Source organism: Streptomyces sp. NPDC018045, from assembly GCF_044327445.1.
Classification (GTDB): Bacteria; Actinomycetota; Actinomycetes; order Streptomycetales; family Streptomycetaceae; genus Streptomyces.
In genome coordinates, this window is sequence record NZ_JBIRFL010000004.1 from 166306 (window position 1) to 222540 (window position 56235).

General features: G+C 72.1%; 53 protein-coding genes, 7 tRNA genes and 1 pseudogene (2 of these 61 cut by a window edge). 16 read left to right on the forward strand and 45 right to left on the reverse strand.

Translation table 11 applies throughout. The features are described from left to right. The 6 genes from mltG to rpsD form a co-directional block, all read right to left on the reverse strand. Positions 1 to 264, reverse strand: the 5' end (the start) of a protein-coding gene (gene mltG / locus ACH4EB_RS11615; RefSeq protein ID WP_398347229.1) for an endolytic transglycosylase MltG. 1533 nt of this gene lie to the left of the window's left edge; the window shows 264 of its 1797 coding nt (coding positions 1-264); its start codon is at positions 262 to 264; the stop codon falls past the left edge of the window. Positions 265 to 389: 125 nt separating this feature from the next. After that, positions 390 to 854 (reverse strand): Holliday junction resolvase RuvX, encoded by a 465-nt coding sequence (gene ruvX, locus ACH4EB_RS11620; protein WP_398347608.1) that lies wholly within the window; start codon positions 852 to 854, stop codon positions 390 to 392. Between the two features lie 13 nt (positions 855 to 867). Beyond that, positions 868 to 3537 (reverse strand): alanine--tRNA ligase, encoded by a 2670-nt coding sequence (gene alaS, locus ACH4EB_RS11625; protein WP_398347230.1) that lies wholly within the window; start codon positions 3535 to 3537, stop codon positions 868 to 870. After that, positions 3537 to 3890, reverse strand: a complete 354-nt coding sequence (locus ACH4EB_RS11630) for a DUF6167 family protein (protein ID WP_398347231.1) — start codon at positions 3888 to 3890, stop codon at positions 3537 to 3539. Before ACH4EB_RS11630 ends, alaS begins: the two co-directional genes overlap by 1 nt. Before the next feature lie 8 nt (positions 3891 to 3898). Further along, positions 3899 to 4333: a DUF948 domain-containing protein gene (locus ACH4EB_RS11635; RefSeq protein WP_398347232.1), complete on the reverse strand. Its 435-nt coding sequence runs from the start codon at positions 4331 to 4333 to the stop codon at positions 3899 to 3901. 341 nt (positions 4334 to 4674) lie between these two features. Further along, positions 4675 to 5286, reverse strand: coding sequence for a 30S ribosomal protein S4 (gene rpsD, locus ACH4EB_RS11640; protein ID WP_030023487.1), 612 nt, complete (start codon positions 5284 to 5286; stop codon positions 4675 to 4677). A 185-nt stretch (positions 5287 to 5471) separates the two neighbouring features. Between rpsD and ACH4EB_RS11645 the strand changes: the two genes are divergently transcribed. Beyond that, on the forward strand, positions 5472 to 6230 hold the full coding sequence (locus ACH4EB_RS11645; RefSeq protein ID WP_398347609.1) for a DUF2470 domain-containing protein: 759 nt from the start codon (positions 5472 to 5474) through the stop codon (positions 6228 to 6230). A 168-nt stretch (positions 6231 to 6398) separates the two neighbouring features. Here the strand turns inward: ACH4EB_RS11645 and ACH4EB_RS11650 are convergent, their stop codons facing one another. From ACH4EB_RS11650 to ACH4EB_RS11665, 4 genes are all read right to left on the reverse strand, one after another. After that, on the reverse strand, positions 6399 to 7751 hold the full coding sequence (locus tag ACH4EB_RS11650) for a replication-associated recombination protein A (RefSeq protein ID WP_398347233.1): 1353 nt from the start codon (positions 7749 to 7751) through the stop codon (positions 6399 to 6401). A gap of 88 nt (positions 7752 to 7839) precedes the next feature. After that, positions 7840 to 8484, reverse strand: coding sequence for a vitamin K epoxide reductase family protein (locus ACH4EB_RS11655; protein ID WP_398347234.1), 645 nt, complete (start codon positions 8482 to 8484; stop codon positions 7840 to 7842). 208 nt (positions 8485 to 8692) lie between these two features. After that, entirely contained in the window at positions 8693 to 9955 is a 1263-nt protein-coding gene (gene hisS / locus ACH4EB_RS11660; RefSeq protein WP_398347235.1) for a histidine--tRNA ligase, read from the reverse strand. A gap of 10 nt (positions 9956 to 9965) precedes the next feature. Continuing rightward, positions 9966 to 10703 (reverse strand): MBL fold metallo-hydrolase, encoded by a 738-nt coding sequence (locus tag ACH4EB_RS11665; RefSeq protein WP_398347236.1) that lies wholly within the window; start codon positions 10701 to 10703, stop codon positions 9966 to 9968. 154 nt (positions 10704 to 10857) lie between these two features. On the opposite strand from ACH4EB_RS11665, the gene ACH4EB_RS11670 reads away from it, so the two are divergent. Next, on the forward strand, positions 10858 to 11688 hold the full coding sequence (locus tag ACH4EB_RS11670) for a peptidylprolyl isomerase (protein ID WP_398347238.1): 831 nt from the start codon (positions 10858 to 10860) through the stop codon (positions 11686 to 11688). A gap of 252 nt (positions 11689 to 11940) precedes the next feature. Next, a complete protein-coding gene (locus ACH4EB_RS11675; RefSeq protein WP_398347239.1) occupies positions 11941 to 13173 on the forward strand; it encodes a DUF349 domain-containing protein in 1233 nt (410 codons plus the stop codon). A 56-nt stretch (positions 13174 to 13229) separates the two neighbouring features. Here the strand turns inward: ACH4EB_RS11675 and ACH4EB_RS11680 are convergent, their stop codons facing one another. The 15 genes from ACH4EB_RS11680 to pgsA all read right to left on the reverse strand — a co-directional run bounded on the left by ACH4EB_RS11680 (position 13230) and on the right by pgsA (position 29252). Further along, complete coding sequence (locus tag ACH4EB_RS11680) at positions 13230 to 15731, reverse strand: RelA/SpoT family protein (RefSeq protein ID WP_398347240.1); 2502 nt, start codon at positions 15729 to 15731, stop codon at positions 13230 to 13232. Positions 15732 to 15949: 218 nt separating this feature from the next. Further along, a complete protein-coding gene (locus ACH4EB_RS11685; protein WP_398347241.1) occupies positions 15950 to 16498 on the reverse strand; it encodes an adenine phosphoribosyltransferase in 549 nt (182 codons plus the stop codon). Continuing rightward, a complete protein-coding gene (gene secF / locus ACH4EB_RS11690) occupies positions 16495 to 17634 on the reverse strand; it encodes a protein translocase subunit SecF (protein ID WP_398347242.1) in 1140 nt (379 codons plus the stop codon). Before secF ends, ACH4EB_RS11685 begins: the two co-directional genes overlap by 4 nt. A 1-nt stretch (position 17635) precedes the next feature. Further along, the gene (secD, locus tag ACH4EB_RS11695; RefSeq protein WP_398347243.1) at positions 17636 to 19420 is read right to left on the reverse strand and encodes a protein translocase subunit SecD; all 1785 of its coding nucleotides are present in this window, start codon (positions 19418 to 19420) and stop codon (positions 17636 to 17638) included. Between the two features lie 150 nt (positions 19421 to 19570). After that, a complete protein-coding gene (gene yajC, locus ACH4EB_RS11700; protein WP_398347244.1) occupies positions 19571 to 20122 on the reverse strand; it encodes a preprotein translocase subunit YajC in 552 nt (183 codons plus the stop codon). A gap of 162 nt (positions 20123 to 20284) precedes the next feature. After that, entirely contained in the window at positions 20285 to 21385 is a 1101-nt protein-coding gene (gene ruvB / locus ACH4EB_RS11705) for a Holliday junction branch migration DNA helicase RuvB (protein WP_398347610.1), read from the reverse strand. 145 nt (positions 21386 to 21530) lie between these two features. Beyond that, positions 21531 to 22151 carry a Holliday junction branch migration protein RuvA gene (gene ruvA, locus ACH4EB_RS11710; RefSeq protein WP_398347245.1) on the reverse strand — a complete coding sequence of 207 codons (621 nt, stop codon included), beginning with the start codon at positions 22149 to 22151 and terminating at the stop codon, positions 21531 to 21533. Further along, positions 22148 to 22771: a crossover junction endodeoxyribonuclease RuvC gene (ruvC, locus tag ACH4EB_RS11715; RefSeq protein WP_398347246.1), complete on the reverse strand. Its 624-nt coding sequence runs from the start codon at positions 22769 to 22771 to the stop codon at positions 22148 to 22150. The genes ruvA and ruvC overlap by 4 nt, the downstream gene beginning before the upstream one ends. 147 nt (positions 22772 to 22918) lie before the next feature. Then, positions 22919 to 23671 carry a YebC/PmpR family DNA-binding transcriptional regulator gene (locus ACH4EB_RS11720; RefSeq protein WP_398347247.1) on the reverse strand — a complete coding sequence of 251 codons (753 nt, stop codon included), beginning with the start codon at positions 23669 to 23671 and terminating at the stop codon, positions 22919 to 22921. Positions 23672 to 23775: 104 nt separating this feature from the next. After that, on the reverse strand, positions 23776 to 24363 hold the full coding sequence (gene pdxT, locus ACH4EB_RS11725) for a pyridoxal 5'-phosphate synthase glutaminase subunit PdxT (RefSeq protein ID WP_398347248.1): 588 nt from the start codon (positions 24361 to 24363) through the stop codon (positions 23776 to 23778). 55 nt (positions 24364 to 24418) lie between these two features. Further along, complete coding sequence (gene pdxS / locus ACH4EB_RS11730; protein WP_398347249.1) at positions 24419 to 25348, reverse strand: pyridoxal 5'-phosphate synthase lyase subunit PdxS; 930 nt, start codon at positions 25346 to 25348, stop codon at positions 24419 to 24421. Positions 25349 to 25530: 182 nt separating this feature from the next. Then, the gene (locus tag ACH4EB_RS11735) at positions 25531 to 26076 is read right to left on the reverse strand and encodes a hypothetical protein (protein ID WP_398347250.1); all 546 of its coding nucleotides are present in this window, start codon (positions 26074 to 26076) and stop codon (positions 25531 to 25533) included. A 334-nt stretch (positions 26077 to 26410) separates the two neighbouring features. Further along, positions 26411 to 27571 (reverse strand): glycosyltransferase family 4 protein, encoded by a 1161-nt coding sequence (locus ACH4EB_RS11740; protein WP_398347251.1) that lies wholly within the window; start codon positions 27569 to 27571, stop codon positions 26411 to 26413. After that, positions 27568 to 28542, reverse strand: a complete 975-nt coding sequence (locus ACH4EB_RS11745) for a phosphatidylinositol mannoside acyltransferase (RefSeq protein ID WP_398347252.1) — start codon at positions 28540 to 28542, stop codon at positions 27568 to 27570. The genes ACH4EB_RS11740 and ACH4EB_RS11745 overlap by 4 nt, the downstream gene beginning before the upstream one ends. Continuing rightward, positions 28539 to 29252, reverse strand: coding sequence for a phosphatidylinositol phosphate synthase (gene pgsA / locus ACH4EB_RS11750; protein ID WP_398167582.1), 714 nt, complete (start codon positions 29250 to 29252; stop codon positions 28539 to 28541). Before pgsA ends, ACH4EB_RS11745 begins: the two co-directional genes overlap by 4 nt. A 219-nt stretch (positions 29253 to 29471) precedes the next feature. Here pgsA and ACH4EB_RS11755 point away from each other — a divergent pair, with 219 nt between their 5' ends. Further along, positions 29472 to 31670 carry an elongation factor G-like protein EF-G2 gene (locus tag ACH4EB_RS11755; RefSeq protein ID WP_398347253.1) on the forward strand — a complete coding sequence of 733 codons (2199 nt, stop codon included), beginning with the start codon at positions 29472 to 29474 and terminating at the stop codon, positions 31668 to 31670. Positions 31671 to 31804: 134 nt separating this feature from the next. Then, a complete protein-coding gene (locus tag ACH4EB_RS11760; RefSeq protein WP_398347254.1) occupies positions 31805 to 33475 on the forward strand; it encodes a hypothetical protein in 1671 nt (556 codons plus the stop codon). Positions 33476 to 33563: 88 nt separating this feature from the next. Here ACH4EB_RS11760 and ACH4EB_RS11765 read toward each other — a convergent pair whose 3' ends face one another. The 6 genes from ACH4EB_RS11765 to ACH4EB_RS11790 form a co-directional block, all read right to left on the reverse strand. After that, entirely contained in the window at positions 33564 to 34766 is a 1203-nt protein-coding gene (locus tag ACH4EB_RS11765; protein WP_398347255.1) for a YncE family protein, read from the reverse strand. Then, positions 34766 to 35551, reverse strand: coding sequence for a polysaccharide deacetylase family protein (locus ACH4EB_RS11770; RefSeq protein WP_398347611.1), 786 nt, complete (start codon positions 35549 to 35551; stop codon positions 34766 to 34768). The genes ACH4EB_RS11765 and ACH4EB_RS11770 overlap by 1 nt, the downstream gene beginning before the upstream one ends. A gap of 111 nt (positions 35552 to 35662) precedes the next feature. After that, complete coding sequence (locus tag ACH4EB_RS11775; RefSeq protein WP_398347256.1) at positions 35663 to 36220, reverse strand: HIT family protein; 558 nt, start codon at positions 36218 to 36220, stop codon at positions 35663 to 35665. A gap of 86 nt (positions 36221 to 36306) precedes the next feature. After that, positions 36307 to 38286, reverse strand: a complete 1980-nt coding sequence (thrS, locus tag ACH4EB_RS11780; RefSeq protein WP_398347257.1) for a threonine--tRNA ligase — start codon at positions 38284 to 38286, stop codon at positions 36307 to 36309. Positions 38287 to 38478: 192 nt separating this feature from the next. After that, a complete protein-coding gene (locus ACH4EB_RS11785; RefSeq protein ID WP_398347258.1) occupies positions 38479 to 39669 on the reverse strand; it encodes a hypothetical protein in 1191 nt (396 codons plus the stop codon). Further along, positions 39669 to 40235 (reverse strand): DUF4365 domain-containing protein, encoded by a 567-nt coding sequence (locus ACH4EB_RS11790; protein ID WP_398347259.1) that lies wholly within the window; start codon positions 40233 to 40235, stop codon positions 39669 to 39671. Before ACH4EB_RS11790 ends, ACH4EB_RS11785 begins: the two co-directional genes overlap by 1 nt. Positions 40236 to 40422: 187 nt before the next feature. Between ACH4EB_RS11790 and ACH4EB_RS11795 the strand changes: the two genes are divergently transcribed. Further along, on the forward strand, positions 40423 to 41148 hold the full coding sequence (locus ACH4EB_RS11795; RefSeq protein ID WP_398347260.1) for a 3'-5' exonuclease: 726 nt from the start codon (positions 40423 to 40425) through the stop codon (positions 41146 to 41148). 92 nt (positions 41149 to 41240) lie between these two features. On the opposite strand, the gene ACH4EB_RS11800 is transcribed toward ACH4EB_RS11795, so the two are convergent. From ACH4EB_RS11800 to ACH4EB_RS11815, 4 genes are all read right to left on the reverse strand, one after another. Further along, a tRNA-Val gene (locus ACH4EB_RS11800) sits at positions 41241 to 41312 on the reverse strand. Positions 41313 to 41458: 146 nt separating this feature from the next. Then, entirely contained in the window at positions 41459 to 41920 is a 462-nt protein-coding gene (locus tag ACH4EB_RS11805) for an SRPBCC family protein (protein ID WP_398347261.1), read from the reverse strand. 88 nt (positions 41921 to 42008) lie between these two features. Further along, positions 42009 to 42080: transfer RNA gene (locus tag ACH4EB_RS11810), tRNA-Val, on the reverse strand. Positions 42081 to 42154: 74 nt separating this feature from the next. Continuing rightward, entirely contained in the window at positions 42155 to 42622 is a 468-nt protein-coding gene (locus ACH4EB_RS11815) for a TIGR02611 family protein (protein ID WP_398347262.1), read from the reverse strand. A 190-nt stretch (positions 42623 to 42812) separates the two neighbouring features. Here ACH4EB_RS11815 and ACH4EB_RS11820 point away from each other — a divergent pair, with 190 nt between their 5' ends. Beyond that, positions 42813 to 43226: an SsgA family sporulation/cell division regulator gene (locus ACH4EB_RS11820; protein ID WP_003987206.1), complete on the forward strand. Its 414-nt coding sequence runs from the start codon at positions 42813 to 42815 to the stop codon at positions 43224 to 43226. 238 nt (positions 43227 to 43464) lie between these two features. Next, positions 43465 to 44031 (forward strand): CGNR zinc finger domain-containing protein, encoded by a 567-nt coding sequence (locus ACH4EB_RS11825; protein WP_398347263.1) that lies wholly within the window; start codon positions 43465 to 43467, stop codon positions 44029 to 44031. Between the two features lie 42 nt (positions 44032 to 44073). Here ACH4EB_RS11825 and ACH4EB_RS11830 read toward each other — a convergent pair whose 3' ends face one another. Both ACH4EB_RS11830 and ACH4EB_RS11835 read right to left on the reverse strand, forming a co-directional pair. Continuing rightward, positions 44074 to 44283 carry a hypothetical protein gene (locus ACH4EB_RS11830; protein WP_398347633.1) on the reverse strand — a complete coding sequence of 70 codons (210 nt, stop codon included), beginning with the start codon at positions 44281 to 44283 and terminating at the stop codon, positions 44074 to 44076. Positions 44284 to 44516: 233 nt separating this feature from the next. Then, entirely contained in the window at positions 44517 to 44981 is a 465-nt protein-coding gene (locus tag ACH4EB_RS11835; protein WP_398347264.1) for a hypothetical protein, read from the reverse strand. A gap of 223 nt (positions 44982 to 45204) precedes the next feature. Here ACH4EB_RS11835 and ACH4EB_RS11840 point away from each other — a divergent pair, with 223 nt between their 5' ends. Beyond that, positions 45205 to 45729, forward strand: coding sequence for a DsbA family protein (locus tag ACH4EB_RS11840; protein ID WP_398347265.1), 525 nt, complete (start codon positions 45205 to 45207; stop codon positions 45727 to 45729). A gap of 30 nt (positions 45730 to 45759) precedes the next feature. On the opposite strand, the gene ACH4EB_RS11845 is transcribed toward ACH4EB_RS11840, so the two are convergent. Genes ACH4EB_RS11845 through ACH4EB_RS11855 form a run of 3 tightly spaced genes read right to left on the reverse strand, consistent with a single transcriptional unit; the run spans position 45760 to position 48517 of the window. Continuing rightward, complete coding sequence (locus tag ACH4EB_RS11845; RefSeq protein ID WP_398347266.1) at positions 45760 to 46590, reverse strand: GNAT family N-acetyltransferase; 831 nt, start codon at positions 46588 to 46590, stop codon at positions 45760 to 45762. 35 nt (positions 46591 to 46625) lie between these two features. Continuing rightward, positions 46626 to 47450, reverse strand: a complete 825-nt coding sequence (locus ACH4EB_RS11850; RefSeq protein ID WP_398347267.1) for an aminotransferase class IV — start codon at positions 47448 to 47450, stop codon at positions 46626 to 46628. Continuing rightward, entirely contained in the window at positions 47447 to 48517 is a 1071-nt protein-coding gene (locus tag ACH4EB_RS11855; protein WP_398347268.1) for a chorismate-binding protein, read from the reverse strand. The genes ACH4EB_RS11850 and ACH4EB_RS11855 overlap by 4 nt, the downstream gene beginning before the upstream one ends. A gap of 177 nt (positions 48518 to 48694) precedes the next feature. On the opposite strand from ACH4EB_RS11855, the gene ACH4EB_RS11860 reads away from it, so the two are divergent. From ACH4EB_RS11860 to ACH4EB_RS11880, 5 genes are all read left to right on the forward strand, one after another. After that, positions 48695 to 48767 (forward strand) — tRNA-Gly (locus tag ACH4EB_RS11860). A 34-nt stretch (positions 48768 to 48801) separates the two neighbouring features. After that, positions 48802 to 48875: transfer RNA gene (locus ACH4EB_RS11865), tRNA-Cys, on the forward strand. 1 nt (position 48876) lies between these two features. Next, positions 48877 to 48948, forward strand: a tRNA-Val gene (locus tag ACH4EB_RS11870). A gap of 46 nt (positions 48949 to 48994) precedes the next feature. Next, positions 48995 to 49066: transfer RNA gene (locus ACH4EB_RS11875), tRNA-Val, on the forward strand. A gap of 33 nt (positions 49067 to 49099) precedes the next feature. Continuing rightward, a tRNA-Val gene (locus ACH4EB_RS11880) sits at positions 49100 to 49171 on the forward strand. A gap of 252 nt (positions 49172 to 49423) precedes the next feature. On the opposite strand, the gene ACH4EB_RS11885 is transcribed toward ACH4EB_RS11880, so the two are convergent. Both ACH4EB_RS11885 and ACH4EB_RS11890 read right to left on the reverse strand, forming a co-directional pair. Beyond that, entirely contained in the window at positions 49424 to 49630 is a 207-nt protein-coding gene (locus ACH4EB_RS11885) for a hypothetical protein (protein ID WP_398347269.1), read from the reverse strand. 197 nt (positions 49631 to 49827) lie between these two features. After that, positions 49828 to 50092 (reverse strand): annotated as a pseudogene (locus tag ACH4EB_RS11890) (hypothetical protein); the annotation flags it as partial. A 203-nt stretch (positions 50093 to 50295) separates the two neighbouring features. Here ACH4EB_RS11890 and ACH4EB_RS11895 point away from each other — a divergent pair. Both ACH4EB_RS11895 and ACH4EB_RS11900 read left to right on the forward strand, forming a co-directional pair. Next, a complete protein-coding gene (locus ACH4EB_RS11895; protein ID WP_398347612.1) occupies positions 50296 to 51801 on the forward strand; it encodes a protein kinase in 1506 nt (501 codons plus the stop codon). 103 nt (positions 51802 to 51904) lie between these two features. Further along, the gene (locus ACH4EB_RS11900) at positions 51905 to 52330 is read left to right on the forward strand and encodes a DUF4440 domain-containing protein (RefSeq protein WP_398347270.1); all 426 of its coding nucleotides are present in this window, start codon (positions 51905 to 51907) and stop codon (positions 52328 to 52330) included. 1 nt (position 52331) lies between these two features. Here ACH4EB_RS11900 and ACH4EB_RS11905 read toward each other — a convergent pair whose 3' ends face one another. The 3 genes from ACH4EB_RS11905 to cobT all read right to left on the reverse strand — a co-directional run. Continuing rightward, entirely contained in the window at positions 52332 to 53171 is an 840-nt protein-coding gene (locus tag ACH4EB_RS11905) for a TrmH family RNA methyltransferase (RefSeq protein ID WP_398347271.1), read from the reverse strand. A gap of 79 nt (positions 53172 to 53250) precedes the next feature. After that, positions 53251 to 54468 carry a uroporphyrinogen-III C-methyltransferase gene (gene cobA, locus ACH4EB_RS11910; RefSeq protein ID WP_398347272.1) on the reverse strand — a complete coding sequence of 406 codons (1218 nt, stop codon included), beginning with the start codon at positions 54466 to 54468 and terminating at the stop codon, positions 53251 to 53253. Positions 54469 to 54692: 224 nt separating this feature from the next. After that, on the reverse strand, positions 54693 to 56235 hold the 3' portion of the coding sequence (cobT, locus tag ACH4EB_RS11915; protein WP_398347273.1) for a nicotinate-nucleotide--dimethylbenzimidazole phosphoribosyltransferase. Its footprint extends 2429 nt past the window's final position; only the last 1543 of its 3972 coding nucleotides appear in the window; the start codon falls outside the window, past its right edge; the stop codon is at positions 54693 to 54695.

Here is a 56235-nt window from a genome sequence, read left to right on the forward strand (position 1 = left end):
GGGGTAGGGGCCGGACAGCTCGTCCCACTGGGACGGGTGCGGGCCCTGTGGCTGCTGCCCGTAGGGCGGCTGCTGGCCTCCGTGCTGCTGGCCACCGTGCTGCTGGCCTCCGTAGGCGGCCTGCTGCTGCGGACCGCCGTACTGCCCCCCGTAGGAACCTTGCTGAGGTTGTTGCGCCCGGCCTCCGGAACGACCCTGGTCTCCGTAGAGAGGGTCGTCGGGATGCCACGGTTCGGAGCCGTAGCCCCGGCCATACTCAGTCATCGATCCCCTAGAGCCGCGAGGCGGTGCGCTCCTGGGTGGCAGCGCCTGCGGTACCGACCGCCTCTTTCTGCACGTGCGGTTGTTCGATCCGCCGCGACGTCGCGCGGAACGTTACCGTACCGCGATCAGATGACCACTTCGACGCTCTCGCCGGGTGGGTGACCGGACACCCGTTCGGTCTCCAGCGCGCTCTGCAGAATCACCACGGCAGCGGCCTGATCCACCACGGAACGGCCCTTCTTGCTCCGGACCCCGGAGGCCCGCAGCCCCTGCGTGGCTGTGACGGTTGTCATGCGCTCATCGACGAGGCGTACCGCCACCGGAGCGATCCCGCGCGCCATCTCCAGCGCGAAGGCCCGCACCTTGGCCGCGGCCGGCCCCTCTCCCCCGTTGAGGGAGCGGGGCAGACCGACGACGACCTCGATGGGCTCGTACTCCTCGACGATCGCCCTGAGCCGCCGGTGCGCCGCCGGGACGTCCCGGCCCGGCACCGTCTCCACGGGGGTGGCGAGGACCCCGTCGGGGTCGCACGAGGCGACCCCGATCCGGGCGTCCCCCACGTCGATGGCGAGGCGCCTGCCGCGCCGCATCTCACTCACGCGCTCAGGCCGCCTCGGACACGAGGCGCTCGACGGCCTCGATGGCCTCGGGCACCGCGGCGGCGTTCTGGCCGCCGCCCTGGGCGACGTCCGGCTTGCCGCCACCGCCGCCGCCGAGCGTCTTGGCGGCGGTACGCACCAGGTCACCGGCCTTGATGCCGCGCTCGCGGGCGGCCTCGTTGGTGGCGATGACGGTCAGCGGACGGCCGCCCGCCACCGTGAACAGGGCCACCACGGCCGGGCGGTCGCCCGGGATGCGGCCGCGCACGTCCAGCACCAGCTTGCGCAGGTCGTCGGCGGAGGTGCCCTCGGCGACCTGGGCGGCGGCCAGTGCGACACCCCGTACGTCCTTGGCGTCCCGCGCCAGTCCGGCGGCGGCCTGGAGGACCTTCTCCGCGCGGTAGCGCTCGATCTCCTTCTCGGCCTCCCGGAGCTTGGCCAGCATCCCGGAGACCTTCTCGGGCAGCTCCTCGGGGCGGCCCTTGACCAGCTCGGTCAACTGCGAGACGACGGTGTGCTCACGGGCCAGGAAGTGGTACGCGTCGGCGCCGACCAGGGCCTCCACGCGGCGCACGCCGGAGCCGATGGAGGACTCGCCGAGCAGCTTGACCAGGCCGAGCTGGGCGGTGTTGGCCACGTGCGTGCCGCCGCACAGCTCCTTGGAGAAGTCACCGATGGTCACCACGCGCACCTGGTCGCCGTACTTCTCGCCGAACTCGGCGATGGCGCCCTGCTTCTTGGCGTCCTCCATGCTCATGACCTCGGCCTGGACGTCCAGCTCGCGGGAGAGCACCTCGTTGATCCGCTGCTCGACGTCGGTCAGGACCATACCGGGCACGGCGGCCGGCGAGCCGAAGTCGAAGCGGAAACGGCCCGGGGAGTTCTCCGAACCGGCCTGGGCGGCGGTGGGGCCGAGCGCGTCGCGCAGCGCCTGGTGGGTGAGGTGGGTGGCGCTGTGGGCACGGGCGATGGCCCGGCGGCGCCTGACGTCGATGGTGGCGTACGCGGACGAGCCGACCACGACCTCGCCGACCTGGACGACGCCCTTGTGGACCGTGACGCCGGGGACCGGGCGCTGCACGTCGCGGATCTCGACGACGGCGCCCGACTCCAGGCGGATCCGGCCGGTGTCGGCGAGCTGGCCGCCGCCCTCGGCGTAGAAGGGGGTGCGGTCCAGGACGACCTCGACCTCGTCGCCCTCGTGGGCGGCGGGCGCGGACACGCCGTTGGCCAGCAGGCCCACGACGGTGGACTCGCCCTCGGTGTGGGCGTAGCCGGTGAAGACGGTGGCGCCGGCGCGGTCGGCGACCTCGCGGTAGGCGGACAGGTCGGCGTGGCCGTGCTTCTTGGCCTGGGCGTCGGCCTTGGCGCGCTCCCGCTGCTCCTTCATCAGCCGGCGGAAGCCGTTCTCGTCCACCGAAAGGCCCTGTTCGGCGGCCATTTCGAGGGTGAGGTCGATGGGGAAGCCCCAGGTGTCGTGGAGCAGGAACGCCTTGTCGCCGGCGAGGACCGTGCCGCCGGCGGCCTTGGTCTCGGTGACGGCGGTGTCCAGGATGGTGGTGCCGGCCTTGAGCGTCTTGAGGAAGGCGGCCTCCTCGGCGAGGGCGACCGTCTCGATGCGCCTGCGGTCCTCCAGCAGCTCCGGGTACTGCTGGCCCATCGTCTTGATCACGACGTCGAGCAGGTCGGCGACGACCGGGCCGGTGGCGCCGAGCAGGCGCATGTTGCGGATGGCGCGGCGCATGATGCGGCGCAGGACGTAGCCGCGGCCCTCGTTGCCGGGGGTGACGCCGTCGCCGATGAGCATCGTGGAGGTGCGCATGTGGTCGGCGACCACGCGCAGCGACACATCGCTGTCCTCGGCGGCGCCGTAGCGCACGCCGGTCAGCTCGCCGGCCTTGTCGATCACGACGCGCAGGGTGTCGGTCTCGTACATGTTGTGGACGCCCTGGAGGATCATCGCCAGGCGTTCCAGGCCGAGGCCGGTGTCGATGTTCTGGCTCGGCAGGTCGCCGAGGATCTCGAAGTCCTCCTTCGAGGTGCCCTCGCCGCGCTCGTACTGCATGAAGACCAGGTTCCAGATCTCCACGTACCGCTCGTCGTTGACGGCCGGGCCGCCCTCGACGCCGAACTCGGGACCGCGGTCGTAGTTGATCTCGGAGCACGGGCCGCACGGGCCGGGGACGCCCATGGACCAGTAGTTCTCCTTCTTGCCCAGGCGCTGGATGCGCTCCTTGGGCACACCGACGACCTCGTGCCAGATGCGCTCGGCCTCGTCGTCGTCGAGGTAGACCGTGACCCAGAGCTTCTCCGGGTCCAGGCCGTAGCCGCCGTCCTCCCGGGAGCCGGTCAGCAGCTCCCAGGCGTACTTGATGGCGCCTTCCTTGAAGTAGTCGCCGAAGGAGAAGTTGCCGCACATCTGGAAGAACGTGCCGTGCCGGGTGGTCTTGCCGACCTCTTCGATGTCCGGCGTGCGCACGCACTTCTGGACGCTGGTGGCGCGCGCGAAGGGCGGCTTGACCTCGCCGAGGAAGTACGGCTTGAAGGGCACCATGCCCGCGGGGACCAGCAGCAGCGTCGGGTCGTCCGCGATCAGCGACGCCGACGGCACGACGGTGTGCCCGCGCTCCTCGAAGAAGCGCAGCCAGCGGCGGCGGATTTCAGCCGACTCCATCAGTGGTCCTCATTTCCGGTCGGTCCGGTCGGGCCGGGTGTTCTCGTTCGGTGCTGCGTGATCTGGTACTGCGTCGTTTCGAGTGCGGCGCGGGAGCGCGCCGGCGGCAGCTCGCGGGCGTCGCCCTGGTCCGTCAGGCCCAGTGCTTCGTTGAGCTGCCCTTCACGGTCCGCCATTCCCGTCCGGACGTCCAACGCGAATTGGCGCAGCCGGTGTCCGGTTTCGACGGCCTTGTCGGCGGCCTGCGCCGCGAGGCTGTCGGGCTGGAGCTTGCGCAGCTTGCGGTTGACCTTGGTGGTGGCCCAGACTCCGGCGGCGGCGCCGGTGGTGAACCAGAATGCGCGGCGGAACATCGCGGCGATCAGTCCTTGGAGCGACGGTTGCGGCGCCCGCCTCGGCGGGCTGCGGGCAGGGTGCGGCCGACGACGGTGCGCTTCGGCTCGGGCGGTGCGCCCTTCTTGCCGATCGCGCGGCGTACGCCGTAACCGAACGCCGCGACCTTGACCAGTGGTCCGCCGAACGCGGAGGAGACGGTCGAGGACAGCGCGGAGGCGTTGGAGGTGACCTCCTGGACGTCGGAGGCGATCGCGTCGACGCGGGCGAGCTGGGTGTGCGCGGAGCGGACGGTCGCGGACGCGTCGGCCAGGAGCGGTACGGCCTGTTCGGACACCTCGGCGACCATCTTGGTCGTCGCCTTGAGCGTCTGTGCGAGCCTCACCAGCACGAGGGCGAGGAAGGACACGAGGATCGCCCAGAAGACGGCCACGAGAATCCCGGCCACCTCTCCACCGGACACGTTGGCACCACTCTCCGACTGATTTGGTCTGGTCCCGTCCTGCTCGAACGGCAGAGCCCGAGCCTATCGCGCCGCGGCCGTCCGCCCGTACCGCGTTCGCCGTGCGGCGCGGGGCTCGTCGGCGGGCGTCCGAACGCGGTGCGCATCCGCGCGTGCGCTCCGTGTGCCCCCTGCGGCGCCCCCCGCGCGGTGCCCCGCCGGGCCGGCGTGCCACGGCACCGGGACCGCACCCGGAAACGGACGAACCCGCCGCCTCCCCCACCGCGAGCGGCGGGGAGACGACGGGCTGAGCGCGCGGCCGGCCGCGCGCGGGGCGCGGCCGTGCGGTGACTACGCCTGGATCAACGGGCGTAGTACTCGACGACGAGCTGCTCGTCGCAGATCACCGGGATCTCCTTGCGCTGCGGGTCACGGTCCAGGCGGAACGCCAGGGCCTTGAGGTTGACCTGCAGGTAGCGCGGGGTCTCGCCGTCGGGGGCGTAGCCACCCTCGCGCGCGACCTGGAAGGGGTGCTTCTCACGGCTGCGCTCGCGGACCATCACGACGTCGTCGGGACGGACGCGGAACGACGGCTTGTCGACCTTGCGGTCGTTCACCGAGATGTGGCCGTGGACGACCATCTGACGGGCCTGGTAGATCGTCCGGGCGATGCCCGAACGCAGGACGAGCGCGTCCAGACGGCGCTCAAGCTCGATGATCAGCGCTTCGCCCGTCTTGCCTTCGACCTTCCGAGCGCGGTCGTAGGCACGCGCCATCTGGCGCTCGCTGATGTCGTACTGCGCACGCAGACGCTGCTTTTCGAGCAGTCGGACCTTGTAGTCACTGTTCTGCTTGCGGCCACGGCCGTGCTCGCCGGGCGGGTAGGGACGGGCCTCGAAGTACTTGACGGCCTTCGGCGTCAGGGCGATGCCGAGAGCGCGCGACTTCTTGACCTTGGGACGCGACTGGTTCACGTGGAACGGACCTCCGTGTAGGTTAGGTTAGGCTTACCTTACTTCGAGGAGAACGCATGTTTCGACCTGGGATCCCCCTGCCCGGTGCTGGTCAGAGCACCGGGACGGGTCAGCCGCGTCCCGTGGAAGACGCCCAGCAGCCAGCCGCCGCCGAGCGCGTACGAACCCTCGTCGAGTCCAATGGTATGGCCTCGCTGAGCATCCCCGGAATCGAGGACCCCGACGACGCCGGACTCTCCGCACCAGTATGCCGTACGGTCACCGCTGCCGGTGACGTACTCCTCCTGGTCCCCGGGGACTCCGCGGCCGCCAGGGCCGCCGCACACGCCCAGGACGACGATCTCACCGCCGTGATGGAGATCACCGACGTGGCCCCCGTCTCGGTGCCCCACCGCATCCGCGGCCGGGCCTGGGTCGCGGGCTGGCTCACCCCCGTACGCAACGAGGAGCGCGCCCGCGCGGCGATGCTGCTCGCCGAGCGGCACCCGGTCGGCGAGCTGCTGGGCATCGGCGAGGCCCTGCAGCCGGACCCGCCGCCGGGGATGTTCGGGCGGCCCGCCTGGATGATGCTGCGCATGGAGGTCGGCGAGGCGGCCGTGGACGACCTGTGGGGCGCCCAGGCCATCGAGCCGGAGGAGTTCGCCCAGGCCGAACCCGATCCGCTGGCGGCCCACGAGGCGGAGCTGCTCCAGCATCTCCACTCGGCCCACAGCGACCAGGTCCGCGGCCTGTGCACGCTGCTCGGGGACCGCTCACGGCGCGCGTGCGACGTCGGCGACGGGGCCGTGCCGGTGGCCCTGGACCGCTTCGGCCTGCGGGTGCGCTTCACCGACGCCGAGCGCCGCTCCTTCGACGCCCGCTTCGACTTCCCCGAACCCGTCCGCGACGTCTCCGAACTCCGCCGCGCCATGCACACCCTCTTCGACGCGGCCGCGTCCGGATGACCCACCCGGCCGTCGCGATCGCCGGACGGGCTCGGACCACATCGGGCCCGTCCGCGTCCGGCCCGCCCGGGAGCACCGCCCGGCGGAAGCCGGGGAAGAGCGGCGACGGCCGTCGGCCGAGAGCCGTCCGCGCCCGGCGGCGGACCGGGACGCCCTCGGCGACGCCGGCTACTCCTCGCCGCGCAAGCGGCTGCGGACCCGCTCCGTCACCTCCGCGTACCGCGCCTCGGCGCCGTACCGCGTAGGGGTGTAATACCGCTTGCCGTGCACCTCGTCCGGCGCGTACTGCTGTGCGGCGATACCGCCCGGCAGGTCGTGCGGATACTGATAGCCCTTGCCGTGGCCCAGCTTCTCGGCGCCCTTGTAGTGACTGTCGCGCAGATGCGGCGGCACGGGGCCCGCCAGCCCCGCCCGTACGTCCGCGAGGGCCGCGTCGATCGCCAGATAGGCCGCGTTGGACTTGGGGGCCAGGGCCAGCGCGATGGTGGCCTGGCTGAGGGTGATGCGGGCCTCCGGGAAGCCGATCATCGCGACGGCCTGGGCCGCGGCCACCGCGGTCTGCAGGGCGGACGGATCGGCGAGCCCGATGTCCTCGCTCGCCGAGATCATCAGCCGGCGGGCGATGAACCGCGGGTCCTCCCCCGCCTCGATCATCCGCGCGAGGTAGTGCAGCGCCGCGTCCACGTCGGAGCCGCGGATGGACTTGATCAGGGCGCTGGCGACGTCGTAGTGCTGGTCGCCGGCGCGGTCGTACTTCACCGCGGCCCGGTCGACGGACTCCTCCAGCGTCTGGAGGGTGATCTCCTTCTCCCCCTTGGAGAGGGCCGACCCGGCCCCCGCCTCCAGGGCCGTGAGCGCGCGGCGCGCGTCGCCGCCGGCGATGCGCAGCAGATGCGCCTCGGTGTCCTCGGGCAGGGTGACCGCGCCCGCCAGCCCCCGCGCGTCCGTCAGCGCGCGCTTCAGCAGGCCGCGCAGGTCGTCGTCGGTGAGCGGTTCGAGGGTCAGCAGCAGCGAGCGGGAGAGCAGCGGGGAGATCACCGAGAAATACGGATTCTCGGTCGTGGCGGCGATCAGCGTCACCCAGCGGTTCTCGACGGCGGGCAGCAGGGAGTCCTGCTGGGCCTTGCTGAAGCGGTGGATCTCGTCGAGGAAGAGGACGGTCTCCTTGCCGTAACCGCCCGAGGCGCGGCGCGCGCCGTCGATGACGGAGCGCACCTCCTTGACGCCCGCGGTGATCGCGGAGAGCTCCACGAAGCGCTTGTTCGTCGCCTGGCTGACCACGTACGCGAGGGTGGTCTTGCCGATGCCCGGCGGGCCCCACAGGAAGACGGAGGACGGGCCGGCGGGCCCGCCGTCGCCCTCGCCGACCAGGCGGCGCAGCGGCGAGCCCGGCTTGAGCAGATGCTGCTGGCCGACCACCTCGTCGAGGGTGCGCGGACGCATCCGTACGGCGAGGGGTGACCCGGTCGGGTCCTTCTCCTGGCGGTCTTCGGCAGCGGCGGTGAACAGGTCGGGCTCCACGCTTCAGAGCCTATGCCACCGCACCGACAACGCCGCCGGGAGCCGGTCTCCCGGCCGCCCGACGCAGTCGTCGAAGCGGGCAGCCGCCTCAGACCAGGGAGCTCCAGTACGACCACCACTTGGTGAGGATCAGCAGCGCGATCACGCCGTACCAGAGCACCGGCACGACCCAGTGGAACTCCACCACGGCCTTCCGCAGCCCCTCCGGCGCAGGAATGATCTTGTGCTTCAGGTTGTGCACGGTGGTGTACCAGAACATCAGGATCGTGACGCACCAGGTCAGCGTGCACCACAGGCACAGCGAGTTGATGACGTACAGCGACTGCGACATCAGCCACATGCAGAAGACGGCGCCCGCGAGCGTGCCGATGTTCAGGCCGATCCAGTACCAGGCGCGGTAGCGGGCCCCGGCGAGCAGTCCGACGCCGATCGCGATGACCACGCCGAACGCGACCAGGCCGGCGACCGGGTTGGGGAAGCCGAAGACCTCGGCCTGCGCGCTCTGCATCACGTTGCCGCAGGAGATGATCGGGTTCAGGCTGCAGGCCGGCTTGAAGTTCGGGTCCTTCAGCAGCTCGATCTTGTCCAGGGTGATCACCCAGGACGCGAGGATGCCCAGGGCACTGGTGACCACCAGCAGCCAGGCCAGCCCGCGCCCCGAGCCGGTCGGGCCGCCGCGGCGGCCGGGGTGATCGTCGCCGGTGGACACGTCGTCAAGCGCTGTCGTCGTCATATCGCCGTTCCGTCGGTGCCGTGGGGAGTGAGCGGACGGCGCGTTCCAACTGGCGCGCGCCGGGCCCTCATTCTGCCCCAACCGGACACGGGACCACTGTTCGATGCGCATAAAGACCCCCTTCCGAGCCACCGCGCGCACAGCGCGGTGGATGGCCGGAAGGGGGACCCATACCCGACGGCGGGCGGCCCGTACAGAGCCGGGCGGGTCAGCCGAGCCTGCGGCGGACCTCTTCGACGACCGCGTCCAGCGCGACGGGGTGCTGCTCGCCGCTCTCCAGGTCCTTGAGCTGCACGACACCTTCGGCCAGATCACGCTCACCGGCGACGACCGCGAGGCGGGCGCCCGAGCGGTTGGCCGACTTCATCGCGTTCTTCAGACCCTTGCCGCCGTACGCGAAGTCGGTGGCGACCCCGGCCCGGCGCAGCTCGGTGACCGTGCCGAACAGGGCCCGGCGGGCCTCCTCGCCGAGCGGTACGGCGAAGACGGCCGTGCTCGCGGGCAGTTCCGGCTCGACGCCCTCGGCCTCCAGCGCCAGGACCGTGCGGTCCACGCCGAGTGCCCAGCCCACCGACGGCAGCGCGGGGCCGCCGATCATCTCGGACAGACCGTCGTAGCGCCCGCCGCCGCCGACCGCGGACTGCGAGCCGAGGCCGTCGTGGACGAACTCGAACGTCGTACGGGTGTAGTAGTCCAGCCCGCGCACCAGCTTCGGGTCGTCCTCGTAGGCGACGCCCGCCGCGGTCAGCAGCTCGCGCACCTGCTCGTGGTACGCCTTGCACGCCTCGCACAGGTGGTCGCGCAGCAGCGGCGCGCCCGCCAACTGCTTCTGCACGTCGGGGCGCTTGTCGTCGAGCACCCGCAGCGGGTTGATGTCGACCCGGCGCCGGGTGTCCTCGTCCAGGTCGAGCCCGTGCAGGAACTCCTGGAGGGCCGTCCGGTAGGCGGGGCGGCACTCCTTGTCGCCGAGCGAGTTGAGCAGGATCCGGAAGTCGCGCAGGCCCAGCGACCGGTAGGCGTCGTTGGCCAGGATGATCAGCTCGGCGTCCAGCGCCGGGTCCTCGGCGCCGATGGCCTCGGCGCCGACCTGGGAGAAGTGGCGGTAGCGGCCCTTCTGCGGGCGCTCGTAGCGGTAGTACGAGCCGGAGTACCAGAGCTTGACAGGGAGGTTGCCCGCCTTGTGGAGGTTGGCCTCCAGGGCGGCGCGCAGCACGGAGGCGGTGCCCTCGGGGCGCAGCGCGAGCTGGTCGCCGCCCTTGGTCTCGAAGGCGTACATCTCCTTGGTCACGATGTCGGTGGACTCACCGACACCGCGCGCGAACAGCTCGACGTTCTCGAAGCCGGGCGTCTCGATGTACCCGTACCCCGACCGCTTGAGCGGCCCGGAGATGGCCTCGCGCACCGCGAGGAAGACCGCGGACTGCGGCGGGATCAGGTCGTAGGTGCCCTTGGGGGCCTTGAAGGTGCTCACGGAAGTCTTGTCACATTCCTCGTCGCGGAGCCGGACGCTGCGGTGCGCCGTCTCCGAGGCCGGCGGCCACCTCCCGCAGGAACGGGTTGGTGGCGCGCTCGCGGCCGATGGTGGTCTGGGGGCCGTGGCCGGACAGCACGACGGTCTCGTCCTGGAGCGGCAGGCACACGCGCTCCAGCGACCGCAGTATCTCGGCGTGGTCGCCGCCCGGCAGGTCGGTACGTCCGATGGAGCCGGCGAACAGCAGGTCGCCCGAGAAGAAGACCGGCGGGCACCCCTGATTTCCGGAAGTGGCCGCCTGCTCGGGCATCCGGAAGGTCACCGACCCCTTGGTATGGCCCGGCGCGTGGGCGACCGAGAACTCCATCCCGGCCAGCGCCAGCGTCGCGCCGTCGCCCAGCTCCTTGACGTCGTCCGGCTCCCCCACGGTCAGCTCGCCCATGAGCTGCTGCCCGATGGAGCGGCCGAGGGCCTTCTCCGGGTCGCTCATCATGTAGCGGTCCTCGGGGTGGATCCAGGCGGGCACGTCGTGCGCGCCGCACACCGGGACGACCGAGGCGACGTGGTCGATGTGGCCGTGGGTGAGGACGACGGCGACGGGCTTGAGCCGATGCTTCTTCAGCGCTTCCTCGACACCCTGGGCGGCCTGGTGGCCCGGATCGATGATCACGCACTCCTCGCCTGCGGCCGGGGCGACCAGATAACAGTTGGTCCCCCAGGCCCCGGCGGGGAACCCGGCAATGAGCACGTTCGTCCTTAACGTTCGATGCGGCGGACAGGCCACCGGAGGCGGTCCGGCGGATTTCAGCAGTTCCAGAGCCTACCGGCGGGACTCCCACCCGGGCGAACCCGTATACGGTACGGCCCACGGCAGACCTCAGCGCACACCTAGGAGACGACCGGTGGTCAGCAGCGATCAGCGGCGGCGGCAGCTCGCCCGCGAGAAGTTCGAGCGCCAGCAGCAGCGGCGCGCCGCGGCCCGGCACAAGGCCAAGCGCCGCAACGTGATCGTCGCGGCGGCGGTGGCGGTCGCCCTGGCCGCGGGCGCGGCCGCGTACGCCTCGGTCGGGCTGGCGGGCGGCGGGGACGGCGGCACGACGGACGCCGCGGCGCCGAGCCCGAGCGGGTCCGCCGACCCGTGCGGCAAGCCGGTGCCGGGCGCGCCGTCCAAGGAGCGCTGGAAGAAGGAGCCGGCGATGTCCGTGGACACCTCGGCGGCGTACACGATGAAGCTGGAGACGACCTGCGGCGACATCGGCATCAAGCTGGACGCCGCGAAGGCGCCGCGCACCGTCAACTCCTTCGCTTTCCTGGCGGGTAGGAATTTCTTCGACCACAGCAAGTGCCATCGCCTGGTCGACCAGGGCATCTACGTCCTCCAGTGCGGCGACCCGACCGGCACCGGATCGGGCACCCCCGGCTACACCATCCCGGACGAGAACCTGAAGGACCCGAAGCTCAAGGGCGACGTCTACCCGGCGGGCACGGTCGCGATGGCCAACCGCTACGACGGCAAGAGCGACAAGACCCGCGACAGCGGCGGCAGCCAGTTCTTCCTGGTCTACCAGGACAGCAAGCTGCCCCCGAACTACACGCCGTTCGGCACGGTCACCGAGGGCATGGACGTCCTGAAGAAGATCGCGGCGGCGGGCTCCAGCCCCGACCAGGCGACGGGCAACACCGCGCCGAACGCGACGGTGGTGATCAACCGGGCGACGGTCACGAAATCCTGACCCGGCGCGCCCCCGGGCCTGCCGGAGGCGCCGCCGTGGTGGGCGAACCGCGAAATTTCGGTCGTGCTGGATGCGGACAGCCGGCCCGCCGGTCGCCTAGATTGGCGTTGTGTAGGGTGCCTGCTCCGACGGCTGCCACCCGCACCCGCAAGACACCCGTCGGACCGGCCGGGGCGCTGCCCCGCCGGACAGAAACTGTGGACGATGCCGGGGGGCGACGCGCTCTCGTCGGCATCATGTGGAGGAGGCGCTGTGAGCAGCGACCCATGGGGCCGCGTCGACGAGACGGGGACCGTGTACGTGCGTACCGCCGACGGCGAGCAGGTCGTCGGATCGTGGCAGGCGGGATCCCCCGAAGAGGCCCTCGCCTACTTCGAGCGCAAGTATGAGGGCCTGGTCGTCGAGATCGGCCTCCTCGAACGGCGGGTCAGGACCACCGACCTGTCGGCCAAGGACGCGACGGCCGCCATCGACCATCTGCGGCAGCAGGTGGACGAGCACCACGCGGTGGGCGACCTGGACGCGCTGCGCAAGCGGCTGGACCAGCTCGTCACCGATGTCGAGGCGCGCCGCGAGGAGCGCAAGGCGCAGAAGGCGCGGCAGAGCGACGAGGCCCGGCAGGCCAAGGAGAAGCTGGTCGCCGAGGCCGAGGAGCTGGCGGCCAGCGAGCAGTGGCGGGCGGCCGGCGAACGGCTGCGTGCCCTGGTGGACACCTGGAAGGGCCTGCCGCGGCTGGACCGCAAGGCGGACGACGAGCTGTGGCACCGCTTCTCGCACGCCCGCTCGGCGTTCTCCAAGCGGCGCAAGGCGCACTTCGCATCGCTGGACGCGCAGCGCGAGGAGGCCCGTAAGACCAAGGAGCGGCTGGTCGCGGAGGCCGAGGCGCTGTCCGGCTCGACGGACTGGGGACCCACCGCGGCCCGGTACCGCGAGCTGATGACCGACTGGAAGGCCGCGGGCCGTGCCCAGCGCGAGCACGAGGACGACCTGTGGAACCGCTTCCGCGGCGCCCAGGACATCTTCTTCCAGGCGCGCAGCGAGGTGTTCGCGGAGCGCGACGCCGAGCAGCGGGAGAACCTGACGCGCAAGGAGGAGCTGGTCGTCGAGGCCGAGAAGCTGCTCCCGGTCTCGGACCTGAAGGCGGCGCGGGCCGCGTTCCGTTCGATCAACGAGCGGTGGGAGGCCATCGGGCATGTGCCGCGGGACGCCCGCCCGAAGATCGAGGGCCGGATGCACGCGGTCGAGCGCGCCATCCAGGAGTCCGAGGAAGCCGAGTGGCGGCGGACCAACCCGGAGGCGCGGGCGCGGGCGGCGGGTCTGACCGGGCAGCTCCAGGACGCGGTCGACAAGCTGCAGAAGCAGATCGACGCGGCGCGCGCGGCCGGCAACGACGCCAAGGCCGACAAGCTCGGACGTGAGCTGGAGGGCCGCCAGGCGCTGCTGGACCAGGCGCTCAAGGGCCTTGAGGAGTTCGGCGGCAAGTAGGCCGCAGCCACGAGGGCCCGGTACGGACATCCGTACCGGGCCCTCGTCCGTGGTCGTTACGGCCTGCGCGCCGACGTCACGCGGTACACGTCGTAGACGCCCTCCACGCTGCGTACCGCCTTCAGGACGTGCCCGAGGTGCTTCGGGTCGCCCATCTCGAAGGTGAAGCGGGAGGTGGCCACCCGGTCGCGGGACGTCTGGACGGCCGCGGACAGGATGTTGACGTGCTGGTCGGAGAGGATGCGCGTGACGTCCGACAGCAGCCGGGACCGGTCCAGCGCCTCGACCTGGATGGCGACCAGGAAGACCGAGGACTGGGTGGGCGCCCACTCGACGTCCAGGATCCGCTCCGGCTGCTTGGACAGCGAGTCGACGTTGACGCAGTCGGCGCGGTGCACCGAGACGCCGTTGCCGCGGGTGACGAAGCCGATGATCGGGTCGCCCGGCACCGGCGTACAACAGCGCGCCAGCTTCACCCAGACGTCGTCGACGCCCTTGACCACCACGCCCGGGTCGGCGCTGGAGCGCCGCTTGGAGCGCGGCCGGATCGGCGTGGACTCGGCGATGTCCTCGGTCGCCTCGTCCTGCCCGCCGAGCGCCTGGACCAGCTTCTGTACGACGCTCTGCGCCGTGACGTGGCCCTCGCCGATGGCGGCGTACAGGGACGAGATGTCCGGGTAGCGCATCTCGTGGGCGAGGGTGACCAGCGAGTCGCCGGTGAGGATGCGCTGGATCGGCAGGTTCTGTTTGCGCATCGCGCGGGCGATGGCGTCCTTGCCCTGCTCGATGGCCTCGTCGCGGCGCTCCTTGGAGAACCACGCGCGGATCTTGTTGCGGGCGCGGGGCGACTTCACGAAGCCCAGCCAGTCCCGGGACGGTCCCGCGCCGGGCGCCTTGGAGGTGAAGACCTCCACGAGGTCGCCGTTGTCGAGGGTCGATTCGAGCGGTACGAGCCGCCCGTTGACGCGGGCGCCTATGGTCCGGTGGCCGACCTCGGTGTGCACCGCGTAGGCGAAGTCCACGGGGGTGGCACCGGCCGGCAGCGCTATCACGTCACCCTTCGGCGTGAAGACGAAGACCTCGTTGCGGGACAGGTCGAAGCGCAGCGACTCCAGGAACTCGCCCGGGTCCTCGGTCTCCTTCTGCCAGTCCAGCAGTTGGCGCAGCCACGCCATGTCGTTGACGGTGTCCTGGCCGTCGGCCTTGCTCCTCGGCACGTCGGTCCGCACCTTGGAGGCGCCGGCCACGGCCTCCTGCTTGTACTTCCAGTGCGCGGCGATGCCGTACTCCGCGCGCCGGTGCATGTCGAACGTACGGATCTGCAGCTCGACGGGCTTGCCGCTGGGACCGATCACGGTCGTGTGCAGCGACTGGTACATGTTGAACTTGGGCATCGCGATGTAGTCCTTGAACCGCCCCGGGACCGGGTTCCACCGGGCGTGGACGGTGCCGAGCGCCGCGTAGCAGTCGCGGACGGTGTCGACGAGGACGCGGATGCCCACCAGGTCGTAGATTTCGGCGAAGTCGCGGCCTCGCACGATCATCTTCTGGTAGACGCTGTAGTAGTGCTTCGGCCGCCCGGTGACGGTGGCCTTGATGCGCGCCGCGCGCAGGTCGGCCTGGACCTCGTCGGTCACTATGGCCAGATACTCGTCCCGCTTGGGGGCGCGCTCGGCGACGAGCCGCACGATCTCGTCGTACATCTTGGGGTAGAGGATCGCGAAGGCGAGGTCCTCCAGCTCCCACTTGATGGTGTTCATGCCCAGGCGGTGCGCCAGCGGAGCGTAGATCTCCAGCGTCTCGCGGGCCTTCTTCTCCTGCTTCTCGCGCTTGAGGTAGCGCATGGTGCGCATGTTGTGCAGCCGGTCGGCGAGCTTGATCACCAGGACCCGCGGGTCCTTGGCCATCGCCACGACCATCTTGCGCACGGTCTCGGCCTGCGCCGCCTCGCCGAACTTGACCTTGTCCAGCTTGGTGACGCCGTCGACGAGCAGCGCGACCTGGTCGCCGAAGTCGCGGCGCAGGGTGTCCAGGCCGTACTCGGTGTCCTCGACGGTGTCGTGCAGCAGGCCCGCCATCAGGGTGGCCGGGTCCATGCCCAGCTCGGCGAGGATGGTGGTCACCGCGAGGGGGTGGGTGATGTACGGGTCGCCGCTCTTGCGCTTCTGGCCGCGGTGCCAGCGCTCGGCGACCTGGTAGGCGCGCTCGACCTGCCGCAGGGTGGCGGCCTCGATCTTCGGGTCGTTGCTGCGCACGATCCGCAGCAGCGGTTCGAGGACCGGGTTGTACGGGCTCTGCCGCTGCACGCCGAGGCGGGCCAGGCGGGCCCGTACCCGGTTCGAGGAGCCGGTGCGGCCGGTGTAGCCGGGCGGCGTGGGCTTGGCGGGCACGGGGGACGCGGCGGGCCGGACGGCGGGCGGCTGGGACTTCGGCACGCCGGAGCCCTCGCTCTTGTCCTGCGCACCCGAGGCAGCGCCGGGGCCGGGCTGGTCCGGGTGGGCGGACTGCGGCGCCCCCGGGCGGAGTCCGGGAGAAAGCGGCTGGGCCTCGTCTGGCAAGAGCACTCCTCAAAGGGGGTCCGGACCACAAGACCAGGAACGGGTCGGGCTGCCATGGTATCGACCTCGGCGCTCCGGCTCTTCCGCGGTCGCCGGGTCCGTACATGACAGCAAAAGGGCATCCGGGTTTGTTCCGGATGCCCTTTTACCCGCTTTTTGCGGAATTCCGTGCGTGCGGGAGCGGTACGGTCTCCGCCGTACGAGCCCCCGCAGGCCCGTCAGACCGTGATCAGCGACTCCAGCGGAGCGCCCTTCAGGCCCGGCTCCAGCCGCTGCCGACCGGCCAGAAAGCCCAGCTCCAGCAGCACCGCGACACCCGCGACCTCGGCCCCGGCCCGCCGGAGGAGCTCCAGCGACGCCTCGGCCGTACCGCCGGTGGCCAGCACGTCGTCGATCACCAGCACCCGGTCACCGGGCGCGACCGCGTCCGCGTGTATCTCGATCTCGGCGGAGCCGTACTCCAGGTCGTACGCCTGGCGGAGCGTCGCGCCGGGCAGCTTGCCCGCCTTGCGCACCGGGACGAAACCGATGCCGGCCCGTACGGCCACCGGAGCGGCGAGGATGAATCCGCGCGCCTCCAGGCCCACGACCTTGTCGGCCCCGTACCGCTCGCACAGGGACACGAACGCGTCGGTCAGCGCGCCGAAGGCGGCCGGGTCCGCCAGCAGCGGCGTGATGTCCTTGAACACCACGCCCCGCTTCGGGTGGTCCGGTACGTCCGCGATCCGGCTGAGCAGCAGCTCCCGCAGGCCGTCGGGGGCGCTCATCGGCGCTTGCCCGACGGACGGCCGCGGCCGCGGTTGCGGGACGCGGGCTGACTGCGCCGGCCGGCCAGGCTGCCGGCCTCGGCCGGGTCCTCGGCGCCTTCCGCGTCCTCGTCCCCGGTGTCCTCCTGCGCGGGGTTCTCCCGCTGCTCCGGCGCGTCGTTCCTGGCGGCCGCGGCGCGCTTGGCCAGCACCCGCTTGGCCAGCGCCTTCATCGCCGGGTCGCGCTCCTTGAAGTCGGCGACCAGCGGGGTCGCGATGAAGATCGAGGAGTACGCACCGGCCGCGAGGCCGACGAACAGGGCGAGCGAGATGTCGTTGAGCATCCCGGCGCCGAGCACACCGCCACCGACGAAGAGCAGTCCGGCGACCGGCAGCAGTGCCACGACCGTGGTGTTGATGGAGCGCACCAGGGTCGAGTTGATGCTGCGGTTGGCCAGCTCGCTGTAGGTGAAGCGGGTCTGCTTCCCGATGTCCTTCGACGCCTCCTTGAGACTGTCGAAGACCACGACGGTGTCGTAGAGGGAGTAACCGAGGATCGTCAGCAGACCGATGACGGTGCCCGGGGTGACCTCGAAACCGACCAGCGCGTACACGCCGACCGTGATCGTCAGGTCGTGGATCAGCGCGATCAGGGCCGCCAGCGCCATCCGCCACTCGAAGGCGATGGCGAGGTAGATCACCACGAGGATCATGAAGACCCCCAGGCCCAGCCAGGCCTTGTTGGCGATCTCCTCACCCCAGCTCGGGCCGACGAGCTGGGTGTTGATGTCCTTGACCGGGACGTCCAGGTCCTTGGCCAGAGCCTCCTGCACCGGCACCGACTGCTGGGTGTCCAGCTCGCTGATCTGGATGCGCAGACCGCCGTTGCCGAGCTTCTGGACGGTGGCCTGGTGGCCCTCCGCCGCGGCCTCGGCCCTGTGCTCCGCCTCCGTCGCGGAGACGCTCGTCTTCGGTGTGGTGAAGACCGCGCCGCCGGAGAACTCGATGCCCATGTTCAGACCGCGCACCGCCAGGCCGACGATGGCCGCGATGGTGATCAGGATCGAGATGCCGTACCAGATCTTCCGCTTGCCGATGAAGTCATAACCGACCTCACCGCGGTAGAGCCGGGCGCCGATGTTGCCGAGCTTCGACATCTCACGCCTCCTTCGTCTCGGTGGGGGCGGTGGTACGACGGCGGCGCAGCGGCGGCTTGGCACCCAGGCGCTTGGGGTCCAGACCGGACCACGGGTGACCGTTCGCGAAGAACTTCCGCCGGGCCAGCAGCGTCATCAGCGGCTTGGTGAAGAAGAAGACCACGACGACGTCGAGGAGGGTGGTCAGGCCCAGCGTGAACGCGAAGCCCTTCACCTTGCCGACGGTGACGATGAACAGCACGAACGCGGCCAGGAACGACACGAAGTCGGAGACCAGGATCGTGCGCCGGGCGCGCGGCCAGCCGCGTTCGACGGCCGGGCGCAGCGTGCGGCCCTCGCGGATCTCGTCCCGGATGCGTTCGAAGTAGACGATGAAGGAGTCGGCCGTGATGCCGATGGCGACGATGGCGCCGCAGACGGCCGGCAGGTTCAGCGCGAAGCCGATGGCCGGGCCCAGCAACGTCATGATCGCGTACGTGAGGACCGCGGAGACCGCGAGGCTCGCCAGCGCGACCAGTGCCAGACCCCGGTAGTAGGCGACCAGGTAGACGACGACCAGCGCGAGGCCGATGGCGCCCGCGATCAGACCCGCCTGGAGCTGCTCGCCGCCGAGCGCCGCGGTGACCGTGGTCTCGTCGGCGATCTTGAAGGAGAGCGGCAGGGCGCCGTAGGACAGCATGTTCGCCAGATCCTCGGCGGTCTGCTGGGTGAAGCCGCCGGAGATGGTGGCACTGCCGCCGTTGAGCTGCTGGCTGACCCGCGGGTCGGAGACGACCGCGCCGTCGAGCACGATGGCGAACTGATTCTGCGGCTGGGTCTTGGTGGCCAGCTTGCCGGTGATGTCGGCGAACTTCTTGCCGCCGGCGCCGGTGAAGTCCATCTGGACGATCCAGCCCTGCCCCTGCTGGCTGTCGAAGACCGCGGAGGAATCCTTCACATCGGTGCCCTCGACGGCGACCGGGCCCAGCACGTACTTCTGCGAACCGTCGTCCTTGCAGGCCACGACCGGATCGCCCGGCTTGGTGCCGGCGGCCTTCTCACCGGCGGCGGCGCGCGACTGCTTGGTGGAGCAGTCCAGGTCGGCGAGCTGCTTCTGCAGGGCCGCGGGGATCTCGTCGGCGCCGGTGGACGGCTGCGGCGTGTCGCCCGGCTTGGGCGTGCTGCTGCCGGAGGCCTCCGGCGGGTCGGACGGGCCCTTCTTGAGCGCGCTGGTCACGGCGCGGCCCTGGGTCGTGGAGGTGGGCGTCGGCTTCGCGGTGGACTTGTCGTCCTTCTTGCCGTCGTCCTTCCCGTCGTCCTTGCCGTCCTTCTTGCCGTCGTCGCCCTTGCCGCTCGCGGAAGGAGTCGGGCTCGGGCCGGCGGGCGGCGTCTTCGTACCGGCGGTGGTGGTCAGCACCGGCCGGAAGCCGAGCTGAGCGGTGGTACCGACCTGCTGACGGGCCTGCTTCGCGTCCGTCCCCTTGGGGATGTTGACGACGATGTGGTTGGTGCCCTGGGTCTGGACCTCGGCCTCGGACACACCGAGACCGTTGACCCGCCGCTCCATGATGCCCGCGGCGGTGTTCATGTTGGTCTCGTTGATCGCGTTGGGCTTGCCGGGCTGGTTACGGGCCTCCAGCGTGAAGCTCGTACCACCGGCGAGGTCGATGCCCAGCCGGGGCGTCGAGGTGCCGGAGATGAACATCCCCGCGACCAGCGCCACCATGGCGATCACGATCAGGACCAGGGTGCGCCCCGGCCTTCCCTGGCCCCCAGGAGACCTGCGGCCCTTTTTCGGTGCTGCCACCTTCTCGTATCTCCCTGTCCAACCGCCCGGCTCGGTGCCTGCCGAGCGGCCACGAAGTGTAGTGGGGACGTTGCCCCCGCCGGAGCCTAAACCGTCCCGGAACCGCGGTGCACCGCTCGAAGGGTGCTCCGCGGTTCCGTCGGGGCGGGGCTACTTCGCGTCGGCGCCGCCGTCCTTCTTCTCGGCCTGGTCGGCCTGCGCGCCGCTCTTGGCGCCGTCGGCGGCCTCGGCACCGGTCGCGTCCGCGGCCTTCTCGGCGTCCTTCGCGTCGGCGGCGGGCTCGCTCTTGGCGAGGTCGGTCTTCGGCGACTTGTCCAGGTTCGCGGGCTTGTCGCCGGCGTCGGCCTGGTCGTCGGCGGCCGGGGCACCCTCGGTCAGCGAGGACGCGTCGTCCGGGACGGCCGGGTGGTCCTTGCCCTCGGCGCCGTCGAGGATGCGGTTGTACTCCTCGTCGCCGAGGACCGCGCCGACCGCGTTCTTGGCGTAGAGGGCGTGCACGCCGGGGGCCACCTCAAGGAGGACGGTGTCGTCGTGGATCTCCTTGACGGTGGCGTACATGCCCCCAATCGTCCGGACGCCGGTGCCGGGCTGCATCTCGTCGCGCATCTGCGCGGCCGCCTGCTGCTTCTTCTTGGCGGACCGGGTCATCAGGAACATGGCCCCGATGAGGACGATGAAGGGGAGGAGAGTCACGATACTCACGGGACGGAAATCCTTCGCACGACCGCACGTCCGCGGTCTGATATACGGGGGTGGGAATGCCGGACCATACGGTCGGCATCGGCGGAGTCTAAGCGAGTCCGCACCGGTGGAACAACGCCCAGCATGGCACCGCAGTTCCTGACCCGGCGAGTCCCCGCGCCGTCACGTCCCGAAGAGGCCCTGCTGTCCGCTTCCCCCCGCTTGCTGCCGGGGCGGTGTCAGGCCCATGTGCGTCCACGCGGCGGGGGTGGCGATCCGGCCACGCGGGGTGCGGGCGAGCAGGCCCTCCCGTACGAGGAACGGCTCGGCGACCTCCTCGACCGTCTCCCGCTCCTCCCCCACGGCCACCGCCAGGGTGGACAGGCCCACCGGGCCGCCGCCGAACAGCTTGAGCAGCGCGGTGAGCACCGCGCGGTCCAGGCGGTCCAGGCCGCGGCCGTCGACCTCGTAGACGGCCAGGGCCTGCGCGGCGGTCTCCCGGGTGATCACGCCGTCGGCCTTGACCTGCGCGTAGTCGCGGACGCGGCGCAGCAGGCGATTGGCGATGCGCGGGGTGCCGCGGGAGCGTCCGGCGATCTCCGCGGCGCCCTCGGCCTCTATGTGCACGTCGAGCAGCCCCGCGGAGCGGTGGATGACACGTTCCAGTTCGCCGGGGGCGTAGAACTCCATGTGGCCGGTGAAGCCGAAGCGGTCGCGCAGCGGCGGGGGCAGCAGGCCGGCCCGGGTGGTGGCGCCGACCAGGGTGAAGGGCGGCAGTTCCAGGGGGATGGCGGTGGCCCCGGGGCCCTTGCCGACGATGACGTCGACGCGGAAGTCCTCCATGGCCATGTAGAGCATCTCCTCGGCGGGCCGCGACATCCGGTGGATCTCGTCGAGGAAGAGCACCTCGCCCTCCTGGAGGGAGGACAGGATCGCGGCCAGGTCGCCGGCGTGCTGGATGGCGGGGCCCGAGGTGATGCGGATCGGGGCGCCCATCTCGGCGGCGATGATCATGGAGAGGGTGGTCTTGCCCAGGCCGGGGGCGCCGGAGAGCAGTACGTGATCGGCGGTGGCGCCCCGGGCGCGGGCCGCGCGCAGGACCAGGTCGAGCTGCTCGCGCACCCGCTCCTGGCCCACGAACTCCTCCAGGTCCTTGGGGCGCAGCGCGGCCTCGACCGCGGTGTCCTCGCCGTCCGCGTCGGCCCCCACCAGCCGGTCGGGCCCCTCGGCCGTACCGCCCTGGAGCGGGCCGGCCGCGGTCTCGGTGGGCTCGTCCCAGTTCACTGCGTCCTGCCTCACGTGGTCGTACCGGCCCGGTCGGCCGGCTGCGCGTCGCGGTTCTTACGGGGGTGGCCGGTCGTGCGGGCCCGGACCGCCGGGCCGCCTCGCCGGGCCCGGCGGCCGGGGGCCGCCGCGCGGGGCACCGGGCTCACCGGGCCCGGTTCAGCGACTGGAGGGCGGCCTTGAGAAGCTGCGACACCTGCGGTGCGCGGCCCTCGGCGACGGCCGCCTCGGCCTGCGGCGCGACGGCGGACACCGCCTCGTCGGCCTCCCGGGTCGCATACCCGAGGCCGATCAGCGCGGCGTGCAACTGGTCGCTCCAGCCGGCCGTCACGGCGCTGCCGACGCCCGCGCCGCCCGAGCCGACCGGCGCGCCGAGCCGGTCCTTCAGCTCCAGCAGCAGCTTCTGGGCGCCCTTCTTGCCGATACCGGGCACGGCCGTGAGCGTCTTCTCGTCGCCGTTGGCGACGGCGAGCCGCAGCGTGTCCGGGGAGTGCACCGCGAGCATGGCCTGGGCCAGCCGCGGGCCCACCCCGCTGGCGGTCTGGAGGAGTTCGAACGTCTGGCGTTCGTCGTCGTCGGCGAAGCCGTACAGGGTGAGCGAATCCTCCCGTACGACCAGGGAGGTGGCCAGCTTGGCCTGCTGGCCGACGCGCAGCCCGGACAGGGTGTTCGGCGCGCACTGCACGGCCATGCCGATGCCGCCGACCTCCACGACGGCGGTGTCCGGGGCCAGGGCCGCGACCGGGCCGGAGACGAAGGCGATCATCGGGTGCCCTTCTGGGGTGCCTCGGAGCGCGGTCCGAGAGCGCGTGCGGGAATACGTCGGGTGGTGGCGGGCGCCGGGCGGGCGCGGGCGGCCGCCTGCGCCTGCTGGAAGCGGTTGGCGGCGTGTGCCTGCTGGAGGCGGTTGACGGCGGGCGCGCGCCAGATGTGGCAGATGGCCAGCGCCAGCGCGTCCGCCGCGTCGGCCGGCCTGGGCGGGGCGTCCAGCCGGAGCAGCCGGGTGACCATCGCACCGACCTGCGCCTTGTCGGCCCGGCCCGAGCCGGTCACGGCGGCCTTGACCTCGCTGGGGGTGTGCAGCGCGACGGGCAGTCCGCGGCGCGCGGCACAGAGCATGGCGACCGCGCTGGCCTGGGCGGTGCCCATGACCGTACGGACGTTGTGCTGGCTGAAGACGCGCTCGACGGCGACGCAGTCGGGCCGCTGCTCGTCGAGCCACTCCTCGATACCGCGCTCGATGAGCACCAGGCGGTGCGCGATGTCGGCGTCGGCGGGCGTCCGTACGACCCCGACGCCGGCCATGGTGAGCGGGCGGCCCGCGACGCCGTCGACCACGCCGACACCGCAGCGGGTCAGTCCCGGGTCCACGCCCAGCACCTTCATCGCCGCTCCCCCCTTCTCCCCTTGGTCCTACCGTTGTCCACGGGCCTCGACCCGCTGATCAGCACAGTATCCGCTGCCACTGACAACGCAGGACGGGCCGGCGGGGTGTGTCCCCGCCGGCCCGTCGCCGCCGCAGTTGACCGCCCGTCAGGCGTCGACCTTCGCCATGACCTCGTCGGACACGTCGAAGTTGGCGAAGACGTTCTGCACGTCGTCGCTGTCCTCCAGGGCGTCGATCAGCTTGAAGATCTTGCGGGCGCCCTCTTCCTCCAGCTCGACCTGCATGGTCGGCACGAAGTTGGTGTCGGCCGAGTCGTAGTCGATGCCCTCCTTCTGGAGAGCGGTGCGGACCGCGACCAGGTCGGTGGCCTCGCTGAGCACCTCGAAGGACTCACCGAGGTCGTTGACCTCCTCGGCACCCGCGTCCAGGACCGCGCCGAGCACGTCGTCCTCGGTCAGCTCGCCCTTGGGGACGATCACCACGCCCTTGCGGTTGAACAGGTACGAGACCGAGCCCGGGTCGGCCATCGAGCCGCCGTTGCGGGTCATGGCGACGCGGACGTCCGAGGCGGCGCGGTTGCGGTTGTCGGTGAGGCACTCGATGAGCACCGCGACACCGTTGGGGCCGTAGCCCTCGTACATGATGGTCTCGTAGTCGGCGCCGCCGGCCTCCAGGCCCGCGCCGCGCTTGACCGCCGAGTCGATGTTCTTGTTCGGCACCGAGCTCTTCTTCGCCTTCTGGATGGCGTCGAAGAGGGTCGGGTTGCCCTCGGGGTCGGCGCCGCCGGTGCGGGCCGCGACCTCGATGTTCTTGATCAGCTTCGCGAAGAGCTTGCCGCGCTTGGCGTCGATCACGGCCTTCTTGTGCTTCGTCGTAGCCCATTTAGAGTGGCCGGACATCCGCCTGTCTCCTTCGCGTAACCAGGTTGAGAAACGAACGTCACAGATCCTACCGGGACGGGATCGGGCCGCCGCACACACGGCGGCCGTCCCTCGGCTGCTTCCTAGGCGCCGCGCACCATGTCGACGAAGTACGCGTGCACCCGGTGGTCGCCGGTGAGTTCCGGATGGAAGGACGTGGCAAGGACGTTACCCTGCCGGACCGCCACCGTGTGCCCGTCGTACGACGCCAGTACCTCGACGGCGGCGCCCGTCGACTCCACCCAGGGCGCCCGGATGAAGACGCCCTGGACCGGTCCGTCCGCGATCCCGGCCAGCTCGACGGCCGCCTCGAAGGACTCGTTCTGCCGCCCGAAGGCGTTACGGCGCACGATCATGTCGATGCCGCCCAGGGTCTCCTGGTCGGCGCGGCCGTCCAGCAGCTTGTCGGCCAGCATGATCATGCCCGCGCAGGTGCCGTAGACCGGCCTGCCGGAGCGCACGAACGCGCGCAGCGGCTCCAGCATGCCGAAGACGACCGCCAGCTTCGACATGGTCGTGGACTCGCCGCCCGGTATGACCAGGCCGTCCAGGCCGTCCAGTTCCTCGGGCCGGCGCACCGGCCTGGCCAGGGCGTCCGCCGTGGCCAGCGCCGTGAGGTGCTCGCGCACGTCGCCCTGGAGGGCCAGCACGCCGATGGTGGGGGTCGTCATCCGTCCGCCGTTCTTCCGTTCACTGTTCCCGCGCCCTCGGCGCCCGTCCGTCCGCTCACCAGCCGCGGTTGGCGTAGCGCTCCGCCTCGGGGAGGGTGTCGCAGTTGATGCCGACCATGGCCTCGCCCAGGTTGCGGGAGACGTCCGCGACGACCTTCGGGTCGTCGTAGAAGGTGGTGGCCTTGACGATGGCGGCGGCGCGCTTGGCCGGGTCGCCGGACTTGAAGATGCCGGAGCCGACGAAGACGCCCTCGGCACCGAGCTGGCGCATCAGCGCGGCGTCGGCCGGGGTGGCCACACCGCCGGCGGAGAACAGCACGACCGGCAGCTTGCCCAGCTCGGCGACCTCCTTGACCAGCTCGTACGGGGCGCGCAGCTCCTTCGCGGCGGCGAACAGCTCGTTGTTGTCACAGCCGCGCAGCTTGGCGATCTCGCCCTTGATCTGGCGCAGGTGGCGCACCGCCTCGACGACGTTGCCGGTGCCCGCCTCGCCCTTGGAGCGGATCATGGCCGCGCCCTCGGCGATCCGGCGCAGGGCCTCACCCAGGTTGGTGGCGCCGCACACGAACGGGGTGGTGAAGGCCCACTTGTCGGAGTGGTTGACCTCGTCGGCCGGGGTGAGGACCTCGGACTCGTCGATGTAGTCGACACCGAGGGACTGGAGGACCTGCGCCTCGACGAAGTGGCCGATCCGGGACTTGGCCATGACCGGGATGGAGACCGCGTCGATGATCGAGTCGATCATGTCCGGGTCGGACATGCGGGCCACCCCGCCGTCCTTGCGGATGTCCGCGGGGACCCGCTCCAGGGCCATGACCGCGACGGCGCCGGCGTCCTCGGCGATCTTCGCTTCCTCCGGCGTGACGACATCCATGATCACGCCGCCCTTGAGCTGCTCGGCCATGCCGCGCTTGACGCGGGCGGTTCCGGTCTCGGGGGTCCCGGCGGGGGCGGTGGCAGACGTGGCGTTCGGCGTGCTGGACACGGTATGACCTCACTAAGTGCGGGCGGATGGACTCCGCCGCCCACACAACCGTTTGCCCCGGACCACTGAAAAGGGCCAATCGGAAGGCAGTGGCTCGTGAGGCCCGTGACGCCGACGGGCACTCGCCCGGCCGGCGTCCGGAGTACGGGCCTCCGGAGTACGGGCCTCCGGGCGGCTCCGCGTCAGTGGCCGGCGCCGCGGTCGCCCAGAACGGCCGGGGGCTCGTCGTCCATCTCGAAGGCCATCGGGAACGGCGCGTGCCCCGCGAGGCGGAACCAGCGCACCACCCGGTGGCGGCGTACGGCGCGGGCCGCCCGTACGGAGTCGTTGTGGAACCGCCGCGCCATCGGCACCCGGCGCACCGCCGCCGTCAGCTCGGTGACCGTCTGCTCCCCGCCCGGCGCCTCCCGTACGGCCACGAGCTGCCCCTCGTCGTCGAAGACCGCGCGCAGCGCCTGGCTCAACCCGCTCTCGGCGACCTCCCGCTGCTCCTCGGCCGCCTGCCGCGCCTCGTGCGCCGCCTCGTAGAGCACGATCGACGCGGCCGGGTCGAGGAGGCCGGACGTGCCCAGCTCCTGGGCCACCGAGGCCCGCCGCAGCAACTGCGCGTCCAGCGCCGCGCGGGCCGCGTCGATGCGGGCGTGCAGTCGGTCCAGCCGTCCCGCGGTCCAGCTCAGGTAGACGCCGATGACGACGACAACGGCCGCGATCCAGATCAAAGTGGTCACGCCGGGTCACAGTACCGGCCGCCCCAAATCCTTCGCCTTCCGCCTGGTGGGGGTGCGCGTCGTGCGCGGAGGTCCGGTGGGTGGGGGCTCGGGACCACTCCGGGGTCGCTTTCCCCCAGCCTCCGGCCGAAGGTGCCCCCACGGCGTCTTCTGGCTTCAGTGCATTTGGTTCGGTGGCCAGCGTGGCGGACTGCCTGCGGGGGCCCCGGAATGTCCCGAGCCACTGGCCGTCGGGCGGCAAGCCCGGGCAATCGGGCGGGGCACTTTCACGGGCCCGAGCCCGTCCCTCGCGCAGCGCGAAGCGCACTCGGGACTTCGGCGGCCCAAGGCCGCCTCAGTCCCGCGCCAGCCCCCACCGCGCGCGGAACCCCGTCCGCTCATCCGTCGCGACCATCGCCGCCCCCGCCGTGACGGTCTCGTACACGGCGAGGATGTCGGCCCCGACCGTGGACCAGTCGAAGCGGCGCGCATGCCGGCTGCCGCGCTCCCGCAGCTCGGCGAGCCGGGCGGGGTCGCCGAGGAGCCGTACGGCCGCCGCGGCGAGCGCCTCCGCGTCCTCGTTGGCGAACAGTTGCCCGGCCTCCCCCTGGTCCAGGACCTGCGCGAACGCGTCGAGGTCGCTGGCGAGCACCGGCGCCCCGGCCGACATCGCCTCGACCAGGACGATCCCGAACGACTCGCCGCCGGTGTTGGGCGCGACGTACAGGTCCACGCTGCGCAGCAGCCGCGCCTTGTCCTCGTCGCTGACCATGCCGAGGAACTCCACCCGCGAGCGCAGGTCGGCGGGCAGCTCCGCGACGGCCTCCTCCTCGTCGCCGCGCCCCGCCACCAGCAGCCGGGCGTCCGGCACCGCGGCGAGGATCTTCGGCAGCGCCCGCATCAGGACGGGCAGGCCCTTGCGGGGCTCGTCGATACGGCCGATGAAGCCGATCGTGCGACCCTGCCACTCCTTTTTCGGCGCGGCGTCGGCGAAGAAGTCGACGTCGACGCCGTTGGGGATGACGACCGCGTCCCCGCCGAGGTGTTCGACCAGGGTGCGCCGGGCGTATTCGCTGACCGCGATCCGTGCGCTGATCTTCTCCAGCGCGGGCTGCAGGATCGGGTACGCCGCGATCATGACCCGGGAGCGCGGGTTGGAGGTGTGGAAGGTGGCCACGATCGGGCCCTGCGCGGCCCAGCAGGCGAGCAGCCCGACCGACGGGGTGCCGGGTTCGTGGATGTGGATGACGTCGAAGGCGCCGTCGTGCAGCCAGCGGCGGACCCGGGCCGCCGACAGGAAGCCGAAGTTGAGCCGGGCGACCGAACCGTTGTAGGGCACGGGGACGGCACGTCCGGCGGAGACCACGTACGCCGGCAGCGGTGTCTCGTCGTCCGCCGGGGCGAGTACGGACACCTCGTGGCCGAGCCGGATGAGGTGCTCGGCCAGGTCCCGGATGTGGAACTGCACGCCGCCCGGGACGTCCCAGGAGTACGGGCAGACGATCCCGATCCTCAAGGCTGCTCCGTTCGCGGGGCGTCGGTGGGCGACGCGGCGGGGCGCGGGGCCGGCTCGCGCGGTTCCAGGTCACCGAGCCACAGGCGCTGCAGCATGTGCCAGTCCTCCGGGTGGTCGGCGATGCCGGAGGCGAAGGCGTCGGCCATCTCCTGCGTCATCGTGGCGGCCTTCTCGGCGCGGGTGCCGGTCTGCGGCACCTCGATCTCCGGGTGCACCCGCCCGCGCATGACGGAACTCTCGTCGTACCAGAGCGTGACCGGCAGCAGCATCGCCCCGGTCTGGACCGCGAGCATCGCGGGCCCGGCCGGCATCTTCGCGGCCTCACCGAAGAACTTCACCTCGATGCCGGAGGCGGACAGGTCCCGGTCGGCGACGAGGCAGACCAGGCCGCCGGCCCGCAGCCGCCGGGCGAGGATGCCGAACGCGGCACCGCCGGTGTGCGGCAGCACCTCCATGCCCAGCCCCTCGCGGTAGGCGACGAACCGGTCGTAGAGCGTCTCGGGCTTGAGGCGTTCGGCGACGGTGGTGAAGGGCACGCCCAGCTTGGTGGTGACCCAGGCGCCCGCGAGGTCGTAGTTGCCCATGTGCGGCAGGGCGAGGATCACGCCGCGGCCACTCTTGAGGCCTTCCTCCAGGTGGTGGAGGTCCGCCGGCGCGAAGCCGTTCCTTATCCGCTCCTTGCTCCAGGCCGGCAGCCGGAACGACTCCATCCAGTAGCGCAGGTAGGAGCGCATCCCGGCCCGGGAGAGCTGGGCGAGGCGCTGCGGTGTGGCGTCCGGTACGACGCGCGCGAGGTTGGCCTCCAGGCGCAGGACGCCCTTGCCGCGCCGCTTCCAGACCACGTCGGCGATCCGTCGGCCCAGCGCCTTCGCGGCCGGTTCGGGCAGTCTCTTGACCGCGCTCCAGCCCAGGGCGTACGCCCCGTCGGTGAGCTTCTCGCGGTCGATGGTCGTACGAGTGACGCGCTTCACGCGCTGTTCCCCCCTTGAGCGATGGCGTCCGCCTCGGCGGACTCCCGGCGTACGGTCACCACGCGCTGGGCGAGGGTGACCGCGCTGCCGGCGGCCACCACCCACAGCGCGACCGGCAGCAGGTACTGCACGCCGGGGACGCCGAAGGCGTGCAGTCCGGCGAGGCCGGCGGCGACCAGGGTGATCACGAGCCGCTCGGCCCGCTCCACCAGTCCGTTGACGTTCACCGGCAGCCCGATGCTCTCGCCCCTGGCCTTGGTGTACGAGACCACCTGCCCGCTGGCCAGGCAGAAGATCGCCACCGCGCAGAGCCAGAGGCTGTCGCCGGCCCCCGCGTACCAGAGCGCCAGCCCGCCGAAGATCGCCGAGTCGGCGACCCGGTCGAGGGTGGAGTCGAGGAAGGCCCCCCAGCGGCTGGACCGGCCGAGCTGCCGGGCCATGTTGCCGTCCACCAGGTCCGAGAACACGAAGAGCGTGATGACGATGGTGCCCCAGAAGAACTCGCCGAGCGGGAAGAAGACCAGGGCGCCCGCCACCACACCCCCCGTGCCGACGAGGGTGACCGCGTCCGGGCTGACCCCGAGGCGGATGAGCAGGGCGGCGAATGGCGTGAGGACACGCGTGAAGAAAGCACGCGCGTACGTGTTCAGCATGGCCTTCCCGGAGGTCGATACGGGCCGCGCGGTCAATGGGGCCACCGGCTGGCCCATCGTAGCCAGGCGGCACCCGCGTACCGCGAACGCACCACGGCCCGGGGCACGACCCGTGACCGGCCAAGACGTCGGCGCGGCAGCCGTCACGCCGGAGCGGGCGCGCGCGCCGGGGCGTCCCACAAGATCCCTGATCGTCCCTTGTGCGATGTATGGACGTGCCATGACCAGGGTGGAAAGCTCGAACCACCGCAAAGTGTCGACCGGGAGGCGAGACACATGGGCGAGAAGACGAGGACACATCCGGGAGCCGCCGGCAGGGCGACATCGGCCGACCAGCCCACGTCCCTGAGGAATGTGGTGCTGGTCGGCCACAGTGGTGCGGGGAAGACGACGCTGGTGGAGGCGCTCGCGCTGGCGACCGGCGCGGTCAACCGGGCGGGCCGGGTCGAGGACGGCGGCTGCCTGTCGGACTACGACGAGATCGAGCACCGGCAGCAGCGGTCGGTGCAACTGTCCCTGGTCCCCGTCGACTGGGGCGGCATCAAGATCAACGTACTGGACACACCCGGGTACGCCGACTTCGTCGGAGAGCTGAGGGCCGGTCTGCGGGCAGCGGACGCGGCCCTCTTCGTCGTCTCGGCGGCGGACGGCGTGGACGGCGCGACCCGCATGGTCTGGGACGAGTGCGCCGCGGTCGGCATGCCCCGCGCGCTGGTCATCACGCACCTGGAGGCGGCCCGCGCCGACTTCGACCAGATGACGCGGCTGTGCGGCGCCACCCTGGGCGGTGACGACCCCGACGCCGTGCTCCCCCTGTACCTGCCGCTGTACGGCGCGGCGGGCGCCGACGGCCACGCGCCGGTGCACGGCCTGATCGGCCTGCTCACCCAGCGGGTCTTCGACTACTCCTCCGGCGAACGCGTCGAGCGCGCGCCGGAGCCCGACGAGCTGCCGCTGATCGAGGAGGCCCGCAACCGGCTCATCGAGGGCATCATCGCCGAGAGCGAGGACGAGTCCCTGATGGACCGCTACCTCGCCGGCGAGGACATCGACGTGAAAACGCTCATCGGCGACCTGGAGACGGCGGTCGCCCGCGGCACCTTCCACCCCGTACTGGCCGCGGCGCCGGCCGCCGAGGGCGCCAGGCAGGGGCTGGGCACCGTCGAGCTGCTGGACCTGATCGCCCGTGGCTTCCCCACCCCCGCCGAACGCGAGGCCCCCGCGGTCACCACCCCCGACGGCAAGCCCCGCCCCGCGCTGACCTGCGACCCGGCGGGCCCGCTGGTCGCGGAGGTGGTCAAGACCTCCTCCGACCCCTACGTCGGCCGGCTCTCGCTGGTACGGGTCTTCTCCGGCACCCTGCGCCCGGACGAGACGGTGCACGTGTCCGGGCACGGCCTGGAGGACCGCGGCCACGAGGACCACGACGTGGACGAGCGGATCGGCGCCCTGTCCGCCCCGTTCGGCAAGGTCCAGCGCTCCTTGTCCAAGGCGATCGCCGGCGATCTGGCCTGTGTGGCGAAGCTGACCCGCGCCGAGACCGGCGACACCCTCTCCGACAAGGACGCGCCGCTCCTGATGGAGCCGTGGACGATGCCGGACCCACTGCTGCCGGTCGCCATCCAGGCGCACAGCAAGGCGGACGAGGACAAGCTCTCCCAGGGCCTGTCCCGCCTCGTCGCCGAGGACCCGACGATGCGCCTGGAGCACAACCAGGGCACCCACCAGGTGGTGCTGTGGTGCCTGGGCGAGGCACACGTCGACGTGGCCCTGGAGCGGCTGCGGTCCCGGTACGGCGTGCAGGTCGACACCGTGCCGTACAAGGTCTCGCTGCGGGAGACCTTCGGCGGGCGGGCGGCGGGCCGCGGGCGGCACGTGAAGCAGTCCGGCGGGCACGGCCAGTACGCGATCTGCGAGATCGAGGTGGAGCCGCTGCCCGGCGGCAGCGGCATCGAGTTCGTGGACAAGGTCGTGGGCGGCGCGGTGCCCCGGCAGTTCATCCCGTCCGTCGAGAAGGGCGTACGGGCGCAGGCGGCGCGCGGCGTCGCGGCCGGGTATCCGCTGGTCGACATCCGGGTCACGCTGCTGGACGGCAAGGCCCACTCGGTGGACTCCTCCGACGCCGCGTTCCAGACGGCCGGCGCCCTGGCGCTGCGCGAGGCCGCCGGCGACGCCCGGATCCATCTGCTGGAGCCGGTGGCCGAGGTGACCGTACTGGTTCCGGACGACTTCGTCGGCGCGGTGATGAGCGATCTGTCCGGGCGGCGCGGCCGCGTGGTCGGCACCGAGCAGGCGGGGCACGGGCGCACTCTCGTACGGGCCGAGGTGCCGGAGATCGAGATCAGCCGGTACGCGGTGGACCTGCGCTCCCTCTCGCACGGCACCGGGCGCTTCCACCGGTCCTACACACGGCACGAGCCGATGCCGGCCCAACTCGCCGCGAAGCTCCGGGAGCAGGAGGACAACGGCTCCTGATCCGCGGCCCGTCGCCGGTCGTCCACCTCGGCACTCCCGGGGTGGACGGCGGCGGTACGCTGTGATCGCAGCTCAGAAGGTGTGCGACCGACGGTGGTTGGGAAGAAGGCCGCAGCAGCGGATGCGGGCGGGCGATGGGGGCGGCAGTGGCAGCAGACGGCTTCGACTTCAGTCCCGGGGCGCAGGTCCCGCTGTCCGGCGGTGCCGGACAGACCGCGGCCACCCAGGCGTTGGCCTCGGCGGCGTACCGGGACAATCCGCTCGCCGACATCTCCAAGGCCGACTCCAGCACCGCGAAGTCGGTGATCAAACCGGCCAAACTCTCCCTGTTCGAGCCGAATCTCGGGGAGGCGTTCTCCCGCGCGCTGCAACTGCGGATGCTCGGCGGCGCCCGCGGCGCGCTCATCCAGTCCTTCGGCATCGAACCGCAGACGGTCGTCGAGCACTGCCTCGCGGCCAGCCGCATCCGCAAGATCCGCGATGTGAAACTGACCGCCCTGATGCTGGGCTTCGGCCTGCTGTTCCTGCCCGGCGTGCTGCTGTGGCTGGGCGCGTTCCAGCTCAAGAAGCTGCTCTCGAAGGCGCAGGGCACCGGCACCTCGGCGCTCGGTGTGGCGCTGATGCTCGCGATCGCCGCCATCGCGGTGCTCTTCCTGGTCAAGCTGCCGTTCACCGGTTTCTGGTCGGTGTATCTGCGCGCCATGGTGGTGGTGCCGGTGATCGGCTGGTGGTGGGCGAAGCGGATCAGTGAGACCACCGCGAAGGATCTGCGGGACGCCTGGAAGGGGCTGCTCGAAGGCGGCGGGGTGGGCGCCAAGATCCCCGAGGCGGTCCCCAAGGACCCGAACGAGACCGCCGCCGAGCAGATGCGCCAGAGCCTGGCCAAGCTCACCGCCGAGCAGCACAGCAACGTCGCCTTCTACGCGGGCCCCAACGGCATACTCGGCATGGGCACCCGCTGGGGGAGCTGGCAGATGGCCGAGGAGCTGCGGCCCGCCGCGGCGGGCGGCGAGATCAACCCGTTCCGCAGCTACGACGTGATCCGCGTCATCCACGACCGGCTGCGTCTGCTGGAGCGCAGCCCGCTGCACACCGGCGGCTTCAAGGACGCCCCCTCCGTACGCCACTGGGTCGTGGTGCCGGTCGGCGAGAAGGCCACCTCCGTCTCCCGTCCCGGGGGCACCGAGATGGAGGCCTTCCAGGTGCGCGGCCACGAGATAGAGCGGATCTGCAACGAGCAGCAGTTCGGCAGCGGCAGCCGGCACTACCTCGGTGTGCAGTTCGTGCTGTGGGACGGCCAACTGGTGATAACGCTGCTGATCACGGTCACCGTGCTGCACGAGACGCTGCGGGTGGAGGTCACCGGCCACGCCCTCGGCCCGGTGAATCCGCTGTTCACCTCCAAGCCGGCGCCGAAGAGCAAGAGCGTCTCCAAGACGGTCAAGTTCTGGGAGACCAAGTCCGTGAGCCTGCCGCTCGTGGACGCGAGCGAGGTGGTACGGCTCGCCGCCCGCGCCCCGCTGACGTGGTTCCCCGGCTTCCTGGAGTTCCTCGGCGGGAAGCTGACCCTGCCGGAGCCGTTCGGTCTGCGGCACGCCTGGGCCGACAAGCCCTGGCGGCACCGCTTCATGGCCGACGACGCGCTGCGCGCGGCGACCCCGGTGCTGCGCGTGGTGCACTCCGCGGCCCTGTCCGTGCTCAAGGAGAACGGCGTGGACACCTCGCGCTTCGACAGCCGCTCGCTGGTGCTCAGCGGCCAGGTGCAGGCGGCGGAGCCGCGGAAGGCCGACGAGTACAACGCGTAGCCGCTGTCGCGGCGGCCGGCCGAGAACCCCGGGGCGCCCGAGCGGCCGGAGCTCCGGTCCAGGGCGCCCGTGGACGCCGCCCGGTCGCCTACCGGAAGATCCCCGTGTGCCCCAGTGAGTACCGTCCCGGTTGCGGATACACCGCCAGGCCGTGCGGGCCCTCGCCGACCGGGATCTTGGCGAGGGTCTTTCCGGTACGGGTGTCCATCGCGTAGACCTCGGAGTTGTAGCGGCCGGACAGCCACAGCACGTTGCCGTCGGCGGACACACCGCCCATGTCCGGGCTGCCGCCGCCGGGGATGTGCCACTTGTCCACGAGCTTGCCGCTCTTGAAGTCGAGCAGGGACACGGAGCCCTCGCCCCGGTTGGAGATGTACATCTTCTTCGAGTCGCGGCTCACGTAGAGGCCGTGGGTGCCCTTGCCGGTCGGCATCAGGCGGGGCTGCTCGAACGTGTCGCCGTTCAGCACCCACATGCCGTCGGCCATCATGTCCGCGATGTACCAGGTCCTGCCGTCCGGCGACATCTTCACGTCCTGCGGCATGGCGCCCCGGAACGGCAGTTTCCGCTGTCCGACCACCTTCATCCGCTCGGTGTCGACCTTCAGCAGTTCGCCCGAGAACTCGCAGGAGACGATGAAGTACTTCCCGTCCGCCGAGAAGTCCGCGTGGTTGACGCCCGCGCAGGTGACCGGGACGGTCTTGCGCACCGTCATCGTCTTCGGGTCGCGGAAGACCAGTTCCTTGTCCATGGAGGCCATCACGACCGCGTACTTGCCGTTCGGCGTGAAGTACAGGTTGTACGGGTCGTGCACGTCCACCGCCTTGCCGGTCCTGCCGGTCGCCGGGTTGATCGGCGTCAGGTCGTGGCCGCGGTTGTTGTTCACCCACAGCGTCTTCATGTCCCACGACGGGACGACGTGCTGCGGCTGCACCCCCACCGGGATGGTCTCGATGACCTGGTAGGTCTTCGGGTCGATGACGCTGACCGTGTCCGAGCCGGTGTTGGGCACGTACACGCGCGAGGGGAAGTCCTTGACCTGCGGCGCGAGCTTGTTCGGGCGGTCCGCCGCGTAGACGTCCTGGTCGTCCAGCGGCGGCGGCATGCCCGGCAGCAGCGACTTGGCGGCCTTCGCGGGCGAGGCCGGGGTGGCCCCGGGGCTGCTGTCGGCGGCCTTCGTCCCGCCGCCGCCGCACCCCGCCGCCGTCAGTGCGCAGGCGACGGCCAGCAGCGCGGCCCGCCGGCCGGTACGAGCACGTTTCTGATCCTGGGTTGGGGTCCGGTCAGCCATCAGGTCACAAGCTCCGTTGTCGTCACCGCGCGCAGTCCGCGCCGGTGCAGGCCGTCGAGGATCGGGGGCAGCGCGGCAACCGTGCCGGCGTGCCCGAGGTGGAGGCTCACGATGGAGCCCGGCCGGACCCGGTCCAGCACGGTGCGCTGGACGGCGGGGGCGCCGGGATCGTCCGCGTCGAGGGAGTCGACGTCGTAGGAGAGGACGTGCGGATAGCCGGCCTCCCGGGCCAGCCGGGTCACCAGTGCGGTGGCGTACCGCGTACGGGAGGGGCGGAACCAGCTTCCGATCGTGCCGGTCAGCTTCCGCAACCGGTCGGCGCACCCGGTGATCTCGGCGTACGCCTCGTCCGCCGCGAGGGCGCAGATGTCGAGGTGGCGCTGGGTGTGGTTGCCCAGTTCGTGGCCGCCGTCGAGGACGCGGCGGGCCATCCGCGGCTGCTCGTCGAGCCAACTGCCGACGGCCAGCACGGTCACCCGGGCGCCGGCCCGTTCGGCCTCGCCGAGCAGTGCGGTGGCCGTCCTCGCGTCGCCCTGGCCGTGGAAGGTGAGGGCGACGGCGTTGCCGCGCGGGGGCCCGTGCTGGATCTGTACGGGCAGGCCGGGCGCGCGGGTCGGCGGGCGGGCGGCCCGGGCGGCGCCCGAGGGCCGCGTCCCCGGTCCGGGCGAGCCGGTCCCGTCGGCCGACGGGGAGCCGGAGGCCCGTACGGGAGCGGTGTCCGTACGGGCTGTCGCACACCCCGACGCGAGCGCACCGGCGGTCACGGCCGAGGCGGCGCGCAGCACGGAGCGACGATGCAGGGAAGTCACCCCACCATTAGAGGGCAACGTGTCCGCATTTGTCGCTTTATCGGATTTACCGCAGCGCGTGTCTCGGCCCGCGCTGCGGCGTCCGGGCTACTGCGGCCAGGCGTCGGCCAGCATCGCCCGGGTGTCGGCCAGGAGCTGCGGAAGCACCTTCGTCTGGCCCACCACGGGCATGAAGTTGGTGTCGCCGCCCCAGCGCGGCACGACGTGCTGGTGCAGGTGGGCGGCGATACCGGCACCGGCGACGGCACCCTGGTTGAGGCCGATGTTGAAGCCGTGCGCACCGGAGGCGGCCCGCAGCGTGGTCATCGCCCGCTTGGTGAACTCGGCCAGCTCCAGGGTCTCGGCCCGGTCCAGCTCGGTGTAGTCGGCCACGTGGCGGTACGGCACCGACATCAGGTGGCCGCCGTTGTACGGGTAGAGGTTGAGCACCGCGTACACCTGCTCGCCGCGGGCGATCACCAGCCCGTCCTCGTCCGACTTGGCCGGAATCGTGCAGAAGGGGCAACCGTCCTCGGCGCCCGGTCCGGACGGTTTGTTCTCCCCCTGGATGTACGCCATCCGGTGGGGCGTCCACAGGCGCTGGAAGGCGTCCTGTGTCCCGACTCCGATCTGCTGCTCCGGCTCACTCGTCATGCGGGCCAGCATATTCCCCGGCCCGCGCCGGAACGCGGCGAGGGGCGGCCCCCGCGACGGGACCGCCCCTCTTCGGCCCCGCGCGTGCGGGGCCCGTCTCACACCTGGACCCGGCGCTCCACCGCGTCCAGGATCTCCGCGATGGCCTGGGCCTTCGGGATACCGTTCTTCTGCGACCCGTCGCGGTAGCGGAAGGACACCGCGCCGTTGGCCACGTCCTCGTCACCCGCGATGATCATGTACGGCACCTTGCTGCGCTGCGCGTTCCTGATCTTCTTCTGCATCCGGTCCGAGGACGCGTCCACGTCGACACGGAGGCCCTTCTTCTTGGCCTCGGCGGCGAACTCCTGGAGGTAGGGGACGTGGTCGTCGCCGATCGGGATACCGGTGGCCTGCACCGGGGCCAGCCACACCGGGAACGCGCCCGCGTAGTGCTCCAGCAGCACCGCGAAGAAGCGCTCGATGGAGCCGAAGAGGGCACGGTGGATCATGACCGGGCGCTGCTTGGAGCCGTCCGGTGCGGTGTACTCCAGGTCGAAGCGCTCCGGCAGGTTGAAGTCTAGCTGGACGGTCGACATCTGCCAGGTGCGGCCGATGGCGTCCTTGGTCTGTACGGAGATCTTCGGGCCGTAGAACGCGGCACCGCCCGGGTCGGGTACCAGCGGCAGGCCCTGCTTCTCGGCGACCTTGCGCAGCGTCTCGGTGGCCTCTTCCCAGACCTCGTCCGAGCCGACGAACTTCTCCGGGTCCTTGGTGGACAGCTCCAGGTAGAAGTCGGTCAGACCGTAGTCGCGCAGCAGGTCCAGGACGAAGGTGAGCGTGGCGTCCAGCTCGTCCGCCATCTGCTCCTTGGTGCAGTAGATGTGCGCGTCGTCCTGGGTGAAGCCGCGGGCGCGGGTCAGGCCGTGCACCACGCCGGACTTCTCGTACCGGTACACGGTCCCGAACTCGAACAGACGCAGCGGCAGTTCGCGGTACGAGCGGCCGCGCGCGTCGAAGATCAGGTTGTGCATCGGGCAGTTCATGGGCTTGAGGTAGTAGTCCACGCCCTCGTCGAGCTGCATGGGCGGGTACATGCCATCGGCGTACCAGTCCAGGTGGCCCGACTTTTCGAACAGCTTCCCCTTGGTGGCGTGCGGGGTGTAGACGAACTCGTAGTCCGCCTCCTCGTGACGCCGCCGCGAGTAGTCCTCCATGACCCGGCGGATGATGCCGCCCTTGGGGTGGAAGACCGCCAGACCCGAACCGATGTCCTCCGGAATCGAGAACAGGTCCAGCTCCGCCCCCAGCTTGCGGTGATCGCGCTTCTCCGCCTCCGCCAGGAACTCCAGGTACGCCTTCAGCTCGTCCTTGGTCGGCCAGGCGGTGCCGTAGATGCGCTGGAGCTGCTTGTTCTTCTCGCTGCCGCGCCAGTACGCGGCGGCCGAGCGCATCAGCTTGAAGGCGGGGATGACCCGGGTGCTGGGCAGGTGCGGGCCGCGGCACAGGTCCTTCCAGCACAGGTCGCCGCTCTTGGCGTCGAGGTTGTCGTAGATGGTCAGCTCACCGGCGCCGACCTCGGCGGACGCGCCCTCGGCCGCCTCCGCGGCGGAGCCCTTGAGGCCGATCAGCTCCAGCTTGTACGGCTCGCCGGCCAGCTCGGCGCGGGCGTCGTCGTCGCTCACCGCGCGCCGGGCGAACTTCTGCCCGCGCTTCTGGATCTCCTGCATCTTCTTCTCGATGCGCTTGAGGTCCTCGGGGGTGAACGGGGTCTCGACGTCGAAGTCGTAGTAGAAGCCGTCCTTGATGGGCGGGCCGATGCCCAGCTTCGCCTCCGGGAACAGCTCCTGCACGGCCTGCGCCATCACGTGCGCGGTGGAGTGGCGCAGGATGTTCAGGCCGTCCTCGCTGCCGATGTCGACGGGCTCGACCTCGTCGCCCTCGACGAGCTGGTACGCCAGGTCCTTGAGCTGCCCGGCGACGCGGGCGGCGACGACCGAGCGCTCGCCCTGGAAGAGGTCGGCGGCCGTAGTGCCCGTGGTCACCACGCGTTCTTCCCGCTCGGAATCGCGTTGGATGGCCACACGGACGTCTGACACCGGTCTCTCCTGACTCATGTCTCCTGCGCGTCAGCGATTGCTGCGCAGCCGAATCGTACCGAGCCACCGGTCTTCCTCGCGAAACGGTTACGGCGGCGCCCCTGCACCGGGGCCGCCCCCCCACCCCGCTCTCCCTCGTACGGCGGCCGGGCAGCGTGCGGCCGGCCACCCGCCCGGCCGCACGCCCGCCCGTCACTCGCCCGGTAGCGGCCCCCCGCACGCCTCCTCGAAGAAGTCCAGGTTCTCCTGGAGCGACTTCAGCAGCCGGTCCCGTTCCGCCTCGTCCACCTGGACGGGTGTGACATCCGACGCGCCGGTGATGCGGCGGAAGCCGCCCCGGCTCTCCAGCCGGCCGCTGACCCGGATCGGCAGGCCGACCAGGTGGGCGTGTCCGGCGATGCGGTAGTCCTCCTCGTCCAGCGCGACCCGTACCTGGAGCACGTCGGCCCCGGACAGCACCCGCAGCCGCACCACGCCGGGGCCGCCGGGCCGCTCGCGCCGCAGCCGTACCACCGCGCCGGTCACCCGCACCGGCAGCGACGGCTCGTCGCGGACGTAGCGCTGGGCGGCCTGCTGGAGCGCGGGCAGGTCACCGGGCGAGAACTCGACCGGTTCGGGCCGGGCCGCGAAGCCGGGCGGCGGGCCCGCCCCCGGCGACCACTCCACCGAGATCCGCACCCCCTCCGCGTCCCGCACCAGCGAGATCAGCGCCTCCGCCAGCTCGTGGCAGACGCCCAGCTCCACGGCGGCGTCGAACGCCTCCATCCCGCCGGTCGCCCGCTGGTAGTCCGTGGCGTCGCGGGTCGCGTGCAGGGCGCGCTGCAGCCCGGCGACGGCCGCGCGGCCGGCCGCCACCGGCACGTACGCGGTCAGCCGCCGGCCGGCCGGCGCGGGCCCGACCAGCACGTCCGCCATGAAGGCCTCGGCCTTGCGCTTGTGCCGGGCGCCGTAGAAACCCGCCCGTCCGTACGTGCCGAGGACACCGGCCATCAGCATCGAGCGCGCCGCGGTGCGGAGCTGCTCCTGCGCGACCCACGGGGTGCCGCCGATGCCGTCCTCCGGGACCTCGCGCTCCCAGCGCACCTCGTCGCTGGGCACCGCGAGCGCCGCCAGGACCTCGCGCGCGGACGGCGCGGCGCTGTGCGCGAGGGCGGCCAGTGCCTCCGCGATGAGGTCGGTGCTGTCCGGGAACGTCCGGGTCTGCGGTACGAGCAGGCTGGTGCCCCCGGCGGCTCCGCCGGGCGGAGTCCAGCGGGCGTAGTGGCCGGCGGCGCCTCCCCGCCGCCGCCAGCCGTGCCGCGCCAGCAGGGCGCCGAGCACCGCCGGATCCAGTTGAGCCGGGTCCGGAAGCCGGAATGCGTAGTCGTCGGTCGGCCGGTGCATCAGGGTCTCCCTCCCGCCCCGACCCGCGTCATGATCTCGCAGAGCGCGCGGTCGTCGAAGATCCGCGTGGTCGGGATCCGCACGTTGGTCCTGCGCCGGCCGGTCACCTCGTGGCCGGCCAGGTTGATCCAGTAGCAGCAGTGCCGCAGTTCGAGGCGGTCCTGGTCCGCCCACAGCCAGTCCTCCTGGGTCCGCGGCACCAGCATCACGACCAGGATCTTGTGCACCGCCACGGGTGTCCGCGCGAGCTTGACCAGGTGGGCGTTGTCCAGGGTGAAGCCGAAGCTGGCACCCGGCGGCCGGGGGCCGATCTGGTACGTGCACTTCAACTGCACCTTGATGGTCACTTCGTCGTCGACGGCATGTCCGGGCGCGCCGTGGCTGACGTGCCAGTCGATGCCGTTGTCCGGGAAGGGCTGGGCCAGCGAGCAGCCCGACGCGGCGGCCACCGCGTGAAGATAGCCCACCTGGAGCGTCTCCATACAGGCCGTGGTGGCGAGCGCGCCGCGCAGCGAAGCCGTGCGCGCGGGCACCGGTCCCCCCGGGTCGGGCTGCGCGAGCGTCATCGCTCAAGTGCCTTCCGGGCCGGGTCGTTCGAAGGGGCCGGCACCGAGGCGGCGGCCCGTTGGGGTGTTCTTGTCCGCCCCAAGTGGTCAACAAACCAGGACGGTTCGACAACCGGAAGCCTCGGGTATCACCTGGTCGGGTGGCCGCGCCGGGCCACCCGCCGCACGAGCGCGAGGAGTTGTGAAGATGCCGTGCTGGTACGACGGTCCGCTGGCCTCCTTCGACACCGAGACGACCGGGATCGACGTGGAGCGAGATCGCATCGTGTCCGCCGCCCTGGTCGTCCAGGAAACCCCGCGCAGCGTCCCCCGCGTCACCCGGTGGCTGGTCAACCCGGGCGTCCCGATCCCCGAAGCGGCCACCGCCGTGCACGGCCTGACGGCCGAGCACCTGGCCCTGTACGGCCGCTGGCCGTCGCCCGTCATGGAGGAGGTGGCCCGGGCGCTGACCGACCAGTCGCTCGCCGGACGGCCGCTGATCGTGATGAACGCACCGTTCGACCTGACGCTGCTGGACCGCGAGCTGCGGCGGCACCGCGCCGCCTCGCTCACCCACTACCTGGGCGCCCACCCGCTGTCCGTGCTGGACCCCCGGGTGCTGGACAAGCATCTGGACCGCTACCGCAAGGGCCGCCGTACGCTCACGGACCTGTGCGCGGAGTACGGGGTCGAGCTGACCGGCGCCCACGAGGCCGCCGCGGACGCGCTCGCCGCGCTCCAGGTCGTACGGGCGCTGGGGCGGCGGTACGCGGAGCGGCTGGAGGCGCTGAGCCCGGCGCAACTGCACACCCGGCAGGCGGTGTGGCACGCGGCGCAGGCGCGCGGCCTGGAGTCGTGGTTCGCGCGCAACGGCACGGAGGAGGCGGTGGATCCGCACTGGCCGATGCGCCCGGAACTGCCTGCCGCGGCCTGAGCGACGACGGCCCGCGACCGGGCCCCGCACGGCATTGGTGCCCCAACGCCGAGGGCCGGGCCGCCTGTTGGCGGCCCGGCCCTCGGTCCCGGTGGGCGATACTGGGTTCGAACCAGTGACCTCTTCGGTGTGAACGAAGCGCTCTCCCACTGAGCTAATCGCCCGGGTCTTTTCCGTTCCCGGGGTTTCCCCCGCGAACGACCTGAACAATACAGGCCGTCGCGCCTTTCCATCAAATTCCCGGCCCGCGCATTCCCGTTCCCGCCTCCGGCCGCGCCCCGGAGCGGCCGGAGGCGGGAACGGCCGGGGGTCATCTGCGGGCCAGCCGGGAGGCCAGCCCCCGGCGTCCGGCGCGCATCATCAGCGTGTGGTTGGCGCGGAAGAGCGGCCGCCCGGGCAGCGCGAGCCGGCGCAGTGACGGCTTGCGCACCTCGACCTCCTGCTCGAAGACGGCGCGGGTCCCGCGGCCGGCCGCGCCCACCGTCCAGCGCGCGAAGCCCTCCAGGTCGCCGCGCAGCACGATCTCCAGGGTGCCGGTGACCGGGTCGCGGTGCGTCGCGGTCGCGGTGACGGTGAGCACGTACGGGAGCAGGGACCGGAAGTGCGCGGTGCCGCTGCGCTCGTCGACCCGGGTCACCCGGCGGACCTGGGGCCACCACTGCGGATACGTTTCCGCATCCTCCAGGACGGCGAAGACCGCCGGGGGCGGCGCGCACAGCCGCCATTCGCTGCGGAAGCGGTACCGGTGCAGGACGTGCTGCCAGTCGGCCATGGCCACAGTCTGCCGCCCCGGTGGGCACCGGGCGCCGGGAACGCGACAACGGCCCGGAGGTCTGGGACCTCCGGGCCGTCATCCGGTGTGGGCGATACTGGGTTCGAACCAGTGACCTCTTCGGTGTGAACGAAGCGCTCTCCCGCTGAGCTAATCGCCCGGGCGCAGCGCCAACATTACCGCACGTCGGAGGGGTCCCGTGACCACCCGCGGGGGCGGATCGCCGGGCACCGCTCACTCACCGGTGTTCCACGGCAGCACGAAGCCGAACTTCCACAGGTAGACCGCCAGCCCGGCCACGATGATCACGGCACCGACGCTGGTCAGGATGATGTTGCGGCGGCGCACCTTCGGGTCCAGGGCCTTCTGCGTGGCCTCGGTGACCTTGCGCTTGGTCCAGCGCAGCACGAGCTGCGCCCAGACGAACTCGGTCGCCCAGATCGCCATCCCCGCGAAGATCACCAGCCAGCCCGGCCCGGGCAGCGGCAGCATGATGATGCCGCCGACGACCACGGCGAGGCCGACGATGAAGATGCCCACCTGCCAGCTCAGGTGGAGCGGCCGGGAGCGCTTGATGAAATGCGGCGCCCGGGAACCGAGTCGCTGTTCCACCTTCGCAGTCTCTCCCGCGGTGCTCTCGTCCGCAGCCGGGGACGCCGCCGCGGCGGCGATCCCGACTCCCCCGTCACTCTGCGTATTCATACGGCCCAACCTACCCGACAGAAGACGGTCACCGGAATGGCCGCTGAGGAGGATTGGCAACTCCGCCGTAAGAGGTACCGGAAGTCCCCCAAAACCCTCAGAGGGGTTTACAACGGCACCGTAGGTGGCATGTCGATTTCGCCGACGTGCGAATCCCCGAGCGCACACTGAGCGAAAGGCCCTGGCGCTTATGAACACCACGGTCAGCTGCGAGCTGCACCTGCGCCTCGTTGTGTCGAGCGAGTCGTCACTGCCTGTACCCGCGGGCCTGCGGTATGACACGGCCGATCCTTATGCCGTGCACGCGACCTTCCACACCGGAGCCGAGGAAACGGTCGAGTGGGTCTTCGCCCGCGACCTCCTCGCCGAGGGCCTGCACCGGCCCACGGGCACCGGAGACGTCCGCGTATGGCCGTCCCGGAGCCACGGACAGGGTGTTGTCTGCATCGCCCTGAGTTCCCCGGAAGGCGAGGCCCTCCTGGAGGCCCCGGCGCGGGCCCTGGAGTCGTTCCTCAAGAGGACCGACGCGGCGGTGCCACCCGGCACGGAGCACCGGCACTTCGATCTCGACACGGAGCTCTCCCACATTCTCGCGGAGAACTGAAAGGCGGCGCAGCAGCCCATCGCAGCCATCCACCGCACCGAACCGCTCACACCTGCACCGTCCGACTCGGGGCGACGGAACAGGACCGACAAGTTCATACAGCACGAGCCGGCGCCGTCGCCGCGGACCCACCGCGGAGACGGCGCCGAGGCTTGTTGGACGCGCTAGAGTCGGCGACCATTCGGCAAGGACACCGGGGGCGGCGCCGTCCGCCCCCACCCGGCCAGGGAGCGAAACCGTGATGATCACCCACGACACCCGGTGCGCGCTCGACGCGGTCGTCGACCTGTTGAACACCGCGCCGGAGGGTGACGCCCCCGGCGCCACCGACAGCCTGACCGACCTCGCCGCGCTCCGGGCGTTCGTCGCGCGCAACGCGGTCAGTGACGTGGGCACGCTGGGCGAGCGCGACCTGGCCGCCGTACGGGCCGTGCGGGCGCGGTTCGCGGGGGTCTTCGCGGCGCCGGACGACCGTACGGCGGCGGAGCGGCTCAACGACCTGGTGGCGGCGGCCGGCACCACGCCGCGGCTGACCGACCACGACGGCTACGACTGGCATGTGCACTACTTCGCGCCGGGCGCCTCGGTGGCCGAGCACCTGGCGGCGGACGGCGGCATGGCGCTGGCGTTCCTGCTGGTCGCCGGGGAGCGGGAGCGGCTGCGGCACTGCGAGGCGCCGGACTGCCGGTTCGCCTTCGTGGACCTCTCCCGCAACCGTTCGCGCCGTTACTGCGACAGCCGTACGTGCGGCAACCGGCTGCACGTCGCCGCCTACCGGGCACGCCGCCGCGAGGCCACGCGCTGACGGTACGGCCGGCACCCGGCCCGTCGGCAGCACCGGCCGCCCTCACAGGAACAGGAGGTCGTGCAGGGCGCCGATGAGCAGGAGGACGGCGATGACGGTGAGGAAGAGCATCAGCGGCGGCTGGGACAACGCGAAAAGACAGCCACGCGGTTCGGGGGCCGGGGGGTCCGCCGCTGTGACGGCGGGGTCCCGGGGCAGGGCGCACTCGTCGTTCATCTCGCGCCGATGATGGCGCAGCGGATCGGGCGCCACGCCCCGGATCACTCCTCAGCGCCGGGAGTTCATCAGATCCCGTGCACTTCCGTGATCGCTACGGTGTCCGAGACGTCACCCATGCGGAGCGTACGGCGCGTATCGGCGCGGAGAACCGGACCGCACGGCGCGCGGAGAACCGGACCGCACGGCGCGCGGAGAAGCGGACCGCACGGCGCTTGCCGGGAAGCCCGCCGGCGGCGGCTCCCGCCGGGCAGCGGCTTGCGCGGCCCTCAGATCCCGTGCTTCTTCAGGATGGCCTCGATGTCGGAGAAGTCCTCCTCCGGCGCGCCGCCCTTCTTCCCGCCCTTGGCCTGGGACACGGGCTGCCCGGCCCGGGCGCCCGCGCCGAGCGACGGCGCGGAGGCCTTCGGCGCCACCGCCGCCGGCCCCTGCTGCCGGGCCGCGGCGCGCCGCTCCTTGCGGCTGCCGCCGGCCTTGAGGCCGTGCCGCTCGGCCACCCTCGCGATCATGAACAGGACGACGGAGAGGGCCAGCACCCCGAAGCCCGCCCAGACGACGGGCTTGAAGACCACACCGGTGAGCCAGTCGATCACGCCGGTCATCGCCAGGCCCACGGGCACCAGCGAGATCGCCGCGACGCGCGTCGCGGCCAGGAAGCGCTTGCGGTAGGCGGTCAGCGCGGCGACGCCCAGACCCACCACCGACACCACGGTACAGATGGTCGAGCTCAGCATCCCCGGTCCTCCTGCCGATCGTCTGCGTGACGCGTCGCGCCACGCACGCGGCCCTGTCGCGCCGGACGGCGCGCGACGCCCGCTGGTCCCATTTCTGCCTCCATCCTGCCTCCTCCCGGGCGCCCGGTGCCACGATCCGGGGCAGGCTCAGGGACATCTAGGGGTCCGGCTCCTTCCCAGGTGCCGGTTCGGCCGGGGTGCCGCGGGCTGGGAGACTGGACGCATGAACGACGCCACGACCTCCGGCTCCGCCCGCCCCGTCGTCCTCGACGTGTGGTGCGAGCTGCAGTGCCCGGACTGCACCACCGCGCTCGCCGACCTGCGGGCCCTGCGCGAGCGCTACGGGGACCGGCTGGACATCCGGCTGCGCCACTTCCCGCTGGCCAAGCACCGGCATGCCTACGCCGCGGCCCAGGCCGCCGAGGAGGCCGGGGAACAGGGCACGGGATGGCCGTACGCGGAGGCGGTCCTGGCCCGTACGGAGGAGCTGGGCGCCCAGGGCGAGAAGCTGCTGCTCGCGGTGGCCGCGGAACTGGGTCTGGACGCGGAGGAGATGGACACCGCCCTCATCGACGGCCGGCACCTGCTGGCCGTCGACGCGGACCAGGCGGAGGGCAAGGCGATCGGGGTGACCGGCACGCCCACGTACGAGATCGGCGGGGAGCTGCTGGACGGCAGCAAGAGCCAGGACGGCCTGCGCGAGCGCATCACGGAGATCGCCGACCGGCTGCTGGCCGAGCGGGCCTGACGCGGCCCGCCGGGCCGGCGGGCCGCCCGCTCACAGCAGGAGCTTGTGCAGGGAGTAGTCGGTCGGCCGGTAGCCCAGGGTCTCGTAGAGGCCGCGGGCCCGCGGGTTGTCCACGAAGACGTTGAGCCCCAGGACGGTACGGCCGGCGGTGAGCGTCTCGCGCTCGGCGATCAGCATGAGCGTACGGCCGTGGCCCCGCCCGCGGTGCTCCGGCGCCACCTGGACGTCCATGACGTAGCCGCCGGGCCGGGCCGGGTCGTACGTGGTGGTCCAGACGGTGCCGACGTCCGTGCCGTCGTGGGCCAGGACGCGCAGCGACTGGTGCGCGGTGGCCGGTCCGTCCGGGAGCAGGGTGCGGTGATCCTGCGCCGAGCTGTGTTCCGCGCGCTCGCGCGGCATCCCGTTGGCGACCTGCGCGTCGACGTGGTGGCGGTGCGCGGCGGCCAGCCAGGCCGGGTACTCCGCCGCGCCGAGCGGCCGGTCGGTGCTGCCCGCGGGGAGCCCGGGCGGCGAGGTGAGTTCCTTGAGCATCCGCCGGCTGTGCTCGGTGTAGCCGAGGGCGGCGGCCAGCCGCAGGGCCGGCTCCGAGCCGGCCGGCACGTCCACCGTGATCCGCCGGCAGCCCCAGCCGCGCAGCACCTCTTCGGCGGCGAGGGCGGCGACGGTGCCGCGGCCGCGGTGCCGGTCGCGTTCGTCGATGTGCAGATCCGCGATGCGCCCGGCGGACAGGCCCAGCCGAGCGTCGGTGGCCAGGCTTATGCGGCCCACCGGGCGGCTGTTGACGCAGACTTCGTACGTACGGGCCCGGCCGCCGTCGTCGCGTCGCTCTTCGGGTCCGGCGGGGCGCAGCGTAGTGGTCACGCTGACTTTCTACTCGGTTTCCCGGGCGTACGTCATCAGCGCGGGTCGAAGTCGGCGGCGGCACGCTCCGCGAAAACCCGCATGGCCTCGGCGGTCAACGGTCCGGGGCCGTCACCCAGTTGGCGTCCGTCGACCCGGGTGACGGCCTGCACGTCGCGGAGCGTGGAGGTCAGGAAGACCTCGTCGGCGCGCTCCAGGACGTCCAGCGGCAGGTCGGTCTCCTTGGCGCCGGTCCACTCGACGGTCAGGGCGCGGGTGATGCCCGCCAGGCAGCCGGAGGACAGCGGCGGGGTGTGCAGCACGCCGTCCAGGGCGACGAAGACGTTGGAGCCGGTGCCCTCGCAGAGCCGGCCGACGGTGTTCCCGAAGAGCGCCTCGGAGGCGCCCGCCGCACGGGCGCGGGCCAGCGCGACGACGTTCTCCCCGTACGAGGTGCTCTTCAGGCCCGCCAGCGCGCCGCGCTCGTTACGGGTCCAGGGGACGGTGACCACCGCGGTGGTGGCGGGGCGGCGGGCGGCCTCGCCGAGCGCGACGACCAGGGTGGGGGCCGCCTCGCCGCGGTCCGAGCCCAGGGGCGAGAGACCGCCGGTGTAGGTGATGCGCAGCCGGCCGAGCGGCATCGGGGTGGCCTCCAGTACGGCCGCGCAGGCGCGCCGGACCTCGTCGAGGTCGGGCGCGGGCAGGCCGAGGCCGCGGGCGGAGGAGGAGAGCCGGTCCAGGTGGCGGGTGAGGGCGAAGGCCCGCCCGTCGACGGTCCGGAGGGTCTCGAAAACGCCGTCGCCCACCGTCAGGCCGTGGTCGAGGACCGAGACCCGGGCCCCTTCGGCTTCCCGCAGCTCCCCGTCGAGCCAGATCTTCATGGTCGTGTCCCTCCGCTCGGCTCGTGCAGGCCCGACGCTACCGCGAGCAGTCTGCGGGCCTTCAGTTCGGTCTCGTCCCACTCCCCCTCGGGATCCGAGCCCCAGGTGATGCCCGCTCCGGCGCCGAAGCGCAGCACCGGCCCCTCGGGGGCGGCGCGGTCGATCCAGAACGTACGGATGCCGACCGCCAGCTCGCCCGTGCCGCGGTCGGCGTCCACCCAGCCGATGCCGCCGCAGTACGGGCCGCGCGGCGCGGTCTCCAGTTCCTCGATGATGCGCTGCGACGCGAGCTTGGGGGCGCCGGTGATGGAGCCCGCCGGGAAGGTGGCGCCGAAGAGGTCCGCCCAGCCGGTCTTCTCGTGCTCGTCGGCCAGCTCGCCGCGCACCGTGGAGACGAGGTGGACCAGGCCGGGGTGCGCCTCGACGGCGCAGAGTGCCGGGACGGTGACGGAGCCGGTGCGACAGACCCGGCCGAGGTCGTTGCGGACCAGGTCCACGATCATCACGTTCTCCGCCCGGTCCTTGTCCCGCAGGTCCTCGGGCACCCGGCCGGTGCCCTTGATCGGGCCGGACTCGACGGTGCGCCCGCGGCGGCGCAGGAACAGCTCGGGGGAAGCGGTGGCGACCTCGGTGCCGTGCGCGGGCAGCCGGACCGTGCCCGCGTACGGGGCGGGGTTGCCGCGGGCCAGGACGGCGGACAGCGTGTCGATGTCGGCGCGCTCGGGGTCCGGCAGCGGCGCTTCGAGAATCCGGCAGAGGTTCACCTGGTAGACGTCGCCCGCGGCTATGTGGGCGCGTATGCGCCGTACGCCCTCGATGTAGGCGGCGCGGTCCAGGGAGCTGCGCCAGTCCCCGGGGGCCGGGCCCCGCCAGCGGGCGGGGTCCGGCGGGGCCGCCGCCCCCGTGTCCCGGACGTCCCCGAAGCGCGCGCAGAGCAGACCGCCCTCGTAGTCGGCGACGACGGCCCACCAGCCCGCCGAGTCCAGCGCCTCCGGATCACGGGTGACATCGCGCAGGTCAGTGGCTGTACGGCCGCCGAAACGGGCCAGTGGAGGGAGGTCGTTCACGCCACCGAGTCTATGGCTGGGGCCGGACGGCCGCCCCGATCGGGCGAGCAGCGCAGCACGCTGCACAAACGCGTTTTTGTACTGGCCCGGGAATCCGCTAGAGTTCAACACGTCGCCGGGACGCGGAAGCGAAACGGAGACGGGGTTCCTCCCCGGACCTGGTCCGGAAAGGCACCTGCGGACGTAGCTCAGTTGGTAGAGCACCACCTTGCCAAGGTGGATGTCGCGAGTTCGAGTCTCGTCGTCCGCTCGAAGTGGGGGATCTTCCCGACCCCCGCACTCCTGGTGGAGTGGCCGAGAGGCGAGGCAACGGCCTGCAAAGCCGTCTACACGGGTTCAAATCCCGTCTCCACCTCCAAGGACGATTAGCTCAGCGGGAGAGCGCTTCCCTGACACGGAAGAGGTCACTGGTTCAATCCCAGTATCGTCCACTGGTCCGCAAGGACCGATCCCCCGCCTTCGGGCAGGGCGGAACCCGCGCGATTAGCTCAGCGGGAGAGCGCTTCCCTGACACGGAAGAGGTCACTGGTTCAATCCCAGTATCGCGCACGCAGCACCCGCGGCCCCTGGCCGTGGTCCCGAGGACGATTAGCTCAGCGGGAGAGCGCTTCCCTGACACGGAAGAGGTCACTGGTTCAATCCCAGTATCGTCCACATCGCAGGCCGAGGGCCGGAGCACTTCGCTCCGGCCCTCGGTCGTCGTGCGGCTTCCCGGGGCGGCGGATGAGGCCGGCGGGCCGCTCCGGGTCCGGAGTGACCGAGGCGACGGCGGGCCCCGGACAGGCCGATGGCCGGGCATCTCCCCAGATGCCCGGCCACTCGTGCCGTCCGCCGCACCCCCGTCCCCACGGGGTTGTCGGCCGGAAGATCCCCCGTCCCGGGCCGCTCTCCCGGGACCGGAGCGCCTCAGCGCCCCAGCATTCCGACCACGGACGACGCCTGTGTCATGACGGCTTCCCAGCCGCCGAACACCACGGCGAGCAGGACCGCCAGCGGCAGCACCATGGCCACCGCGACGAGCGGATGACGAGAACCCGAGGGCGGCCCGCCGAACGCCGAGGCGGCCCTGCGCCCTTGCGTACGGACGGCCGTGCGCCCAAAGATGTCTGCCATCGCCCCGCTCCCGTCGCTTCTGCGGCGGCGGGCGTCTGACCTCGGGGGACGAGTGCGTTCGCCCGCCGCTTGCCTCCCACATTAGGGACCCGGCGGGCCCCGGGCGTCATGCCGTCGTACCGATCGCACGGCCTCCGGGAGGATGACGGTACGCCGCGCCGCGTACTCCCCTGGGTGGAGACGGCCCCCTGGGACCCAGGGTCATCCCGGAGGGGCCGGGCACCCGGCGGCCGCCTCGGACTCCTCGGCCCGCGGCACGGGGTGCTCGACCAGGGCCAGAACCCGGCTGGCCATGAACCGGGCCGTGCGCACCACGGAGCCGCTCCGGGTGACTTCGCTCACTTCCACCACTCCCCTGCGCACCGCTGTCTCGACCCTGCGGCCCGCCCTGCTCGCCACCACGTCATACGTCCGGGTCGTGTCCCCGGCGTCCACGACGATCTCGACTCGGTCACCCTTCACCGCGTCAATCCCCCTTCCGCGACGGAACATTGGGCGCACACGCGGCAGGCCGGGCCGCGCCGCGCCCGGATTCCTCCCGCTTCTTCAGGATCCCACCCGGCACCGACAATCCGGCTGCCGACTCATGCGCGGCCTATCAGCACAGCGAGCCGTCAATCCGTAAGCTGTGCCACGTCAGACGGGACCGGGCAGCGGGGATGGACATGGCGATGATGCGGCTCCGGCGCGAGGACCCGCGTGTCGTCGGTTCGTACCGGTTGCACCGGCGGCTCGGCGCGGGCGGGATGGGCGTGGTCTACCTCGGCTCCGACAAGCGCGGACAGCGGGTGGCCCTGAAGGTCATCCGGCCGGACCTGGCGGAGGATCAGGAGTTCCGCTCCCGGTTCGCCCGCGAGGTGTCGGCCGCGCGGCGGATCCGCGGGGGCTGTACGGCGCGGCTGGTGGCCGCCGACCTCGACGCGGACCGGCCGTGGTTCGCCACGCAGTACGTCCCCGGGCCCTCGCTGCACGACAAGGTCAACGACGAGGGACCGCTGTACCCGGCGCAGGTCGCCTCGATCGGCGCCGCGCTCTCCGAGGGCCTGCTGGCGGTGCACGACGCGGGCGTGGTGCACCGCGACCTGAAGCCGTCCAACATCCTGCTCTCCCCCAAGGGCCCGCGCATCATCGACTTCGGTATCGCGTGGGCCACCGGCGCGAGCACGCTCACCCACGTCGGTACGGCGGTCGGCTCGCCCGGGTTCCTCGCGCCGGAGCAGGTACGGGGCGCCGCGGTGACCCCGGCGACGGACATCTTCGCGCTCGGCGCCACCCTCGCGTACGCCTGCACGGCGGACTCGCCCTTCGGCCAGGGCAGTTCGGAGGTCATGCTCTACCGCGTCGTCCACGAGGAGGCGCACCTGGGCGGGGTGCCGGACGCGCTGGCGCCGCTGCTCGCGGCGTGCCTGGCGAAGGACCCGGCGGACCGGCCCTCCACGCTGTCGCTGTCGCTGCGGCTGAAGGAGATCGCGGCGCGGGAGGCGCAGGGGCTGTCGCTGTCGGCCGGGTCCGGCGGCGAGGCGACACCCGGCGGGGCCGGGCGCGGGCGGGCCGGCCGTGGCCCGTCGTCCGAGCGGGGCGCGGCGGCGCCTTCCGAGCGGGGGGCGCCGTCGGAGCGCGGCACGCCGGCCCGGGCCAGGTCCCTGCGGCCGCAGGCGGACCGGCCCACCGGGAAGCGGGCGGAGGAGTACGCGCGGCAGCGGACGGAGCGGCGCGCGGCCGGCACGCCGACGCCGCGGCCGCAGGCGCCGCGTGGGAGCGCGGCGGGGCGGGGAGCCGCGCCGGCCCGGCCCCAGGGAACGCCGGGAGCCCCGGGGGCCGGGGCTCCGCAGGGGGCCGGGGCACCGGGGGACGCCGCGCCGAAGTCCCGTGGCGGCAGGCGGCCGTCGGGCCGTCCGGCCGTACCGGGAGCGCGTATCTCGGGACGAAACGGTTCGCGTCCGGCGCGGGCGCCCCGCACCGGGGCGCGCACGGCGCCCGGCGGACGCAGGCCCGGGCCCGACCGTCGGCTGCTGCGGCAGCGGATCATCGTGTTCATCACGGTGACGTTGCTGGTCGCGCTGGGGATCGCGGCCGCCCAGGGATGCCAGGGACCCGCCCGTGGCTCGGGGGCCGAGCGGCCGGTGTACTCGTCGTCGTCCGTGGTGCCACCGGGTACGGGACGCGGCTGAGCGGGCCACGGGGCGCCGTCTGACCCCATGACCGCGGGGTGCGCGGCCGGCCGGCCCGGTGGGCGCCTGCCACGCGATGCCCGACAAGTGCTAGCGTCACGCCGTGTCCCATCCCGAGATTGATCACGCCGAGTCCAAGCCCGAGATCGATGCAGTCACCGCCGAGTTCTTCGGTGCCTTCGACAACCGGGGCGGCCGGCCTGCCGATGTGGCCCGGATCCGTCGGCTGGTCCTCCCGAGCGGCGTGATCGTCGCCACGGGCCCGGAGTTCCGGGTCTACACCGTCGAGGAGTTCATCGAGCCGCGCCGGCGGCTGCTGAGCGAGGGGCGGCTGACCGAGTTCGTCGAGTGGGAGACCTCCGAACGCACCGAGATCGCGGGCGATGTCGCGTCGCGGTTCGGCACGTACCGCAAGTCCGGGATCTTGGACGGTGCGCCGTTCGAAGGCGGCGGGACCAAGACCATTCAGTTCGTCCGCACCTCGGAGGGCTGGCGGATCACCGCTTTCGCCTGGTACGACCGGCCCTGACTCAGCCGGCCGCCGGTCCCCCGTCCCCCCTGCCCGCCGTCACCGCGTAGAACGCCACCGCCGCCGCGGCGCCCACGTTGAGGGAGTCGACGTCGTGGGCCATCGGGATGCGGACCCAGGTGTCCGCTGCCCGCAGGGCCTGCGGGGACAGGCCGTCACCTTCCGCGCCGAGCATCAGGGCCGCGCGCTCCATGCGGTGCGGAGCCACGTCGTCCAAGGGCACGGCCTCGGCGTCGGGGGTGAGGGCCAGGAGGGGGAAGCCCGCCCCGCGGACCGTCTCCAGGTCGCGGGGCCAGTTCTCCAGGCGGGCGTACGGAACGGCGAACACCGCGCCCATGGAGACCTTCACCGAGCGGCGGTAGAGGGGGTCGGCACAGTCCGGGGAGAGCAGGACGGCGTCCATGCCGAGGGCGGCGGCGCTCCGGAAAACGGCGCCGATATTGGTGTGATCATTCACAGCTTCCATGACCGCGATACGGCGGGTGCCGGGCCGGGCCAGCAGTTCGGCGGCCGTGGGCAGCGGCTTGCGGGCCATGGACGCCAGGGCGCCACGGTGCACGTGATAGCCCGTCACGCGTTCGGCGAGGGCGGGGCTGACCGCGTACACCGGCGCCGGGACCTCGTCGATGACGTCGCGCATGACGTCGACCCACTTCGCGGACAGGAGCATCGAGCGCATCGCGTAACCGGCGTGCCGGGCGCGCCGGATGACCTTCTCGCCCTCCGCGATGAACAGGCCCTCGGCCGGTTCCCGGCGGCGGCGCAGTTCCACGTCGGTCAGGCCCGTGTAGTCGCTCAGGCGGGGGTCGTCCGGGTCGTCGACGGTGATGATGTCAGCCACGGGGTGAGGGTGCCTTGTCGGTGGTGGGCTTCCCGCGGACGGGAAGCGGCCGGTGTCGGAGGGCGGGGACGGCTCGGGGTCAGGGGTTCACGGCGACCACGTCACCGATGACGATGACGGCGGGCGGGCGGATGCCTTCGGCCCGTACCGTCTCCGCGAGGGTGCCGAGGGTGGCGTCCACGCGGCGCTGGGCGGCGGTGGTGCCTTCCTGGACGACGGCGACGGGGGTGCCGGCGCCGCGCCCGTGGGCGATGAGGGTGGCGGCGATGGCGCCGCTGTTCTCGACACCCATGAGGACGACGAGGGTGCCGCGCAGGCGGGCGAGGGCGGACCAGTCGACGGTGGAGCGCTCGTCGTCGGGTGCGACATGGCCGCTGACGACGGTGAACTCCTGGGCGACGCCGCGGTGGGTGACCGGGATGCCGGCGGCGGACGGCACGCTGATGGAGCTGGAGATGCCGGGCACGACGGTGCAGGGGATGCCCGCCTCGGCGAGGGCTTGCAGCTCCTCCATGCCGCGGCCGAAGACGTACGGGTCGCCGCCCTTGAGGCGGACCACGGACTTCCCGGCGCGGGCGTGCTCGATCAGGGCGTTGTTGATGGCCTCCTGAGCCATGAACCGGCCGTACGGGATCTTCGCCGCGTCGATGACCTCGACGTGCGGCGGGAGTTCGGCGAGCAGGTCGCGGGGGCCGAGCCGGTCGGCGATGACCACGTCGGCCTCGGCGAGCAGCCGGCGGCCGCGCACGGTGATCAGGTCGGGGTCGCCGGGACCGCCGCCGACCAGGGCGACACCGGTGGCGCGGGCGCGGTGGTGCGGGGCGGCGAGGGTGCCGTCGCGCAGGCCCTCGACGATGGCGTCCCGTACGGCGGCGGAGCGGCGCGGGTCGCGGCCGGTGAGGACCGCGACGGTGACGCCCTCGCTGCGGCCGGTGGCCGGGGTCCAGGCGGTGGCGGCCTCGGCGTCGTCGGAGCGTACGCACCACACGCGGCGGTCCTCGGCCTCCTGGGAGGCGGCCGCGTTGGCGTCGGGGTCGTCGGTGGAGATGAGCGCGTACCAGGCGTCCGCGAGGTCACCGGGCGCGTACCGGCGGCGCTCCCAGCGGATCTCGCCGGTGTCGGCCATGGCCTCGACGGACGGCTTGGCGGACGGGGAGATCAGCAGGACGTCGGCGCCGGCGGCGACCAGGGAGGGCAGTCGGCGCTGGGCGACCTGGCCGCCGCCGAGGACGACCACGCGGCGGCCGGACAGGCGCAGTCCGACGGGGTAGGCGGCGTGTTCGACGTGCTCGGCCATGGCGGTACGGCTCCTTGTACGGGTGGCGCGGTGCGCTGGTGGTGCGGGCAGCGCTCGCGGGCGGGGGAACGGGGACGCGTTCGCCGCTGCGGCGCTGGAGCGGCTGGTGGGGCGGCTGCCGCCCCGGGGACCTGGTGTGAGGGTACGGCCCCGGCCCACAGCCTAGGGGGCTGCGGGCCGGGGGTCGTGCGCGGGCACCGGCGGTCCGGCCGGTGCCCGGTGGCTCAGCTCTTCTCGGTGACTCCGGCGGAGTCGAAGGTGGCGACCTCGTGCATGGCGCGGGCGGCGCTCTGGACGACGGGCAGCGCCAGCAGGGCGCCGGTGCCCTCGCCGAGCCGCAGGTCGAGGTCGACCAGCGGGCGCAGTCCGAGCTTGTTGAGCGCGGCGACATGGCCGGGCTCGGCGCTGCGGTGGCCGGCGATGCAGGCGGCCAGCGCCTCGGGGGCGATGGCGCGGGCCACCAGGGCGGCGGCCCCGGCGCTGACCCCGTCCAGGATGACCGGTGTACGCAGCGAGGCGCCGCCGAGGATCAGGCCGGCCATCGCCGCGTGCTCCAGGCCGCCGACCGCGGCGAGGACGCCGATGGGGTCACCGGGGTCGGGCCGGTGCAGTTCCAGGGCGCGGCGGACGACGTCGACCTTGCGGGCGTGCGTCTCGTCGTTGATGCCGGTACCGCGGCCGGTGACCTCGCCGGGGTCGGTCTCGGTGTAGACGGAGACCAGGGCGGCGGAGGTGGTGGTGTTGGCGATGCCCATCTCGCCGGTGATCAGCGCCTTGTTCCCGGCGGCCACCAGGTCGCGGGCGGTCTCGATGCCCACCTCGATGGCGCGCAGCACCTCGTCGTGGCTCATCGCGGGCCCGACGGTGAAGTCGGCGGTGCCCGGCCGGATCTTGCGCGGCAGCAGGCCGGGGGTGGCCGGCAGATCGGCGGCCACGCCGACGTCCACGACGCAGACCTCGGCGCCCACCTGGTTGGCGAAGGCGTTGCAGACCGCGCCGCCGCCCAGGAAATTGGCGACCATCTGCGCGGTCACTTCCTGCGGCCAGGGGGTGACGCCCTGGGCGTGCACACCGTGGTCGCCCGCGAAGACGGCGACGGCGGCCGGCTCCGGGATCGGCGGCGGGCACTTGCGGGACAGCCCGCAGAGCTGCGCGGAGATGATCTCCAGCATGCCGAGCGCGCCCGCCGGCTTGGTCATCCGCTTCTGCCGCTCCCACGCCTCGCCGAGCGCCTTGGCGTCCAGCGGGCGGATGCCCTGGAGGGTCTCCTGGAGGAGATCGGCGGGCGCCTCGCCGGGCAGCGCGCGGCGGCCGTACGTCTCCTCGTGGACCACCCAGGACAGCGGGCGGCGCTTGGACCAGCCGGCCTGCATCAGCTCGGGCTCGTCGGGGAACTCGTCGACGTATCCGACGCAGAGGTACGCGACGACCTCCAGGTGGTCGGGCAGGCCCAGCTCGCGGACCATCTCCCGCTCGTCGAAGAAGCTGACCCAGCCGACGCCCAGGCCCTCGGCGCGGGCCGCCAGCCACAGGTTCTCCACCGCGAGCGCGGAGCTGTAGGGCGCCATCTGGGGCTGGGTGTGGCGGCCGAGGGTGTGCCGGCCGCCACGGGTCGAGTCGGCGGTCACCACGATGTTGACCGGCGTTTCGAGGATGGCCTCGATCTTCAGCTCGCGGAACTGCTTGGCGCGGGCCTTGGGCAGCGACTTCGCGTACGCCTCGCGCTGCGCCGCGGCGAGCTGGTGCATCCGCTCCCGGGTCTCCCGC

What these genes read in the sequence shown, in the direction of transcription:
- ruvX (WP_398347608.1), bottom strand. Translation starts at nt 854, where the DNA reads ATGCGGCGCGGCAGGCGCCTCGCCATCGACGTGGGGGACGCCCGGATC.
- alaS (WP_398347230.1), bottom strand. Translation starts at nt 3,537, where the DNA reads ATGGAGTCGGCTGAAATCCGCCGCCGCTGGCTGCGCTTCTTCGAGGAG.
- ACH4EB_RS11630 (WP_398347231.1), bottom strand. Translation starts at nt 3,890, where the DNA reads ATGTTCCGCCGCGCATTCTGGTTCACCACCGGCGCCGCCGCCGGAGTC.
- ACH4EB_RS11645 (WP_398347609.1), top strand. Translation starts at nt 5,472, where the DNA reads ATGGCCTCGCTGAGCATCCCCGGAATCGAGGACCCCGACGACGCCGGA.
- ACH4EB_RS11655 (WP_398347234.1), bottom strand. Translation starts at nt 8,484, where the DNA reads ATGACGACGACAGCGCTTGACGACGTGTCCACCGGCGACGATCACCCC.
- ACH4EB_RS11685 (WP_398347241.1), bottom strand. Translation starts at nt 16,498, where the DNA reads ATGAGCGCCCCCGACGGCCTGCGGGAGCTGCTGCTCAGCCGGATCGCG.
- secF (WP_398347242.1), bottom strand. Translation starts at nt 17,634, where the DNA reads ATGTCGAAGCTCGGCAACATCGGCGCCCGGCTCTACCGCGGTGAGGTC.
- ruvA (WP_398347245.1), bottom strand. Translation starts at nt 22,151, where the DNA reads ATGATCGCCTTCGTCTCCGGCCCGGTCGCGGCCCTGGCCCCGGACACC.
- ruvC (WP_398347246.1), bottom strand. Translation starts at nt 22,771, where the DNA reads ATGAAGGTGCTGGGCGTGGACCCGGGACTGACCCGCTGCGGTGTCGGC.
- ACH4EB_RS11720 (WP_398347247.1), bottom strand. Translation starts at nt 23,671, where the DNA reads ATGTCCGGCCACTCTAAATGGGCTACGACGAAGCACAAGAAGGCCGTG.
- pdxT (WP_398347248.1), bottom strand. Translation starts at nt 24,363, where the DNA reads ATGACGACCCCCACCATCGGCGTGCTGGCCCTCCAGGGCGACGTGCGC.
- pgsA (WP_398167582.1), bottom strand. Translation starts at nt 29,252, where the DNA reads ATGGGCCAGCCGGTGGCCCCATTGACCGCGCGGCCCGTATCGACCTCC.
- ACH4EB_RS11755 (WP_398347253.1), top strand. Translation starts at nt 29,472, where the DNA reads ATGGGCGAGAAGACGAGGACACATCCGGGAGCCGCCGGCAGGGCGACA.
- ACH4EB_RS11760 (WP_398347254.1), top strand. Translation starts at nt 31,805, where the DNA reads ATGGGGGCGGCAGTGGCAGCAGACGGCTTCGACTTCAGTCCCGGGGCG.
- ACH4EB_RS11765 (WP_398347255.1), bottom strand. Translation starts at nt 34,766, where the DNA reads ATGGCTGACCGGACCCCAACCCAGGATCAGAAACGTGCTCGTACCGGC.
- ACH4EB_RS11775 (WP_398347256.1), bottom strand. Translation starts at nt 36,220, where the DNA reads ATGCTGGCCCGCATGACGAGTGAGCCGGAGCAGCAGATCGGAGTCGGG.
- ACH4EB_RS11785 (WP_398347258.1), bottom strand. Translation starts at nt 39,669, where the DNA reads ATGCACCGGCCGACCGACGACTACGCATTCCGGCTTCCGGACCCGGCT.
- ACH4EB_RS11790 (WP_398347259.1), bottom strand. Translation starts at nt 40,235, where the DNA reads ATGACGCTCGCGCAGCCCGACCCGGGGGGACCGGTGCCCGCGCGCACG.
- ACH4EB_RS11795 (WP_398347260.1), top strand. Translation starts at nt 40,423, where the DNA reads ATGCCGTGCTGGTACGACGGTCCGCTGGCCTCCTTCGACACCGAGACG.
- ACH4EB_RS11805 (WP_398347261.1), bottom strand. Translation starts at nt 41,920, where the DNA reads ATGGCCGACTGGCAGCACGTCCTGCACCGGTACCGCTTCCGCAGCGAA.
- ACH4EB_RS11815 (WP_398347262.1), bottom strand. Translation starts at nt 42,622, where the DNA reads ATGAATACGCAGAGTGACGGGGGAGTCGGGATCGCCGCCGCGGCGGCG.
- ACH4EB_RS11820 (WP_003987206.1), top strand. Translation starts at nt 42,813, where the DNA reads ATGAACACCACGGTCAGCTGCGAGCTGCACCTGCGCCTCGTTGTGTCG.
- ACH4EB_RS11835 (WP_398347264.1), bottom strand. Translation starts at nt 44,981, where the DNA reads ATGCTGAGCTCGACCATCTGTACCGTGGTGTCGGTGGTGGGTCTGGGC.
- ACH4EB_RS11840 (WP_398347265.1), top strand. Translation starts at nt 45,205, where the DNA reads ATGAACGACGCCACGACCTCCGGCTCCGCCCGCCCCGTCGTCCTCGAC.
- ACH4EB_RS11850 (WP_398347267.1), bottom strand. Translation starts at nt 47,450, where the DNA reads ATGAAGATCTGGCTCGACGGGGAGCTGCGGGAAGCCGAAGGGGCCCGG.
- ACH4EB_RS11885 (WP_398347269.1), bottom strand. Translation starts at nt 49,630, where the DNA reads ATGGCAGACATCTTTGGGCGCACGGCCGTCCGTACGCAAGGGCGCAGG.
- ACH4EB_RS11895 (WP_398347612.1), top strand. Translation starts at nt 50,296, where the DNA reads ATGGCGATGATGCGGCTCCGGCGCGAGGACCCGCGTGTCGTCGGTTCG.
- cobA (WP_398347272.1), bottom strand. Translation starts at nt 54,468, where the DNA reads ATGGCCGAGCACGTCGAACACGCCGCCTACCCCGTCGGACTGCGCCTG.